Genomic DNA, 55,471 nt, shown 5'->3' with positions numbered 1-55,471 from the left:
GGCTTCGCCTTCGTCCAGGAGCTCGCCGCCCGGATGGACCCTGGTGACCTGGTCCTGCTCACCGGGAGAGATCCCCAGCGGGTGGCGGAGGCCGTCACCCGGATCGACGGCGTCGCCCGGGTCGAGGGGCGGGTGCTGGACGTGACCGACCCGGACGCGGTCGCCGGCATGGCCGCCGAGCTGGGGGCGGTCGACATCGTGATCTCGAACGCGGTCGGGCCGCTGGTGCCGGAACGTCCCCAGAGCGAGCAGGTGGACGTGTTCGCGGACGTAGCCAACCGCGGCGCGCAGTACGTCCTGAGGTCGCTCGGCCAGATCGTCCGGCCTGGTGGCCGGCTGATCGTGGTGGCGAGCTCGCTCGGGACGCTGGACCACCTGCCCGAGCGGCTCTGGTCCCGCTTCGACGGGGTGAGCCTGGCCGAGGTCGAGCGGGCTGTCGAGGACTGGCTCCGCTCGGTCCATGACGGTACGGCGGCGGAGCAGGGCTGGCCGGAGTGGATCAACCTGCCGTCGAAGGTCGCCCAGGTCGCGGCGGTGCGGGCGGTCGCCGCGGCTCGCCATACCGAGGATCTGGCCGCCGGCACCTTGGTCGCGGCGGTCTGTCCGGGGCTGGTCGACACGCGGGCGTCCCGACCGTGGTTCGACGACTTCAGCCAGGCGAAGTCGCCCGCCGAGGCGGTCGTGCCGATCGTCGACCTGATCCTGGCCGACCGCGTCGATGCGGCGATGTACGGCGAGCTGGTCCGGGACGGGAAGGTCCTGCCCTGGAAGTAGTCACCGACCCCGCAGTTCTCCGAGCCCTCAAGTTCTCCTAAAGTCAATGCATGCTGATCCTGGCCGGCCTGGGCCTCATCCTGGTGCTGACCATTGCCACCGGCTACTTCGTCGCGCAGGAGTTCTCCTACGTCGCGGTCGACCGGAGCCGGCTGCAGTCGCTGGCCGACGCCGGTGACACGGCCGCCGGCCGGGCCCTGAAGGTGACGGCGCGGCTGTCGTTCGTGCTGTCCGGCGCCCAGGTCGGGATCACCGTCACGGCGCTGCTGGCCGGCTACGTCGCCGAGCCCTACCTCGGCGAGGGCCTGGCCCACGTGCTCGGCTCCGCCGGGGTGCCGGAGACGGTCAGCCTGTCCGTCTCGGTGATCATCGCGTTGCTCGCGGCAACGATCATCCAGATGGTGTTCGGCGAGCTGGCGCCGAAGAACCTGGCGATCGCGAAGGCCGAGGCGATCGCACTGCGGCTGTCCCGGTCCACGCTGATGTACCTGGCGGTGGCCGGGCCGGTGATCCGGGTGTTCGACTCGGCCTCGAACCGGATCCTGCGCCGGGTCGGCATCGAGCCGGTCGAGGAGCTGCCGCAGGGCGCCACCGCTCAGGAGCTGGACCGGATCATCGTCACCTCCTACGAGCAGGGCCTGCTGGACGAGGACACCATGCGGCTGCTCGACCGCGGTCTGGACTTCCGTGGGCGGAGCGCCGGTGAGGCGATGCGGCCGCGCGTCGACGTGGTCACAGTGCACCAGGACGCACCGCTGACCCGGGTGGTCGAGCTTCTCGACACCGGGCACAGCCGTTTCCCGGTGATCGCCGCCTCGGTCGACGAGGTGGTCGGCGTGGTCGCGATCGCCGACGTGGTCGGGGTCGACCCGGCCGAGCGGGACCACGTCAACGCAGGCTCACTCGCGTCGTCGCCGGTCGTCGTACCGGACACCTTGCCGCTGCCCGCCGTACTGGAGCGGCTGCGGACTGCGCACCGCCAGCTTGCGATCGTGGTGGACGAGTACGGCGGGTTCGCCGGGATCGTGTCGCTGGAGGACATCGCGGAGGAGCTGGTCGGGGAGATCCGGGACGAGGACGACCTGCCGGAGACCGGGCTGGAGCAGGGTGCGGACGGGTCCTGGGTGCTGTCGGCCCGGTGGCGGCTCGACGAGGTCGCGGAGGCGACCGGGATCCAGCTGCCGGAGAGCGACGACTACGAGACGGTGTCCGGCCTGGTGATGGCTCAGCTCGGCCGGGTCCCGGTGGTCGGTGACGACGTGATGGTGGAGCTGCCCCGGCGGTTCGACCACGATGGCCGGCCGGTCCCGCCGGAGATCGTCCAGCTGACCGTGCAGAGCATCGAGCGGCACGTGCCGGGCATCGTCGTCCTGGAGCGAGTGACATGAGTACGCCGGTCGCCCTGCTCATCTCGGTCCTGCTGCTGATCCTGAACGGGTTCTTCGTCGCCGCCGAGTTCGCCCTGGTCGCGTCGAAGCGGCATCGGCTCGAGGAGGCTGCCGCGGCCGGCAGCCGGTCCGCGCGGGCCGCGATCGCGGGTGTGAGCGAGCTGTCGCTGATGCTGGCCGGCGCTCAGCTCGGCATCACCCTCTGCACACTCGGACTCGGATCGCTGAGCGAACCCGCGGTCGCGCACCTCCTGCACCCGCTCTTCGAGCTGATCGGCCTGCCCGAGAACGTCGGCCACGTGATCGCGCTGATCATCGCCGTCGGCGGGATCGCCCTGCTGCATGTACTGCTCGGCGAGATGGCCCCGAAGTCCTGGGCGATCAGTGACCCCGAGCGTTCCGCGCAACTGCTCGCGTGGCCGTTCCGCGGATTCACGTACGTCTTCCGCCCGCTGCTGATCGTCCTCAACTGGCTCGCCAACGCCTGCGTCCGCGCGCTCAAGGTGACCCCGCAGAACGAGCTCGCCAGCGCCCACGGCCCGGCGGAGCTCCGGCTGCTGATCGAGTCGTCCCGCGAGCACGGCACGCTCGAGGAGCCCGAGCACGAGCTGCTCACCGCGATGCTCGCGCTGCAGAACACGACGGTCGTCCAGGTGATGACGCCGATCGAGCAGCTCAGCACGATCCCCGCCGGCGCCTCCGCCCGGGAGGTCGAGGTCACCAGCCTGCGCGAGGGCCGCTCCCGGCTCGCGGTCGTCAGCTCGGGTACGACGATCTGCGGCATCGTCCACGTCCGCGACGCCGCCCGCGCGACCACCGGCGGCGGGACGACGCTGCGCGCCTCCGACCTGATGACCGCACCACTGCAGTTGCCCGCCGACACCCCGGTCGCGACGGCGATCCGGACGATGCGCGATCGCCGTTCGCAACTGGCCGTCGTACAGGAGCAGGATCAGCCGCTTGGGGTGGTCGCGCTGGAGGACCTGCTGGAGGAGGTGATCGGGGAGTTCGACGACGAGACGGACCCGATCGTCAAAGCCGCGAGGGCGGAATCACCGGAGCGGTAGTCTCCGCGAGCCACTTCTGGGCGGCGACTACCGTTGGGGCAGTAACCGTCCGGAGGAGGACTGTCGTGCCTGTGCGCCGGCTTGGGCTTGTTGTTCACCAGGGGCGTCCGGTGGCCGTGCAGACGGCCGGGACCGTGCGCGAGTGGGCGAGCCGGCACGGGATCGGGTGCACCGACATCGACGTGTGGAAGGACCACGAGGACCGGCGTAGTGGCATGGACGAGCTGCACCATGCCGGGGAGCCGGACCTGGTCGTCACTCTGGGCGGTGACGGGACGTTCCTGCGTGGTGCCCGGATCGCGGCCAAGAACGACGCCGCCGTACTCGGGGTCGACCTCGGCAAGGTCGGCTTCCTGACCGAGGTGGCGTGCCGGGACGTGGAGGAGGCGCTCGAAGCGGTGCACCACGGCGGTGCCACCATCGAGGAGCGGATGACGCTGACCATGCGGGCGTCCCGTCCGCTGGAGATCCCGAGCGGGATCGAGTCGCTGCTGCGGTACGGGCACGGTCCGTCGCTGCCGCCGCCGACGGTCCGTCCGGAGAGCACCGAGGGCGACGGCTGGGGTGTTGCGCTGGACGTGACCGCTTTGAACGACGTCGTACTGGAGAAGTTGGCGCGGGACCATCAGGTGGCGCTTGGTGTGTACCTGTCCGGGCGGCTGCTGGCGTCGTACTCGGCCGATGCAGTGATTGTGGCGACGCCGACCGGGTCTACTGCGTACAGCTTTGCTGCCGGTGGGCCGATCCTGTCGCCGAACACCGAGGCGATCGTGTTCACTCCGGTTGCGCCCCACATGACCTTCAACCGGTCCGTCGTCGCGGCCCCCGACGAGTCGATCGGGCTGCGCGTACTCCCGCACTCCGGGCAGGCCGCCGTCAGCATCGACGGGCAGTTGCGCGGCGTACTCGACCCCGGCGACTGGATCGGCGTCTACGGCGCACCCCGCCGCCTCCGCTTGGTCCGCCTGGGCCCCACCGACTTCTACGGCCGCCTCCGAGACCGCTTCCGCCTGACCGACGCCCCCGCCACCGCGCTGGACGGCGAATCCGAAGCCTTCTGGCGCCCCACCACCCCAGTCCCCCCAGACCTGGCCCACCTCCGCCTCCCCCCACCCCCTGCCGACCCGGCCCCTTCCCCGGCTCAGGCTGTGTCTCCGCCTGGGGAGGACTAGCCTGCTCCGCCGGCGGAGGCGGCTTGGTTTGTGTTGCCAACTGGTGCGGACCGGTAGGGTCTTTCCTCATGCGAAACGTGGTGATCCTGGCCGGTGGTTCGGGGACGCGGTTGTGGCCGTTGTCCCGGGCCGACAAACCCAAGCAGGTGCTGCCGCTGGCAGCCGGCAACTCGCTGCTGCGGGTGGCGTACAACCGCCTGAAGGGGCTCGTCGACCCCGCGAACATCTATGTGTGCACGGTCGCCGCGCACACCGACCTGGTCCGCGAGCAGATCCCCGAGCTCGGCGAGCACAACATCATCGGCGAGCCGGTCGGCCGCGACACCGCGAACGCGGTCGGCCTCGCCTCCGCGGTGGTCGCCCGCAACGACCCGGACGCCGTACTCGCGATCGTCGGGTCCGACCACCTGATCACCCCCGAGGAGGAGTTCCGGGCCGCGATCGCCAGCGGTTTCGAGCTCGTCGAGCAACGACCCCGGTCGCTGGTGACGTTCGGGATCGAGCCGACCCACCCGCACACCGGGCTCGGGTACGTCGAACGCGGCGAGGCGATCGACGGCACGTCGGCGTACGTCGTCGACCGGTTCCGCGAGAAGCCGGACCGGGCCACCGCGGAGGAGTACCTGGCCACCGGGCGGTTCTGGTGGAACTCCGGCATGTTCGTCTGGCGCGCCGAGACCGTGCTCAGTGTCCTCGACGACCTGCTGCCCGAGTCCGCTGCACAGCTCCGCCAGGTCGCGTCCGTCTGGGACACCCCGACCCGCGAGACGACGCTGGCCGAGATCTACCCGCAGCTGCGCAAGATCAGCGTCGACTACGCCGTGATGGAGCCCGCCTCGCAGGGCAAGGTCGACGCCGACGTGGTCGTCGTACCCATGCCCGTGCACTGGCTCGACGTCGGCTCCTGGGCCGCCCTCGCCGGCACGTACGACGTCGATGCCTGCGGCAACCGTACCGACGGCACCACGCTGAGCTGCCTGCTCGACTCCCACGACAACATCATCGTCACCGACGACCCCGACCACCTGGTCGCCGCCGTCGGCCTCCGCGGCCACATCATCGTCCACACCCACGACGTCACCATGGTCTGCCCACTGGCCGACGGCGAACGCATCAAAGACCTGGTAGCCCAAGTCCAATCCGACCACGCCCACCGCTACATCTGACAACACCCCAGAGCAGCACCGCCAAAGGACACCACCTCCAGCGGCTGTTCTTTTGCGCCTCGGCGAGCCGTAAAGCCTCAGGCCCGGGTGGATGCTCTCGGCGACTGGTGCCGGCTCGGGGCAGGAGTCGGGGCCATGCCGGGTGGATGGGGGGCTTGAACAGGTTATTGCTTGTTCACGGCAACCGGTGGGTGTTCAAGGGCACGACAGTTGGCGGTGGTGCGCTGATGGCACCCTGCCCCGGCGAGCCGGGGGCTGAGACATGAAGTCGGGGCCTTGCACACGCAATAACTTGTTCAAGGCCACCGCATCGCGGGCAGGCCACCACAGTTGCCGCATGGCAGGCGCAGTTCACCCGCCACTCGCCGAGCAGTTGACCGCGGGTCCCCCGTGCGCGGACCGCCGCCGAAGGTGGTGTCCGATTGGTCGTGTCCGCAGGTGGCTCGCGAAGCGCGTGGGGTGGAGCCAGGGTGTGCGGCGCGCCGAGGACGCCAACAAAACAGCCGCCGCCGGAGGCGGTGTCCTTGGACGGTGCCTCGGCGGCGGCTGGTTGCGAGCTGGGGTCAGCCGCCGTTGGGTTCCTGGGCGTCGGAGGCGGGGTATTTGTCCATGAACTGCTGGAGGGCGGTGCCGGAGACGGAGCCGCAGAACTGGCGGTGGCCGAAGGCGGTGGTTTGGCCGGCGGCGTTGCCGCTCCAGTGCGAGAAGGCGACGTTCTTGCCCTCGGGCCAGGCCTTGCCGTCGGACTCCTTGAAGGGGGCGGCGATGAACTTGCCGTTCGCGGAGTCGGGCAGCTTCGCCTTGGAGATCTTCTCGATGGTGTCGATCTGGTCCTTGGGCAGGGTGTCGCGGTACCACAGGATCGTGTAGCCGTGCTCCAGGTTGTGCACCAGGTTCGGCACCGCGGGCCGGTCGTCGACGGTGTAGAACTTCTTCCCGAACGGCGCCCAGACGGCGTAGTGCGGGCCGGACGACGGCGGCGACACCGGGTAGGCGATGACCTCGCCGTCGGGCTTGTGGTCCTGGGTGCCGGAGGCCTGGTCGTCGATCACCTTGTCGCAGGAGGCGGCGCCGACGTCCACGCCGAGCTCGGCGATCGCCTGGTTCTTGGTCCGGGAGTCCTGGATCAGCCGGATCGCCGGGTAGGCGATGATGGCCAGCCCGACGATGATCGACGCCACCACGATGAGGATCGTCCGGTTGCGGTCGGAACGCGCCTGGTCCCGCTGCATCTTCTCGATCATCTGGCGGCGCGACTGCTTCTGCGACGACGCTTTACCCACAGTGTTCGTCTTCCCGGGTCGGGGCGGCCAAGACGCCGCCGTGCGGATGCAGTGTACGCACCGACCCTGAGAGGTTGCCTAGAAAACTATTTCGACCGTGAGCCGAACGTGATCGTGGCCTCACTCCCCGGCCCGGTCCGGACGTCGACGCCGTACCCCTCGGCATGGAGCAGTACGGCGAGCCGCTCGGCGATCACCCCGACCGCGACCGGCTCGTCGCCGAATACCGTGACAGCGCTGTCAAGCAGCTCGAGGTGAATGTCCTCGACACCGTCCAGCAGCCCGTCCCACAGCGACGGGTCCACCTCGCGCGGCCCGGTCGGAGCAGTCCGCTCCAGTACGGCGGCCCGCGCGGCCTCACGCGTCCCCAGGCTGAACATGTCGAACTCGGCGTCCCGCACCAGCGCCCGCGCGCCCGGTCCGTCCTCGCCGATCGGGAGTACGACGTCCCCGAGCCCCCGCAGTACGGCGACCGGCACGCCGTCGGCCTTGCCCTTGACCAGCTCGCTGGCGCCGGCGATCTCGTCCGCCAGGGCGGGCTCGGTGACCGCTAGGACGTTGCCGTGACTGTCCGTCGTACCGCGCAGGTCCTCCACGACCCGCACTCCGGCGGCTCCGATGGCCAGGTCGGTCTGGCCGTTGCGCCACGGGCGGCCGAGCGTGTCGGTGATGATCACCCCGACGTTGACGTCGTACCGCTCCTTCAGGGCGGCTCGTAGCTGCCGTGCGGACGCGTCAGGGTCGACGGGGAGCAACAGGACTGTGCCAGGCGCCGTGTTGGAGGTGTCGGTGCCGGCGGCTGCCATCACCAGGCCGTGCCGGGTCTGCACGATGCGGGTCTCGCCGCGCTGCGCGACGACCCGGACCAGCTCGGCGTCGACCGCCTCGTGCCGGGTGCCGGTCGTGATCCGTCCCTCGGCCTTGCTGACGATCTTCGAGGTGACCGAGACGATGTCGCCGTCGCGCAGGTCGGCCTCGTCGCCGATCAGCACCGCCAGGTCGGCGCCGGGCGCCACCTCGGGCAGCCCGGTGACCGGGTAGATCTCCAGGTGCTTCCTCATCGCCGGACTGCCTCCGCGAGGTTCAGCGCCGCGGTGGCCATCGCGGCGGTCGTGGTCTCGTCAGTCATCCACAACGGCACCGCCTGGACGTGAATTCCGGCTCCGGCGATCGAGTCGGCCTGGATCGCGTCCGAGGTGTCGATCAGCCAGCCGTCCAGTACGCCGCCAGACGTCCGGGAACCGTAGTACCGGGCCACGGCCGAGGCGGTGGACGCGACGCCGACCGCGGCCAGCACCTTGTCGGCCATGCCGCGGACCGGCCCGGTCCCGATGATCGGCGACAGCCCGATGACTGGGGCAGGTGTCTCCCGCACGGCCTCCCGGACCCCGGGGACGCCGAGGATGGTGCCGATCGAGACCACCGGGTTCGAGGGCGGCAGGATCAGTACGTCGCAGTCGTTGATCGCCTCGAGGACACCGGGGGCCGGCTTGGCCTTCTCCTGGCCGACCGCGACGATCTGGTGCGCCGGGACCTCGGCGTGCAGCCGCACCCAGTACTCCTGGAAGTGGATCGCCTTGCGCCGTCCGGGGTTGTCCGGGTCGTCGACCACGACGTGGGTCTCGATCCGGTCGTCGCTCATCGGCAGCAGCCGCACCGGCAGCTTCCAGCGCTCGCACAGCGCCTCGGTGACCGCGGTCAGCCCGTAGCCGGCGTCGAGCATCTGGGTCCGGACCAGGTGGGTGGCCACGTCCCGGTCGCCGAGACCGAACCAGGTCGGCTCCACGCCGTACGCGGCGAGCTCCTCCTTGATCACCCAGGTCTCGTCCTCGCGGCCCCAGCCGCGTTCGGCCGAGATGCCGCCGCCGAGGGTGTACATCACGGTGTCCAGGTCGGGACAGACCCGCAGTCCGAACAGGGTGATGTCGTCCGCGGTGTTCCCCACCACGGTGATCTCGGCGTCCGGGCGGGCCTTGAGCAGGCCGCGCAGGAAGGTGGAACCGCCGATGCCACCGGCCAGCACTGTCAATCGCATGGGAAGAGTCTGCACGAGTCGTCAATGCGTCGGACCACCGCACGACTATGCTGCGGTGGGTCATAACCAAACCGCACAGCTGTTCGTACGGCCCCCAACATCCCGAGGAGCCCTCGTGGTCACCGACGCAACCAAGAAGCTCAGAGAGCCGGTCGCGTACATCCTGCTCGCTTTCGCCGGCCTGATCGCGCTGGCTTCGCTGATTCGCCTGTTCGTCGGCGGCGCCGGCTTCACCGCTGCCGCCGGAGGCGTGCAGGGCACGCTTACTCCGCCCGGACTCACCGCGCTGGTGATCCTTCTCTCGCTGGTCGGCTCGGTCTGGCTGGTCAACGAGCTCGGCGAGCGCACCCCCAACGCGCGGACCGTCACGCTGGCCGCACTGGTCATCACCGGTGTGGTCGTGCTGCTCGGCCTGATCACGGCGTTCGCCGGGTTCGCCGAGACCAGCACCGCCGGTCTGAAGATCGTCGGCTTCATCTATGCCCTCGGCGGCCTTGCGCTGTACGGCGCAGCCGGGCTCTACATTCTGAAGACCTACCAGACCCTGCCGGCGCCGGTTCGCGCGCCGAAGCCGGGCCAGTTCGCCCAGCAGCAGGGCCAGTACGGCCAGCAGCAGTACGGTCAGCAGGGTCAGTACGGCCAGCAGGGTGGCTACGGTCAGCCGCAGGGCCAGCAGTACGGGCAGTACGGCCAGGACCAGGGCCAGGGTCAGTACGGCGCTTACGGCGCGGCGGCTGCTGGTGGAGCGGCAGCGGGTGCGGCCGGTGGGTACGCAGCCGCGCAGGGCGGCGAGCAGCAGTGGCCGCAGGAGCAGGGCTGGAACCAGGGCGAGCAGCAGAACTGGTCGGCCGGTGAGGCCGAGGCCCAGCGCCAGGCCGGCGAGCAGGCATGGTCCGCCGAGGGCCAGCACGCAGAGCCGACCCAGGCGTGGAGCGCCGAGGGCCAGCAGCAGTGGTCCGGCCAGGAGCAGGGTCAGCAGTGGCCGCAGGAGCAGCAGTGGGGCGGTGGCGACGCCGGCCAGCAGCAGTGGAGCGGTCAGGACTACGGGCAGCAGGGACAGCAGGAGTGGTCCGCGCAGTCCGAAGCAGGTCAGACCGAGCAGCCGGAAACCGCGTCCTGGCAGCAGGGTGCAACGGAGCAGGTGGAGCCGGAGTCCCAGCAGTCATGGAAGCCGGGCGAGCAGTCCTGGCAGGCGGAGGAAACTCCGGCCGCCGACGCGCTGTCGACGCCGCAGGCGGATCAGCCGGCCACCGAGGCAGCCGACGAAACCCGTGTGGATCCGCGGGTTTCCGACTCCGACAAGGACGAGCAGGGACAGCAGCAGGACCAGGGTCAGCAGGGCTGGTGGTCCCAGCCGTCCTGACGAGGCACCGCATCAGGTGATGAATCAAGCCATTGCCTGATCGAGCCCGCTGCGCCCGAATAGCCTTCCTGACAAGGCAGCAAGCCCTTACCCACCCTGCGGGGTCAACATTTTTCCGCCGGGTTGCGGGGATACCACACGGATGCGAGAGGCCTGTGTACACAGGCCTCTCCTTCTTTTGCAGCCGTGTTGCGGATGATGCCAATAGCAGACCACGGCTTGACTTTCGTGGATTGCAGGAATGTAATTTCAACCGTGTCGTTCGTTGGACACTCGGTATCGGGGACCGTTGCAGAGCGCAGGACGGACGAGGTCAGGCATGTGGACCGCAAACCCACATGTACAGGGGAACGAACAGGGTCGAGGAGGTCGGACCGTGACAGAGAGCCTGATGGCGATTGTCGACGGTGAGGCGATCGAGGAGGAGCCGAACTGGCAGGAAAGGGCACTGTGCGCCCAGACCGACCCAGAAGCGTTCTTCCCGGAGAAGGGCGGATCCACCCGCGAGGCGAAGAAGGTCTGCCTCGGCTGTGACGTCCGCGGCGAGTGCCTCGAGTACGCACTGCAGAACGACGAGCGCTTCGGGATCTGGGGCGGGCTGTCGGAGCGGGAGCGCCGCAAGCTGAAGAAAAAGGCCGTCTGAGGCCCGGCTGATCGTTTCGGTCCGGTGCCCTGCCACCAGGCCGCGATCGGCAAGCAAGGCACGACAACTTCAGAGTTACACCCGCGGAGGCCCCGGATCGACATCTGTCGCCGGGGCCCGCGGCTTTCCACAGGTAGTGGGGTGAGCGGGGCGTCGCTCACCGTCGCGGCTGTATGGTGAGTCCTCGTCGCGGCTCCCAGGGGTCGCGGTGAACGCCGTCCTCGCACAAGGTGTACAGCCCCGCAAAGGTGTTACAGCTCCGCATGGAACAAGAAGCTCCGGCCGGCTGGGAGTTCTTCGACGCAGTCGACTACCCGACCGACCACATCGACGACCCGATGGGTCGCGCGCGGGTTCGGCATGTCGTCACCGCGGTCGTGGTCGGACACGAGGGTGCGGCCTGGCTGCCCCGGTTGTCCGAAGCGCTCTGGGCCCTCAACCCACGCCCTGACCGGTTGATCGCCGTCGACACCGGCTCCACCGACGAGACCGCCGAGTTGCTCGCCGCGATGCCCGGCGTCGAGCCCGTCGTCAGCGTCTCGGCCCGTACCGGTTTCGGTACGGCGGTCGCCCGCGGCATCGAGGCGGTCGGCTTCGCGCCGATCCCTTCGGCCGTCGGCCCGTACGGCGACGACGGCCACATGCCCGTGGTCGAGTGGCTGTGGCTGCTGCACGACGACTGCGCTCCGGCCCCGAAGGCGCTGGAGAAGTTGTTGCTCCAGGCCACCATGGCGCCGGAGGTCGGCGTCTGGGGCCCGAAGCTGCGGCTTTGGCCGCGGGACCGGGAGCTGCTCGAGGTCGGTGTCACCACCTCGCTCGGCGGCCGCCGCGACACCGGCATCGAGAACGGCGAGCTCGACCAGGGCCAGCACGACCAGCTGCGGAACGTGCTCGCGGTCAGCTCGGCCGGCATGCTGGTCCGTCGCGACGTCTGGGAGGCGCTGCACGGGTTCGACCCGCGGCTGCCGATGTTCCGCGACGACATCGACTTCGGCTGGCGGGCCAGCCGCGCGGGCTACCAGGTCGGCGTCGCGCCGGACGCCGTCGTCTACCACGCACAAGCCGCCGCGACCGGTGACCGCGCGCTGGCCGGCACCCGGCGGCACGCGTACCAGCTCGACCGTTCGCACGCGTACTACACCGTGCTGGCCAACGCGCCCGGCAAGCTGCTGCCGCTGCTGATCCTCCGCTTCCTCTTCGGCACGATCCTGCGCTCGATCTGGTTCCTGCTCGGCAAGACGCCGTCCGGCGCCGTCGACGAGTGGACCGCACTGCTCGGCACGTTGCTCGCAGGTGGCTGGACCCAGGCGCGCAGAGACCGGCGCAGCCTCGACCGCGTCCCGTACGACGACATCAAGGGACTGTTCTCCCGGTCCGTGCACGCCTTGCGGCAAAACCTGGAGGAGACGACCAGCACGATCTCGGAGCGAATCCGCGAAGCCTGGGCGGACGAGCCGGAAGAGCAAGTCGTCACCACTGCACGCCGTGCGAAGTCCACTGCGCGCGTAGCGGTCGATCAGCCGCGCTGGCGCCGGCAGCTGATCCGCCGGCCGTTCCTGATCGCTTGGGTCTTCCTGGCGATCGGTGCGTTCGTCGCCGGCCGCAGCCTGATCGGTAGCGGTGTGCTGCGGTCCAACCTCCTCCTGCCTGCGCACGAGACACTTGGTGCGCTCTGGAATGCTGCGGCTTCTGCTCCGCCGGGTGTGACACCGCCTGCTTGGCTAGGACAGTTCTGGGCCTTCTCCACGGTGATGTTCGGTCCGTCCGGTGCGACGAACCTGCTGCTCCTCGGTGCTGTCCCGTTGGCCGGGCTGTCCGCATGGGTTCTGCTGCGCGCGTTCGTCATGGACCGAGTCGCGCGAGCTTGGGGCGCGTCGGCGTACGGGCTTGCTGTGTTCACCAACGGCGCCATCACGCAGGGACGGCTCGGCACAGTTGTCGCTGCGATCGTGCTGCCGTTGCTCGGTGCTGCTGTGCACACTGTGGCCCGGCGGCGGCGTGTCGTCATCCAGGGCAGTTGGCGGGCCGCGTGGTTCGCGGGGATCTGTCAGGCGGTGCTGTTCGCGTTCACGCCGGCACTGGGACTGCTGGTCAGCGTGACGCTTGTCATCGGCGCCGTACTCGGGCTCGGGTGGCGTCGGCAAGGACGCCAGTTGGTGTTCTCCGTCGTACTGGGTCTGCTCCTGGTGTTGCCGTGGACGATCCAATTGGTGCTGCACCCGTCGCGGCTCGGGCAGGAAGCGGGCGGACTGCCTACTGCCGCAGTCGGTCCGGGCGACAGCCTCCCGCACCTGCTGACCGGTACGCCGATTGGTGCGCCGACGCCTTGGTGGTTCGTCGTACCCCTGATTCTGGTCGCTTTGGTGAGCCTGCTGCGGGAGTCGCGGCAGCGGTACGAGCTGCTCGGGTGGTTCGCCGCGCTGCTGGGTCTGCTCGGGACGCTCGTTGCCAGCCGGCTCGGTGGCGGTAGTGGTCCGCTGATGTTCCTCATGACCGCGGGCTGGATCATCGCGGTGACAGTGGCGTGGGACTCGGTTGGCAGGTCCACCGACGTCATCGCGCGGGGTGTGCTCGGGATTGTGCTGGTGACCTCGATCGTGACGGCCGGATTCTGGCTGGTGCGTGGCGCCGACGGTCCGTTGTGGCGTGGGCCGGCTCAGGATCTTCCGGCGTACCTGATCTCCGCGCAGGGTCCTCCGGAGAACGCGTCCGTCCTGGTCGTGCGCAAGGACGGGAACAACCCGATGCGGTACTCGCTGGTGAAGGACGGCGGTCCGCGGATGGGTTCGCTCGAGGCCGCGCCGAAGCCGGAGCAGACCAAGCCGGTCACAGATGTGCTGTCGACGCTCGGCGGTGGCGGCACAGGTGAGGAGGGCCGGCAGTTGGCCGCACTCGCGATCGACTACGTCTACCTGCCCGCGCCTGTCGACCCGACGTTGCAGGCGACGCTCGACTCGCTGCCCGGCCTGACCCGGGCCAGTGCCGACGACGGCGACGCCGCCTGGCTGGTCGACCGCTCGGAGGACCCGGGCAGCACGCCGCTCACCTACGACACGCACAGCATCTGGCGGGTGCTCGGACTGATCGCCTGGATTATCGCGCTGATCTTCTGCCTGCCGACGGTCCGGCGGACCGTCGCGATGCCGCACGGCACCCACGCGAGGAGGGACCGATGAGGCGACTGCTTGCGCACGCATGGATCCGGCTCGGGATCTGCGTGCTGGCGATGGCTGCCGCGGCCGGCCTCGGCGTGGTGACGCAGGCCAAGGAGCCGGTGACCAGGGCCGAGGCGACGGGCGAGCCCGCACGCACGGTGGTGAACCGTACGGCGCTGTCCTGCCCGGCCCTTGCCGGCGGCGGCAAGCTGTCGAGCGTGGTCAACGCGGTGTCGCCGACCCTGCCCGAAGGGACCCCGACCGCCCCGGGCAAGGAGACCCCGCTGGCGATCGCGCCCCTGTCGGAGAACGCCGCCCCGGCCGGATCGTTGCTGGTCCGTGGCAAGATCGGGTCGAGCCCGCCGGTCACGAAGCCCGCGCCGCTGTCGATCCGCGGCGTCGGACCGCTGGCCGCCGGCACGGTCGGCACGAGTACGACGACCTCGATCGAAGGCGTGAACGAGGGCATGGCGAGCACGCCCTGCCAGCTGCCCGGCTCGGACTTCTGGTTCGTCGGAGCCTCCGGCGCGGCCGACCGGCGCGACGTCCTGGTGCTGACGAACCTGGACAGCATCAACGCCGAGGTGAACGTCACGATCTACGCGCGCAGCGGTCCCCAGGACCTGCCGGCGGCTCGCGGAATCGTCGTACCGGCGCGGGGGACCACCGAGCTCTACCTCGGCCTGGTCGCCCGGAACCTGCGCGACATCGCGCTGCACGTCGAATCCACCGGCGGCCGGGTCGCACCGGCGCTGCGGGACAACGCGACCAACGGCAAGAAGCCCGCCGGGGTCGACTGGCTGAACCCGTCCGCGCCACCGGCGAACAAGGTGTTCGTGCCCGCGGTCGCTCCGGGGGCCGGGCTGCGGATCCTGTCGGTAGCGAACCCGACCGACCTGCAGGCCAGCGCGGGGCTGACCGTGCACGGGCCGAACGGGCCGTTCAAACCGGCCGGCCTGGAGACCGTGCAGATTCCGGCCGGTTCGGTGAAGACGTTCATGCTGGACCCGGTGCTACACGGCGATTCCAGTGCGATCACGGTGACGTCTGACCAGCCGGTCACTGCGTCGATGCGGATGGTGGACGCGAGTGGCAGCGACTTCGCGTCGCTCGGGTCGGCTGAGGCGCTGACGGGTCCGGCGTACCTGGTGCTGCCGGCGCACAAGCAGCCGGCGATCCTGCAGGTGACCGCGCCGGGCAAGAACGGGAGCGTGAAGTTCGAGCTGCGGGACGCGAACGGCAAGGTGCTGAACACGCGGGCTCTGGACGTGCTCGCCGGTGCGACCACCCAGATCCCGCTCCCGGCCCAGCCCCGGGCGACGTACCTGACGGTCGAGCAGACCCGGGGCACGATGATCGCGGGAGTCACGTTGATGCCGGCCGCCAAGCCGGACGAGGACGACGTCGCTCAGGTGGCCGCGTGGCCGCTCAACACGTCGCTGGTGTTCCGGGCCCAGCTCGGGGCCGAGCCCGACGTCCGGGCCGCGCTGCGGTAGGTCAGCCTTCGGAGGAGTTCGCGCCGGGGTCCTGCAGCATGCGCAGGTGACCTCGGCGGGCGATCTCGACCGGCGCGCCCGGCGCGCCGCGACCCGGCTCCCGCGGGGGCAGCGGGCGAGCCGCTTCGCGGACCGCGTTCGCCAGCGCCTCGAGATCGTCCGACGACGGCCCGGCGGCGGCCGGGTCCGGAGCCAGGCGGATCACTTCCCAGCCGTTCGGCGCGGTCAGCCGGTCGGCGTGGTCGGCGCACAGGTCGTAGCAGTGCGGTTCGGCGTACGTCGCCAACGGGCCGAGCACACACGTGGAGTCGGCGTACACGTACGTGAGCGTCGACACAGCCGGCTTGTGACAGGCGGCGCGCGAACAGATCCTGGCGATGCTCACGACCAGACGTTACCCCCACTAGGCTGAGCGCGTGACCGAGGCTCGCCGTCATCGCAGGCACATCGACCGCCACGGCCGCGGCATGCTCGGCCCGATCAGCCGGCCGAGCAAGTTCGCGCCCCGCGGTCTGCCGCTGCAGCGTTCTGCCGCGGCCCAGTTCGACGAGGTCGTCGCGGTCGAGGTGACCCGGCTGGAGAAGCGGCTGCCGCAGGTCGTCGCGCGGGTCGAGTTCGCCATCGAGGACGTGCCGAACCTCGACCTGGACGCGGTCGAGATCCCGCTCACCCACTCCAGCGGTGGCACCTCGCACGAGCCGTACCGGATCGTGGTCTTCCGCCGCCCGATCGAGCTGCGGGCCGAGCGCTCCGCGACCAGCCTGGCCTGGCTGGTCCGGTCCGCGCTGGTGCTCGAGCTGGCCGACGTCCTGGCGCTGTCGCCGGAGCAGATCGACCCCGAGTTCGAATCCGGCGACGACTGACCCCGCCGCGCCGGACAAGACCACCTGCGCACTGGTGCTGAAGCCTGTTCCGTACTGTGGGAACCGGTTTGTGTCCGTCGTTGTCATTCGAGAGGATCGTGCGTGTGAACGATCAAAAACTGCGCGTGGGAGTGGTCGGCCTGGGCTTCGCCGGGCGGACGGCGCTGGAGGCCTTCTCCGAGCTGCCGGACGTCGAGGTGCTGGCGCTGGCCGGCCTGGAGAAGGACACACTGACCAGCCTGGGCGAGAAGCACAACGTCCCGCACCTGTACGAGAAGTGGGAGGACCTGCTCGAGACCGAGGGCCTGGAAGCGGTCAGCATCGGTACGCCGACCCAGTTGCACGCCCCGATCGCCCTGAAGGCGCTGGAGAAGGGCCTGCACGTCCTCTGCGAGAAGCCGCTGGCCCGGACGGTCGCCGAGGGCACCGCGATGGTCGAGGCCTCGAAGCAGGCCGGCAAGGTGCTGAAGGTCATCTTCAACCACCGCGAGCGTGGTGACGTCGCGGCGCTGAAGCACCAGATCGACGAGGGTCAGCTCGGCCGGGTCTACTACGCGAAGGCGCACTGGATGCGCCGCAACGGCATCCCGGGCATGGGCGGCTGGTTCACCAACCGCGAGCTGTCCGGTGGCGGCCCGCTGATCGACCTCGGCGTACACATCCTGGATCTGGCCCTGCACCTGCTGGGCGAGCCGCAGGTGAGCACGGTCAGCGCGAGCACGTTCGCCGAGCTCGGCCCGCGCGGCAAGGGCAGCACGGTGCCGAACGCGAGCACCCTCGGGTCCGCGTTCGAGGTCGAGGACCTGGCCACCGCGTACCTGCGGCTGCAGGGCGGCGGCGCGTTGCAGCTGGAGACCAGCTGGGCGACCTACCGCGCCCCCGGCGACAACTTCGGGATCGAGCTGTTCGGCACCGACGGCGGCGCCAAGATCGAGGTGCAGAACTACACGACCGTCGACACCCTGCGGATCTTCACCGACGTCGGCGGCGTGCCCGCCGAGGTGAAGCCGGCGACCGGCGCCGGACTCGGCCACCGCGCGGTGGTGCAGGAGTTCGTCCGGATCGTCCAGAGCGGCGACTGGGCCGCACACAACGGGTCCGAGGCGCTGCTGCGGACCGAGGTCATCGACGCCTGCTACGCCTCGGCGAAGGCGGGACGAGAGGTTGTTCTCCATGACTGATCCGATTCGCGTCACCGTCTGGGGCGAGAACGTCCACGAGGGCCGCGACGAGTCCGTGCGCAAGGTCTACCCGGACACCATGCACGAGACGATCGCGGCCGCCGTGCGCGCGAAGCTCGGCGACAACGTGGTGGTCCGGACGGCGTGGCTGCAGCAGCCCGAGCACGGCCTCACCGAGGAGGTGCTCGCCGAGACCGACGTACTCACCTGGTGGGGGCACGCCGCGCACGGTGACGTCGACGACGCGGTCGTCGAGCGGGTGCAGCGGCACGTGCTGTCCGGGATGGGCCTGATCGCGCTGCACTCGGCGCACTTCAGCAAGATCTTCATCCGGCTGATGGGCACCACCTGCTCACTGGACTGGCGGTCCGACAACGACCGCGAGCTGCTCTGGACCGTGGCCGCCGGCCACCCGATCGCGCAGGGCATCCCGCACCCGCTGGTGATCGAGCGCGAGGAGATGTACGGCGAGCTGTTCGACATCCCGCAGCCGGACGAGCTGGTGTTCGTCAGCTCGTTCTCCGGCGGCGAGGTGTTCCGCTCCGGCTGCTGCTACCGGCGTGGCCAGGGCCGGGTGTTCTACTTCCGCCCCGGCGACCAGGAGTACCCGACGTACCACCAGCCGGAGGTCCAGCAGATCATCGCGAACGCGGTGAGCTGGGCGGCTCCGACGAGCCCGCGGCAGCTTCCGGAGGTTCACCACCGGAAGCACCCGGGCTGGTTCGACAACGCCTGAGACCGGCACTCGAAGCGGCGCCTCTGAGCTTCAGAGGCGCCGTTGCCAGGTCAGGAGGCCTTCGTCCATGGTGGCGTGGCCGTCGGCGTCGGCAGCGACGTTCGGGTCGTGGGTGGCGATGACCACTGCGGCGCCGCGGCGGGCCTCGCGCCGTAGCAGGTCGAGGATCCGCTCACGGTTCGTGCCGTCGAGCTCGCTGGTCGACTCGTCGGCGAGGATGACGCGGCCCTGCTGGGCGAGCCCACGGGCCACGGCGACGCGTTGTTGCTCGCCGCCGGAGAGTTCCTCGACCAGATGATCGCCGCTGTCCTGGAGCCCGACGTCGGTCAGCGCCTGCTCGACCTGGCGGTCGACGTCCTCCAATTCGTTGCGCTTGGCAAGGAGTGGCAGGGAGAGGTTCTCCCGGGCGGTGAGCACCCGGGCCAGGCCGTTGCCCTGTGGGATGAGTACGACGCCGTGCGCCGCGGCCGCGGGCCGGTCGCTGATCGTGAGACCGTCCACCTCGACCATGCCGGACTTCGCCTGCACCGCGCCGGCGATGGCCCAGAGCAGTGAGCTCTTACCGGCTCCGGACGGCCCGCTGACCGCGAGGACGAACCCGGGAGGCACTCGCAGGGACACGTCGCGTACGGCGACCAAGTCGTCGTACGCGACGGTGAGGTTGGTGACCGTGATCACGACTGACCTTCTTGCTGGATCGGGCTCAGCCGAACGTCGCCGGCTTCGGTGGTGGTGACGCGGAGCAGGGTCCCGGGCGGCAACAGTTCGGCGACATGCGGCGGCAGCGGCAAGGACCCGTCGGTGGCGACGACCGCGAACTCCTCGCCGCTGCGACCTTCGGACGCGATCCGCCCGTCCCGGATGGTGATGGTGCGGGGGAGCACCGCGGCGACCTCGGGGTCGTGGGTGATCAGCAGCACCGTCATCCCGGTGCTCTCGTTGATGGTCGAGATCGCAGCAAGGACCTCGTCCCGGGCTTGGTGGTCCAGTTGGCTGGTCGGCTCGTCGGCCAGCAGCAGACCGGGGAGCGTGGCGATCCCCACCGCCACCGCGCAGAGCTGGATCTGCCCGGGCGTCAGCGACGCCAGCGGACTACGAGCCTGGGCGGTCAGACCGACCAGCTCGAGCACTTCCTCCGGCTTCGGCAGGGACGGATCGCGGGACGCGGCGCGCTGTGCGTACCGGACGTTGTCCACCGGCGACAGGTAGGGAACGAGGTTGCGCGCGGCGCCCTGCAACACGATGCCGACGTCACGCGCGCGCATCCGGTCGAGCTCGGCCTCGGTCATCGTGGCCAGGTTGTGCTCGCCGATCTGCAGGCGCCCGGCGCTCGGCGTCAGCAACCCGCCGCACAGCTGAAGCAGAGTCGACTTGCCGGCCCCGGACGGGCCGAGCAGACCGACAAGCTCACCGGGCCGCACAGTGATGCCGATCCCCGACAAGGCAGCCACGTCATGGCCCTGGCTGCGGTAGATGTGCACCAAGCCGCTGGTGCTGATCGCGAGTCCACTCATGACAGCTCCTCCCGGATCCGGCTGTAGCCCGCCCGCCGGTTCACGCTGGTGCCCAGCACCAGCGTGGTCCCGGTCAGCACCACGGTGCTGGCCAGCCAGATGATCACCGCTCCGGGCCAGTTGATCGCCAGGTCGAGGGGAACCGGCGACGGTTCCGAGGTCTCCGCGAAGAGCGGGAACATCGGTAGCGCGATGTGCGCGCCGACGATGCCGCAAGCCGATCCGAGCAGCGCTGCCAGCGCGACCGGTCCAGAGTGTTCCCAGCGCGCCGCCCCTCCGGTCGTGGTCGCCGGTACGCCGTTGATCCGCAGACTCGCGTAGTCCTGGGCCCGGGATCGCCAGGTGCTGACTCCCATCAGCAGCAGCACGATGATCGCGAGAGCCCAACTGGCGAGCCCGACCACCGGAGTCAGCTGGAGCGCGAGCGCGCTGGCGGAGCGCCCGTACCCCTCGATGCGGTCCGACCGCCGATCGATGAGCGTTGGCGTGATCCCGGTCGCGGTGAGGTCAGCGATGATCTTGTCGACGTTCGCGAGCCCGTCGGCGTTGAGCCAGAGCTCGAAATCCGTCGACGTGTCGTCGACGCTCCCGCCGAGTCGCCGTACCGTCTCCAGGTCGAGTACGGCGACGCGCTCGGTGTGCCGCGGCATCGGAGTCTGCAGGCCGTCGAGCTTGTGGACCGGGATCGAGAGCCCGTCGAGGCCGGGCACGGTCTGCACCTCGCTGACGGCAAAGTCCGAACTCACCAGCGCCGGGATGGGCGTGGGGATGGCGGCGTACTGGAGGTTCTGGTCGCCGCCGACACTGGCGACCTTGAGGATCAGCCCGTTCGGCTGGTTCCCGGCCTCGATGGTGCCCTGGTTGTCCGCTCCGGTCTGCGGGCCGCCCACCCAGTCCTGGGCCTTGCCCAGCGGAACCGATCGCTGGGTGTCGGTCGTTAGTTGGCTGATCGCGACGTCGCCTTTGACGCCGACGGAGTCACCGACCTCGCGGGCCACCCCGAGCCTGATCAGGTGGCAGGACGGCTGGCAGTCGATCGACGTACTCAGGCGGACCGGTTTGCCGGAGCGCAACCGCAGCGGTGGGAACTGGACCAGGTAGCGCGCGCCCCTGCGCTGATTGATGACGGTCGCCTGCAGGATGACGGACCTCGCCTGCTCCTCGGGCGGCGCAACCATGCCCTCACTGGCGGGCGGCACGTACGGCGTCATCGCACCGAGGCTCGCGGTCACCGTCAGCCGGCTACCGCTCAGCTCGATCGGCTTCGGTTCCGTGGGCGCCTCGAGGTTGCGGAAGCCGTCGGCGCCGGTGAGTTCGTTGCCGCGGAAGGCGATCCGCCGGTAGCTGTCCGGCTCGATCAGCACGGCGCGCAGGGCCTCGGTGGAGGGTGGCTGAGACAGAACGACCGGGGTAAGCCACCGCCGGTCCGGGTCAACCTTGTCGATCGCCGCGGTGAAGTCGCCGAGGTTGGTGGTGTCCATTGCCAGCACGGCCTCGGCGCCAGTCTCGTAGCCGGCCCGGGTCTGCCTGTTGCGGTCGGCGACCGAAGCGGCCTGACCGGCGAACGACACCAGGCCGGTCGCCACCGCGACCACGGCGACGAGACGGGTCACGGCCGGGCGTCGGGACACCTGCAGAGCGCCGAGCGCGAGACCGAGGCGCCCCTTGCGTAGCGCGTGACGGCTCAGCAGCCCGGCTGCCGGCAGCAGCAGGTGGGCGAAGGCCAGTCCGGCGGCCAGAGCGAGCAAGGTCGGGGTCAAGACTGGCAACGGACCTCGTCCACCGCTGGTCAGTCCGCTCACCAGTCCGGCCGATGCGAGGACGATGACGGTGAGATCGATCAGGCCGATCGTTCGGTGCCGTCGCCGGGGCGGGATCCGCCGGAGCAGGCTGGAGATCGGCTGGCGGACGACGGTACGGATCGACAGCGCGACCACTGCCAGCCCGGCCAGAGCCGCCAAGGCGGCCGCTGCCGGCACCGTCCACGGCAGCTCCAGCGGCGCGGCTCCGCCCAGCCAGGCGGCCCGGACCACGAGGAGCAGTACGAAGCCGGAGGCCACGCCGACCGCCGTACCGAGGAGAACGGGCACGCTCAGCTCGACGGCAAGCGTCCAGCCGATCCGCCCGGCGCCCGACCCGCGGAGGCGCGCCACAGCCAGCTCCGGGCGGCGTTGGTCGACCACCGCGGCCAGCGCCAGGCCCAGCACGACCACACCGAACAGGGCCACCTGCACCATCACCAGCGGGATGATCGTGCCGGCCTGCCGGCGCTCCGCCTGGATCCCGTCGATGACATCGATCAGCCCGGAGTTGTTCCTGGCGTCGAGATTGAGCTCGGAGTTCCGGGCTTCGAGCTGGTCGGTCACCTGCCGGATCCGCTCCAGATCGCCGACCCGGGCACTCCCCGGTTGCGGGCGGGTGTCCAGCGTCGAGTGGTAGCCCCATCTCCCCACGGAGAACGTCTCGCGCTCGGTGAGCAGGAAGTCGGCCTCGGCCGGCCTGCTCTCACTGGCCGGCCTCGAGTGGCCGGTCGGCCCGCGGCCGAACCAGTAGGTGCTCTCGTCGTCCGCCTGGTAGACCCCGACCACGCGCAGTCCGCCGTTGGCGTAGCTGCTGGTCTCGGCCTTGATCGTCGCCCCGACCTTCGCTCCGAAGTTCTTCGCATCCGCGGTCGACGTGACCACTTCACCGGGGCCGCGGGGGCACCGGCCTTCGGTCAGCACGAGCTGGGCGCAGTAGCCGTCCCGCCAGACCAGCCGGCCCCCGATCCTCGGCTTGTCCTTGCTCAGGCCCCAGGTCACGCCGACGGTCATCCCGTACGACGGCGGCGTGAACAACGGCTTCAGGTCAGCCGGGATGAGCTGAGTCAGGTCTTCTGGCGAGGTCGGCTCGGCCGGTCCGGAGACCGCCGTTGACGGAGTCGCGTCCAGCTGCCAGGCCGCCGCGTTCCACTGACGCGTCAACGTCTCGGTCGCGACCGTCCGCTCGACGGCCCGGGCGAACCAGGGCGCGAACGCGGCGCACGTGCCGATCAACAGGCTGACGCCCGCCAGGACCAGGGCCTGTGACCACCGGTACCGCAGAGCCTGCCGCAGGAACATCACTGGCCATCCCCCAGGCGCCAACGCCACCCCGGTCGGTGACCTGGGCCGAAGATACGGAACGAGGGGGGCAGCGTCACCTGAAATACAGCTTTCCGGGCCGGACGGATAGGGTCCACGCATGGTTGACGTTGCTGCGATCTTCAAGGCGTACGACGTACGAGGGGTCGTCCCGGACCAGCTGGACGAGTCGGTGGCCCGGGCGACCGGGGCGGCCTTCGTCGAGGTCCTCGACGTCCTCTCGGCTCCGGGGGCGGTCGTGATCGGCTACGACATGCGGCCCTCCAGCCCGGGACTGGCGGCCGCGTTCGCCGAGGGGGTGACCAGCACCGGCGCCGACGTGATCGACATCGGCCTGGCCTCCACCGACCAGCTGTACTTCGCCTCCGGACGGCTGCAGCTGCCCGGCGCGATGTTCACCGCGAGCCACAACCCGGCGCAGTACAACGGCATCAAGATGTGCCGCGCGGGCGCTGCTCCGGTCGGCGCGGACTCCGGTCTGCGCGACATCGCCGACCTGGTCGCCAAGGCGCTCACCGAGGGCCCGGCGACCGGCTCCGTGCCGGGCAAGGTGACCCGCAAGAACCTGCTCACCGCGTACGCCGACCACCTGCACGACCTGGTGGACCTGAGCGGCAGCCGTCCGCTCACGGTCGTGGTCGACGCCGGCAACGGCATGGGCGGCCACACCGTGCCGGCCGTGTTCGCGTCCGGCCCAATCACGATCGTGCCGATGTACTTCGAACTGGACGGCAACTTCCCGAACCACGAGGCGAACCCGCTCGACCCGAAGAACCTGGTCGACCTGCAGGCCAAGGTCCGCGAGCTCGGGGCCGACCTCGGCCTGGCGTTCGACGGCGACGCGGACCGCTGCTTCGTGGTGGACGAGAAGGGCGACCCGATCTCGCCGAGCGCGGTGACCGGCGCGGTCGCGGTCCGGGAGCTGGCCAAGCACCCCGGCTCGGCCGTCATCCACAACCTGATCACCTCCAAGGCGGTGCCGGAGCTGATCACCGAGCACGGCGGCACGCCGGTCCGGTCCCGGGTCGGGCACTCGTACATCAAGCAGAAGATGGCCGAGACCGACGCGGTGTTCGGCGGCGAGCACTCCGCCCACTACTACTTCCGGGACTTCTGGCGCGCTGACACCGGCATGCTGGCCGCGCTGCACGTGCTGGCCGCGCTCGGTGAGCAGGACAAGCCGGCCAGTGAGCTGTTCGCCGAGTTCGAGCGGTACGTCGGGTCCGGCGAGCTGAACAACAAGGTCGACGACGCGGCCGCGACGGTGGCGGCGATCGAAGACACCTACGGCGGCCGGGACGGCATTACCGTTGACCATCTGGACGGTCTGACCGTGTCGGCGGGACAGTGGTGGTTCAACGTCCGTGCGTCGAACACGGAACCGTTGCTGCGGCTGAACGTCGAGGCGGCGGACCGGCCCACGATGGAACGCGTCCGCGACGAGGTACTGGCGCTGATCACCGGCGCATCGGTGAAGGAGAACTGAATGGCAGTCAATCTGGACCCGGACCTGCTGAGCATCCTGGTCTGCCCCAAGTGCCGGTCGGAGTTCCGGGTGGACGACGAGGCGAACGAGCTGGTCTGCACGAACAGCTCCTGCGCGCTGGCCTACCCGGTCCGCGACGACATCCCGGTACTGCTGATCGATGAGGCGCGGGACACCAAAGAGGTCGCGGACAACTGATGAGCTTCTTCGACGACTCGCGACTCGAGGACCCGGCTGCGCTCGGGGCGGCGGACCACCTGCTCCGGCGGCTGGCGATGGCCGGCGCCCGGGTCCGGGCCGAGCTGGAAGCGGCCGAGGAGGCCCTGTCCAAGTTCGACTCCGACGGCTTCCGGCCGCGGGCAGTGCTCGCCGCAGGGCGGGACGCCCGGCTGGTGCGGGCCATCCTGGAGCCGGTCTGCCCAGTCCCGTTCGTCGCCTGGCCTGGTCCCGGTCTGCCGGGCTGGGCCGGTCCGCTGGACCTGGTGATCGTCCTGGGCGGGCTGGCCGAGGACTCCGACGCGGTGTCGGCCGCTTCAGAGGCGGAGCGTCGCGGCTGCGGTCTGATGGTGGCCTGCCCGCCGGACTCCCCGGTCGCACAGGCATCCGCGGGCTCGCGGCACGCGATCCGGCTGCCGTCGCAGTCCGATGACCAGTTGGCTGCGGCTGTCGCCGTACTGCAGGGGCTGCACCAGATGGAGCTCGGTCCTGAGGTGGACCACAAGGCGGTAGCGGCGTTGCTGGACGACGTGGCCATCGAGTGCTCGCCGAACAACGACGTCGCCTCCAACCCGGCCAAGGACCTGGCCTTGATGCTGGCGGACGCGCTGCCGCTGGTGTGGGGCGGTTCGGTGCTGGCTGCACGTGCCGCGCGGCGTGTCGTGGAGGCGCTGCGGCTGGCGAGTGGTCGGCCTGCCCTGGCGGCTGACGCCGGGCATCTGATGCCGGTGCTCAACCAGCCGCCGCGTGACCTGTTCGCCGACCCGTTCGACAAGCCGGAGGAGCTGCGGCCCGGACTGGTCATCCTGGATGACGGAGTCGAGGACGCCGTCGTCGCCGAGCAGCGGCGCAAGCTGGAGGCGAAGGCAGAGGCCCACGACGTCCGGGTGCACGTCGTGAGGCAGGCCGACGGCACAGACATCGCCCGGTATGCCGCTCTGACTCAGCACGGCCGCTACGCCGCGGCATACCTGGGCATCGGCCTCGGCCGCTACGGTACGGCGACCGACGACGAGCCCACCGAACCAGGAATCCCCTCGGAGGACCCAGCGTGGTAGTGCGGCTGCAGAACACCATCCGGGACTACGCCTGGGGTTCGCCGACCGCGATCCCCGAGCTGACCGGGGTGGAGCCGGACGGCCGCGCGCAGGCGGAGATGTGGATGGGCGCACACGAGTCCGCGCCGTCCGTGCTGCCGTCAGGTGACTCCTTGTACGACGTGGTGTCCGCCGGGCCGTCCGACGTACTCGGGCCGGAGACAGCCGAGCGGTTCGATGGCCGGTTCCCGTTCCTGGCCAAGCTGCTCGCGGCCGCGCAGCCGTTGTCGATCCAGGCGCACCCGTCGCGGGAACAGGCGATCGACGGGTACGCGCGGGACGAGGCCGACGGGATCCCGCGCGACGCCGCCGACCGCAACTACAAGGACGCCTGGCCGAAGCCGGAGATCCTGATCGCGCTCGGTCCGTTCGACGCGCTCGTCGGGTTCCGGCCGCTGGAGGCCACGGTCGCGCTGCTCGACGCCCTGGCGCCGGCCGGGTTCGAGGAGTGCACCGACCTGCTCCGCAACGGCAAGCTGCAGGACGTGTTCACCCAGATCATGAGCAGCGACCGGGACACCATCCGGCCGCTGGTCGCGGCTCTCGGCGAGGCCATCGCGCGGTACGCGGGTCAGGCTTTCGAGCTGGAGCGCGAGTCGCTGGCCAAGCTGTGCGCCGACTTCCCGGACGACCCCGGCGTACTGGCTGCGCTGCTGCTGAATCGCGTGCGCCTGGAGCGGTTCGAGGCCGTCTACCTGCCGGCTGGGAACGTGCACGCCTACTTGCACGGGCTCGGGTTCGAGGTGATGGCGAACTCCGACAACGTGTTGCGCGGCGGCCTGACCAGCAAGCACATCGACGTACCCGAACTGGTCTCGGTGGTCGACTTCGAGCCGCTGGCCAACCCGGTGCTGACGGCGTCCCCGCTGGGGGCGGGCATCTCGTCGTACGAGACCGGCTGTGAGTACTACGCCATCCACCGGATCGACCTGGACGGTGGTGAACAAACGGTCACCGGCGAGGGACCGCGGATCGTCTGCTGTGTGGCCGGAAGTGTCGAGGTCGATGCCGAGGGCACCGATGACGCTGTGATGTTGTCCGCGGGTCAGTCCGCGTTCGCTGCCGGACCCGAAGGACCCTGTAGCCTGCGTGGTTCCGGCACGGCGTTCGTCGTGTCCGCGCGCTGATCACCCGATTGTTGGAGGACCTGGAGAAATGGCTGGTGGCGGAACCAAGGCGGTCGTCGCGGCACTGCTGGCGAACACCGGGATCGCGATCACCAAGTTCGCCGCCTGGGGCCTGACCCAGTCGGCATCGATGCTCGCCGAGGCGATCCACTCGGTCGCCGACGCCGGCAACCAGGTGCTGCTGCTGGTCGGCGGCAAGCGGGCCCAGCGGGAGGCCGACGAGCTGCACCAGTTCGGCTTCGGCCGGGAGCGGTACGTCTACTCGTTCATCGTCGCGATCGTGCTGTTCAGCGTCGGTGGCCTGTTCGCGCTGTACGAGGGCTACCACAAGATCCACGATCCGCACGGGATCGACGACTGGAAGTGGGTCCCGGTCGCCGTCCTGGTGGCCGCGATCATCATGGAGACGTTCTCGTTCCGGACCGCGATCGTCGAGGCGAACAAGGTCCGCGGGCCGGTCGGCTGGACCAAGTTCATCCGCAACGCCCGCTCACCCGAGCTGCCGGTCATCCTGCTGGAGGACTTCGCCGCGCTCACCGGTCTGGTGCTGGCGCTGATCGGCGTCGTCCTGACACTTGCCACCGGCAACGGTGTGTACGACGGCCTGGGCTCGATGGCGATCGGCGCGCTGCTGGTCTGCGTCGCGGTCTTCCTGGCGATCGAGATGAAGTCGCTGCTGCTCGGCGAGTCCGCGACCCGGGAGTCGCAGCAGAAGATCGTCGCCGCGATCGAGAACACCGCGGGCGTGCAGCGGCTGATCCACATCAAGACCCTGCACCTGGGCCCGGAGGAGGTCCTGGTCGCCGCCAAGGTCGCGGTCGAGCCGACCACCGACGCGTCCGTGGTGGCCGAGACCATCAACGCCGCCGAACGCGCCATCCGCGAAGCCGAGCCGATGTCGATCCACGTCTACCTCGAGCCCGACATCTACATCGAGGGCTACCAGCGCGCCGAGCGCCCGCCGGTCCCGGAGGCTCCGTCGCACTGACCTGATCAGCGCGGCTCCGGTGGCAGTACGCCGGAGCGGCCGAGCCAGCGCAGCGCCCGCTCGCGGTCGATCTCGGAGCGGGTCGGTGGGGCGGTGAGGCGGCCGGTGCGGTAGCCGAGGTTGCGGATGTCCGCTGCGACCGACGGCTCGGCCAGGGCCCTGAGTGCGAACGCGAGCGCCGCCGGCGTCACGTCGTACCGGCGTTCGAGGTCCAGTGCGAGTTGTACGGCGGCCAGGTCGCGGTCGTCGTACTGGCGCTGGGCCGTGTGCGCGGAGCGGGATCGGGGGAGCAGACCGCGGGCCTCCCGGTACCGCAGCATTCGCGGGGTGGTGCCCAGTCGGCGGGCCGCCTCGGTGATGCGCATGGGTCAATCCTGACATTTCAGTGTCAGAAACGCTCCCCCACCGATCAAACCCCGGGGCTCGGCCCTCTAGGCTCTGGCAGGCAGGAAGCAATTCACAGTCTTCAGGGGAGCGGGAACCGGTATGACCTTCGACTACAAGGTGGCGGACCTCGGGCTGGCCGAGTTCGGCCGCAAGGAGATCCGGCTGGCCGAGCACGAGATGCCCGGCCTGATGGCGATGCGCAAGCAGTACGGCGACAGCAAGCCGCTGGCCGGGGCACGGATCGCCGGCTCGCTGCACATGACCGTGCAGACCGCGGTGCTGATCGAGACCCTGGTCGCGCTCGGCGCCGAGGTGCGCTGGGCGAGTTGCAACATCTTCTCCACCCAGGACCACGCGGCCGCCGCGGTCGTCGTCGGCCCGCAGGGCACCGTGGAGGACCCGGCCGGTGTCCCGGTGTTCGCCTGGAAGGGCGAGACGCTGGAGGAGTACTGGGCCTGCACCGAGCAGATCCTCACCTGGCCGGGTGGCGAGGGCCCGAACATGATCCTGGACGACGGCGGCGACGCCACCATGCTCGTCCACAAGGGCACCGAGTTCGAGAAGGCGGGCGCCGTACCGGACCCGTCCACCGCGGAGTCCGAGGAGTACGGCGTCGTCCTGTCGCTGCTGACCCGGTCGCTGGGTGAGTCCTCGTCGAAGTGGACCGCGATCGGCCAGGGCATCAAGGGTGTCACCGAGGAGACCACCACCGGCGTGCACCGGCTCTACGAGATGCACAAGGCCGGGTCGCTGCTGTTCCCGGCGATCAACGTGAACGACTCGGTGACGAAGTCGAAGTTCGACAACAAGTACGGCTGCCGGCACTCGCTGATCGACGGCATCAACCGGGCCACCGACGTACTGATCGGCGGCAAGGTCGCGGTGGTCTGCGGGTACGGCGACGTCGGCAAGGGCTGCGCGGAGTCGCTGCGTGGTCAGGGCGCCCGGGTGATCGTCACCGAGGTCGACCCGATCTGCGCGCTGCAGGCGGCGATGGACGGCTACCAGGTCGCCACCGTCGACGACGTGGTCGGGATCGCCGACATCTTCGTCACCGCGACCGGCTCCCGCGACGTGATCACCGCCGACCACATGGCCGCGATGAAGCACCAGGCGATCGTCGGCAACATCGGTCACTTCGACAACGAGATCGACATGGCCGGCCTGTACAAGCTGGACGGCGTCGAGCGGGTCACGATCAAGCCGCAGGTGGACGAGTTCCGGTTCCCGGACGGCCACACCGTGATCATCCTGTCCGAGGGCCGCCTGCTGAACCTGGGCAACGCGACCGGCCACCCGTCGTTCGTGATGTCGAACTCCTTCACCAACCAGGTCCTCGCCCAGATCGAGCTGTTCGTGAAGACGGCCGACTACCCGACCGAGGTCTACGTCCTCCCCAAGCACCTCGACGAGATGGTCGCCCGCCTCCACCTCGACGCCCTCGGCGTCAAGCTCACCGAGCTCACCAAGGAACAGGCCAACTACCTCGGCGTCCCCGTCGAAGGCCCCTACAAGTCAGACCACTACCGCTACTGAGCACTTCCAGCACGCAAGCGAGGCGCCCCACCAGACCGGTGGGGCGCCCTCGCATTTAGAACCACTGGCCGGACTCGTTGCTGCCTGGGGCTGCCCAGCCTTGCGGGTTGACTGCAGCAGGGCGGTACGGCGCAGCCGGGGCCGGCGCCGGGAATGGGCCGGGTACAGGAGGTGGCGGCAGAGCGCCGTACGGGCTGGGTGTAGCAGCAAACGGTCCAGCGGGTACGGCGTAGGGGCCAAAGGGGCCGGTGTTGACGGCTGCGCGAGGTACGGCGAGCCGGTTGAGCTCTCGCCGTCGGCGCTCGGCCAGTACGGCGGATAGGAAAGCCGGCGCCACCATGGGCACCGGCGGCACCGGTGCCGTCACCTGACTGACCCGGTACGCCAGCGCGTCGCCGATCGAGTCCCGGGCACCCGGCAGCAGCTCGGTGTACCGCGCCAGGTACTCCCGCGAAGCGTTCGCCAACTCGTCGGACAGCCGCGACAGCTCCAGCGACTGCGCCCACTGCACCAGATGCCCCGGCACGAACAGCGGCGGCGACGCCATCGGCTGGTGCCGTTCGCGGATCACCACGGTGCCGGCGACCATGTCGCCGATCCGCTTGCCCTGCTTGTTCATCAGGCTCGCCACGATGCCGGGGCAGGCCGCGAACCAGGGCGCGAAGTCGACGAAGAACCACATCAGCGTCCGCACCAGCGCGTGCCGGAACCGGATCGAGCTGCCGTCGTCGCGCACCACCTTGAGCCCGAGCACCATCTTGCCGAGCGTCCGGCCCCGGGTCAGCGTCTCCATCACCACCCGGTAGCCGACCACGACCACCAGGACGACGAGGAAGATCAGCGCCACCGCCAGCGCCTCACTGGCCTCCCCGCCGATCAGGAACCCGGTCAGCAGCGAGATCAGCACCCCGAGTACGACGCCCTGCAGGATCACGTCGATCGCACACGCCAGCGCCCGGGTCGGCATCCGCGCGATCCGCACCTGGAGGACGACCGCCTCGCCCGTGACCAGCTGAGACACTCCGTCGTCGCCCCCCTCCTGCCGAGACACCAGTTCCGGCTAGTCTGCCAGCGCGGAGAGCCAGAACCGGGAGGAGGGCCACTGTGGACGTCGAGGCGTTCGTGTCCGTGCACCAGCCGCAGTGGGACCGGCTGGCGTACCTGACCCGTCGTCAGCGCCGCCTGACCGGTGCAGAGGCCGAGGAGCTCGTCACGCTCTACCAGCGCGTCGGCACGCACCTGGCAGCCCTGAGAGCCGCTGGTGCGGACCCGGTGTCGATCGGACGGCTCTCCGGCCTGATCGCCGACGCCCGCGGCGCCGTCACCGGGGCGCAGGCTCCTGTCTGGCGTGACATCTCCAAGTACTTCCTCGTGAGCTTCCCGGCCGCGCTCTACGCGTCCAGACGCTGGTGGCTCACCATCGGCCTGCTCTTCTACCTGGTCGCTGCCTGGGCCGCCTGGCGGATCATCGCGCACCCGGAGGTGGTGGACTCGTTCGCCACCTCGGCACAGGTCCAGGAACTCGTCGACAAGGAGTTCGCCGCCTACTACTCGGAGAACCCGGCGCAGGACTTCGCCTTCCAGGTCTGGATCAACAACGCCACCATCAGTGCCGCCGTGCTGGCGCTCGGCATCCTGCTGATCCCGTCGATCTTCATCCTCTGGGACAACGCGCTGAACCTGGGCGTCAACGCCGGCCTGATGATCGGCCACGACCGCGCGAACGTGTTCTTCGGCCTGATCACTCCGCACGGGCTGCTCGAGTTGACCGCCGTCTTCGTCGCGGCCGCGGCCGGCCTGCGACTCGGCTGGTCCTGGATCGTCCCGGGCCCGCGGACCCGCATGCAAGCGCTTGCTCAAACCGGCCGCGCCACCGTCGGGATGGCGATCGGCCTCGCCGCGATCCTCCTGGTCACCGGCATCATCGAGGCTTTCGTCACCCCGTCCGTCCTGCCGACCGCGGTCCGGGTCGGCATCGGCGTACTGGTCGAGATCGGCTTCGTGCTCTACGTCTGGATCCTCGGCCGCCGGGCCTTCCGAGCCGGCGAGTACGGCGACGTCGACGAGGCCGACCGCGAGGCCACGGCGCCGGTTTCTGCATAGGCCTGGGCACTGGGGTTGGGTGAGTACCACTCAGCAAGTCCGCCAGAGCCGTTCGTACGAGGTCGCGATCACCGTCGGCCTGATCGCGTACGGCGTTGTCCACCTGCTGATCGCCTGGGTCGCCCTGCAACTCGCCCTGGGCAAGTCGAACCAGGAAGCCTCGCAACAAGGCGCGCTGGAGGAGTTGGCCGGCAAACCGCTCGGCGGCGTACTGCTCTGGACCATCGCGATCGGCATGTTCGCGCTGGTGGTCTGGCAAGGTCTGCAACTTCGCTACGGACAGTTGAAGACGTCGAAGAAGGTGTCCTCGGCCGGGCGAACCGTCGTCTACCTCGCCCTCGGTTTCCTGGCGATCAAGGTCGCGATCGGATCCGGCGGTTCGAGCAGTGGTCAGCAGAAGACGGTCAGCGCCCGGCTGATGGAGTACGGCGCCGGCCGCGCCCTCATCGTCGGGGTCGGGCTGCTGATCATCGGGATCGGCGGCTACCACGTGTACAAGGCGATCACCGCGAAGTTCACCGAAGACCTGGTCGGCGGCGTCTCCGAGGTGACCGTCCTGCTCGGCCGGATCGGGTACGCCGCCAAGGGCGCCGCGTACCTCGTGGTCGGTCTCCTCTTCGGCTGGGCCGCAATCGACTACGACCCGGAGAAGGCGGGCGGCCTGGACGCCGCCCTGCGCACCATCAAGAACCAGCCCTTCGGGTCGGTGCTGCTGACCGTGCTGGCGATCGGTATCGCCGCCTTCGGGGTGTACGCGTTCGCGTGGTCCCGCAACGCCCGCCGCTGATCAGCCGACCGGCATGTCCCGCCGCCGCAGCCCGACCAGGCCGACCGCGCCCAGTACGACGGCGATCGCGACCAACGTGATCACCGGAGCAGCCGACACCGAACCACCGGGCAACTGGGGCAGATGACTGAACGGCGAGATGTCCTTGATCCACTTGGACAACTCGGTCCCGGTCGTCGTCATCACGATCACCAGACAGATCGATGGTGGCACCCACGCAACCGCAGACCACCGCGGGAGCAGGCCGAACAAAGCGATCGCAATCGCGGCCAACACCCACACGGCCGGCAGTTGCACGAGCGCAGCACCGATCAGTCGTGGCACCTGCCCGCCGACGTCACCGACCGCTGCGCCGTACGCCAGCCCGGCGCCTAGCCCTGCCACCAGCAACGTCACCGCCGGTCCGAGCAGGCCGAAGAGCAGGTGGCTCGTGGCCCACTGCAGCCGTCCGGTCCTGGTCACGAGCACAGGCTCCGCGCGCCCGCTCATCTCCTCGGTGCGCAACCGCAGCGTCGCCTGGACGGCGTACGCCGAGGCGATCAGCCCGACGATCACCATCACGCCGGCGAAGTACGAGTCGATCAACCCGGCGGCACCGCCGAGCCGTGCGAACACCTCCTGCACACCCGAGTCGTCCCGCATCAGGTCGCCGACCCCTTCGGCCACCCCGCCGAACAGCACCCCGAGTACGGCGAAGCCAGACGTCCACGCGATCAGCAACCCGCGATGCAACCGCCAGGCCAACGCCCATGGCGAGCTCAGGCTCGGCCCGCCCTCGGCCGGCCCAAGCCGGTCTGCCAGCAGTCCGGCGCCCACGTCTCGCCGGGACTGCAGTTGTACGGCGACGGCCACGAGTACGCCGGTCACCGCGAGCACCACGACCACGAGCCACCAGCGGTTGTCGCCGTACGGGCGGATGCGTTGCACCCAGCCGATCGGGGACAGGTACGACAGCCATGCCAGTGGACCGTCCGAGTGCGCGCTCGTGTCACCAGCCGCGCGCAGGACGTACGCCGCACCGAGCACACTGAGCGCGATGCCGCGCGCCGTACTCGCGCTTGCGGTCAGTTGTGCGGCGATGGCTCCAACCCCTCCGAAGAGCCAACCGGCACAGGCGAACTCGAGGCCCAGCGCGAACGATCCGGCGAGCGGGAGGTCTTGGCTGTTCATGCCTAGGGCAAGCAGTACGGCGAGCAGCAGGTTCGCCAGGAAGGTGGTCACCAACGCGGCCGCCAGCCCGGCGTGCCGGCCGACGACGCTCGAACCGAGCAGCTCGGCGCGGCCGGTTTCCTCCTCGACGCGGGTGTGGCGGATCACCGTCAGCAGGCTGATCAGGCCGACCATCACCGGGACGAACCCGAGTCGCCAGGTCAGGAACTCGCCCAGGCTGGTCCCGTGCAGTTCGCCGTACAGGGTGACGAAGCCGGCGTTGCTCGCGTACTGGCTCCGGGACGCCGCGGTCGGGAACAGCTCGTCGAAGGATCCGACGTAGCTGATCGGGATGCCGATCAGCAGCAGGATCCAGATCGGCAGCACGATCCGGTCGCGGCGCAGGATCAGCCGGATCAGGCCGCCGGTGCCGGCCAGCGTCTTCATCGTGATCCCTCCGGCTCGTACAGTCGCAGGAACAGCTCCTCCAGCGTCGGCGGCTGGCTCACCAGGCTCTGTACGCCGATCTCGGTCAGCCGCTTCAGCACCGGGTTGATCTCATCGGTGTCGACGTCGAACCGGACCTGGCCGTCCTCGACTCGTACGTCGTGGACGCCGGCCAGCTGCGCCAGGCCGTCCATCGGGCCGACCAGCTCGGCCTTGATCGACGTACGCGTCAGGTGCCGCAGCTCGGACAGCGTGCCGCTCTCGACCGCGCGGCCGGCGCGGATGATCGTGACCCGGTCGCAGAGCGCCTCGACCTCGGACAGGATGTGGCTGGACAGCAGCACCGTCCGGCCGTCGCGGTCGCTGACCTCATGGACGACCTCGCGGAACACCTCCTCCATCAACGGGTCGAGCCCGGAGGTCGGCTCGTCGAGCAGCAGCAGCTCGACGTCGGAGGCGAGCGCGGCGACCAGCGCGACCTTCTGACGATTGCCCTTGGAGTACGTCCGGGCCTTCTTGCGCGGATCCAGGTCGAAGCGCTCGAGCAGCTCGGCCTTGCGTTTCTGGTCGACGCCGCCGCGCATCCGGCCCAGCAGGTCGATCGCCTCGCCGCCGGACAGGGTCGGCCACAGCGTCACGTCGCCGGGCACGTACGCCAGCCGCCGGTGCAGCTCGGTCGCGTCCGACCACGGATCACCGTCCAGGAGCCGCGCACTGCCCGAGGATGCGCGGGTCAGGCCGAGCAGGATCCGGATCGTGGTCGTCTTCCCGGCGCCGTTCGGGCCGAGGAAGCCGTGCACCTCACCGGTGCGGACCGTGAGGTCCAGGCCGTCCAGGGCGCGGGTGCGCCCGAAGGTCTTGACCAGCCCGTCGGTGCTGATCGCAGCGGTCATTGCTGTCAGTGCTCCTCTGAGTATTTCCGTAGTCGGTCGACCTGCTCCGGCGTCATCACCGGGATCGTGAAGATGTCGAGCATGGCCTTGGTGAGCCGGGCGTAGCCGGAGGGACCGGCGATGTCCTCGCCGATCGCCGTCGAGACCTGGTCGCGGAGCACGAAGACGCCCATCTTCATCGCCGCCAGCACGGCGGCGTACGCCCGCCGGTCGCTGGGGTCGGTGGGTAGGGTCTTGGTGAACTCCTCGCCGGCGTCGACCATCTCCAGGAACAGCGCGGTCGCGGTCTCGGAGCCGTCCATCATCGAGCGCACCAGGTACGTCTGCAGCGGCATCGTGATCGGGTGCATCGCGGCCACGTCGGTGTGCTCCGCGCCACCCTGGAACACGAGCTCCTCGCCGATCTGCAGCATCCGCTCCTTGGCGTACCGGTCACAGGCCTCGCGCAAGGCCTGCTTGGAGCCGAAATGGTGCCGGACCAGCCCGGACGACACCCCCGCCTCGGCCGCGATGTCGCGGATCGAGGCGCCCTCGATCCCGCGCTCGGTGAACAACTTCATCGCCGCATCCCGAATCCGGGCCCGCGCAGTCAGATCATCCGCCGGTCGGTCCATCACGTCACCACTCCTCACTGGCTACACACAAAAGCAAACTACTACACAATCGTGTAGTCAAGACCTTGCGCGCGTCCACCGGCCAACCACTGCACGATCGTGTAGTCAAACGGAAAATGATGACCACGCTCGGAAACAAACCAGTGACAAAACTCCGTAACTCGTTGACAGGAGAGCGCTTGCTGGTGTGGTTTCTTCCCCAAACGGATTAGGGCGGAAGGTGCGTGGGGCGGATGAGGAAGGTCCTGGCGGCTGCGGCTGCCATTGCTCTGCTGGTGTTACCCGGTACGGCGGCGCAGGCGGCCGAACCGTCGGAGAAGGTGATCCGGGTCGGCGTCACCCAGGCGGTCGACTCGATGAACCCGTTCCTGGCCGTGCGGCTGGTGTCGGGGTCGCTGCAGCGCTGGATGTACGGGTTCCTGACCGTGCCGGACTCCAAGACCCTGCAGCCGAGTCCGGACCTGGCCGAGTCCTGGACGACGTCCCCGGACGGGCTGACCTGGACCTTCAAGATCCGCGAGACGAAGTGGTCGGACGGGCAGCCGGTGACCGCGGCGGACGCGGCCTGGACGTTCAACAAGATGATGACCGACGACGGCGCCAAGACCGGCAACGGCCCGGCGGTGGAGAACTTCGCCAGCGTCAGCGCCAGCGGCCAGGAGCTGACCATCAAGCTGAAGGCGCCGCAGGCTTCGATGCTCGACAACCCGGTCCCGATCATGCCCAAGCACGTCTGGGAGAAGGTGCCGGACATCTCGAAGTACGAGGCCGACGTCTATCCGGCCGTGGGCAGCGGTCCGTACATCGCGGTCGAGCACAAGAAGGACCAGTACGTGAAGCTCGAGGCGAACCCGAACTACTGGCGGGGCGCCCCGAAGATCGACCAGCTGCAGATGATCTTCTACGACAACCCGGCCGCCGCGATCGTCGGCCTGAAGAAGGGTGACATCGACCTGATCGGCCGGCTCGCGCCGCCGGACTTCGATTCGCTCAAGGGTGACGAGAACATCGTCCAGTGGAACACGGCCGGCCGGCGGGCGACGTACCTGCAGATCAACCATGGCGCGACCACCAGCGACAACAAGCCGATCGGCGACGGTCACCCGGCGCTGAAGGACCCGAAGGTCCGGGAGGCGCTGCACTACGCGATCGACAAGCAGAAGCTGGTCGACGAGGTGCAGAACGGCCTCGCGGTGCCGGCCGACGGCTCGATCGTGCCGCCGATGTACAAGGACTTCTTCTGGCAGGCCGAGGGCGACCAGAAGGTGACGTACGACGTTGCCAAGGCCAACAAGATCCTGGACGACGCCGGGTACAAGAAGGGCGCCGACGGCGTCCGGACGATGCCGGACGGGTCGAAGAAGCTGGCGTTCCGGTTCAGCATCCACACCGACACCCCGATCGAGGACAAGCTGTCGGAGTACCTGACCGGCTGGTTCAAGGAGGTCGGCATCACGCTGACCACCAAGCGGCTCGACTCCAGCAAGTTCACCGAGGAGACCGGGACGACCGCGCTGTTCGACATCGCGATCAGCGGCTGGTCGGTGAACCCGGACCCGGAGGAGGTGCTGGCGACGCACCTGTGCAGCCGGCGGCCGACCGCGTCCGGTGAGGGCGGCGGCACCGAGTCGTTCTACTGCGACCCGCAGTACGAGGACCTCTACAAGCAGCAGCAGAAGGAGCTCGACCGGCCGAAGCGCGCCGACCTCATCAAGAAGATGGAGGAGCGTCTGTACACCGACGCGCCGGTGATCGCGCTGTACTACCCGAACAACCTCGAGGGCTACCGCAAGGACCGGATCGCCAAGGTGACGCCGATCCCTGAGGACAAGGGCCTGCTGTACGGCGGCAGCGGCTACTGGCCGTTCTACACGCTGGAAGCGGTCACGACCGACGCCGCGTCGACGAACGAGGGTGGTTCGAATGCCGGCGTGATCGGTGGCGTCGCGGGCGGCGCCGCGGCACTCGCGATCGGTGGCTTCTTCGTGATGCGGCGCCGCCAAGGCGCCGCAGACGAGCGCGAATGACCGTCGGTCAACCGGCTGTCGAGGTTCTGGATGAGGCCCCGGCCCGCCATGGTCTGCTGCGGTACGCGGCGACCAAGGCGGGCGGGGCGCTGTTCAGCATCGCGATGGTGATCGTCGCGACGTTCTTCCTGTTCCGGCTGCTGCCGGGTGACCCGGTCCGGGCGCTCGCGCAGGGCCGGAACATGACGCCGGAGCAGCTCGACCTCGAACGCGCCCGGCTCGGGCTGGACAAGTCGTTGCCGGAGCAGTTCCTGCAGTTCGTCAAGCAGACGCTGCAGTTCGACCTCGGCATCTCCTACGAGTACAAGCGGCCGGTGCTGGACCTGATCGGGGAACGGATCGGGTCGACGCTGCTGCTCACCGGGACCGCGCTGGTGATGGCGGTCAGCCTCGGCATCTGGCAGGGCGCGCGGGCGGGGTGGAAGCCGGGCAGCCGGTTCGACAAGTTCTCGACCGCGATCTCGCTGGTGCTGTGGTCGGTGCCGACGTTCTGGCTCGGGTTGCTGCTGCTGATGGTGTTCGCGGCCGGGGTCGGTCCGATTCCCGGGGTGTTCCCGACCCGCGGGAGCTCGAGCGTGGACGCGCCGGAGGGGTTCGCGTACGTGCTCGACGTCGCGCAGCACATGGTGTTGCCCTGTCTGACCATGGTCGCTGTCGTCTACGCGCAGTACCTGCTGGTGATGCGCTCGTCGGTGCTCGACGAGGTCGGGCAGGACTACATCACCACGGCGCGTGCGAAGGGGCTGCGGGACGACGACATCCGGCGGAAGCACGCCGTACCGAACGCGTTGCTGCCGACCGTGACGCTGGTGTTCATGCGGATCGGGTTCGTGGTCGGCGGTGCGGTGACGGTCGAGGCGATCTTCAGCTGGCCGGGGCTCGGGCAGTTGTTCTACGAGGCGATCCGGGTGCCGGACTTCACCTTGATGCAGGGCACGTTCCTGCTGATCACGGTGTCGGTGATCGTGATGAACACGCTCGCCGACGTGGTCTACCACGTCCTCGATCCGCGAGTGAGGTCGGCATGAGTAGCGTTGCGTGGATGCGCCGGCAGCGGGCGTTCAAGCGGTTCTGGGTCGACTTCCGGACCTATCGGGCCGGTGTGGCCGGGCTCGCCATCCTGGTGCTGGCGGTGGTCCTGGCCCTGATCGCGCCGCTGTTCATCGACTCCGGCGTGACGAACGTGGTCAGCGGGACCGGCGAGAAGATGGCGCCGCCGAGTCTCGACTACCCGCTCGGCACCGACGAGTCGGGGCGGTCGGTGCTGCTGATGATCTGGTGGGGTTCGCGGACCTCGCTGCTGATCGGCTTCCTCGCCGCCCTGCTGAGCATGGTGATCGGGACCGTCCTGGGCATCGCGGCCGGGCACTTCCGCGGCTGGCTGGGTGCGATCATCCTGCGGATCACCGACTGGTTCCTGGTGCTGCCGTCGCTGGTCACCGCGCTGGTGCTGGCCGCGATTCTCGGCGGCAGTACGGCGACCATCATCGTCGCGATCGGGGTGACGTCCTGGCCGTCCACGGCGCGGCTGATCCGGGCCCAGACCCTCGCGGTCGAGGCGCGCCCGTACATCGAACGCTCGCTCGCCCTCGGCGCCGGCCACTGGCACATCACCACCCGGCACGTGCTGCCGAACGTCGCACCGTTGCTGTTGGCAAGTACGACGCTCGAGGTGGCCAGCGCGATCGTCACCGAGTCGACGCTCGCGTTCCTCGGGGTGAGTGCGAACAAGACCTCGTGGGGCACGATGCTGCGCGGCTCGTACGACTGGGGCGCGGCGACTGCCGGTGCGTGGTGGTACATCCTCGTCCCGGGCCTGTGCATCGTGATCGTGGTGATGGCGTTCACGCTCTGCGGGCGGGCGCTGGAGAGTGTGCTCAATCCCCGGCTGCGGACGAGGGCGGCGTGATGACTCTGCTCGAACTGGACGACCTGTCCGTGACCTATCGGATCGCATCCGGCGAGGTTCCCGCCGTACGTGGTGTGTCGCTGTCGTTGGCGGCGGGCGAAGCCGTCGGGCTGGCGGGGGAGTCGGGATCCGGGAAGTCGTCGGTGGCGATGGCGTTGCTGCGGTTGCTGCCTCGATCGGCGCGTCTCGACGGGCGGGTGCTGCTCGACGGCGAGGACGTCCTGGCGATGAAGTGGGGCCGGTTGCGGGCCGTCCGGTGGTCCGGGGCGTCGATCGTGTTCCAGGGGGCGCAGCATGGGCTGAACCCGGTGCAGCGGATCGGGGACCAGATCGCCGAGCCGTTGCTGGTACATCGGTTGGCATCGCCGTCGGAGGCTTCGGCCCGAGTGCGGGAGTTGCTGGAGCAGGTCGGGCTCCCGGCGTGGCGGGCGCGGAGTTATCCGCACGAGCTCAGTGGTGGCCAACGGCAACGAGTGATGATCGCGATGGCGCTGGCGTGCTCGCCGCGGCTGATCATCGCCGACGAGCCGACGACCGCGCTCGACCTGATGGTCCAGGCGCAGGTGCTGACGCTCATCCGGCAGCTGATCGCCGAGCACGACATCTCGCTGCTCATGATCTCGCACGACCTGTCGGTGCTCGCTGACGTGTGCGACCGGCTCGCCGTGATGTACGCCGGACGACTGGTCGAGGCGGGCCCGTCGTCCGGTGACTTCCAGCATCCGTACAGCCAGGCGCTCGCGGCCGCATTCCCGACCGTCGGCGATCCGGCGTCGCGGCTGGCTCCGCGGGGGCTGGCCGGCGATCCGCCGGATCCACAGCAGTTGCCGGACGGGTGCGCGTTCCATCCGCGCTGCCCGAAGGCGCTCGAGACTTGTTCGACCGTTGCCGTCGACCTGCGTCCGGCGGGCTCCGGGCGGACGGCGGCCTGCGTTCTGGTGGGGGAGGGAACTTGCTAGAGGCAACTGATGTCAAGGTCGAGTTCAGCGGTCGCGGCGGCCGGCGGGCGCGGGCCGTGGACGGGGTCAACCTGTCCGTCGGCGCCGGTGAGATCGTCGCGCTGGTCGGCGAGTCCGGCTGCGGCAAGACCACGCTCGCCCGGACCTTGCTGGGCCTCGAACGCCCGACCTCCGGCCAGATCTCGTACGACGGGAAGCCGCTGAGCTACACGGGTCGCAGCCTGCGCGCGTTCCGCCGGCAGGTACAGCTGGTGCTGCAGGACCCAATGGGTTCGCTCAACCCGCGGCAGACGGTCTACGAGGCGGTCGCCGAGGGGCCGCGGATCCACGGGCTGCCCGACGAGGAGGCGGTGGTCGCCTCGGCGTTGTCGCGTGCCGGTCTGCGACCGCCGGAGCGGTTCTTCCTGCGGTATCCACATGAGTTGTCGGGCGGTCAACGGCAGCGCGTGGTGATCGCGGGGGCGCTGGCTTTGAGTCCGAAGTTCCTGATCGCGGACGAGCCGGTCGCGTCGCTGGATGCGTCGGTGCGCGGTGAGATTCTCGCGCTGCTGCTGCGGTTGCGCCACGAGCTCGGCCTCGGGGCGCTGGTCGTCACCCACGACCTCGGCCTGGCCTGGAACATCGCCGACCGGGTCGCGGTCATGTACCTCGGCCGCATCGTCGAGTCGGGCCCGGCGGAGGACGTGCTCACGAACCCGCAACACCCGTACACAAAGGCGTTGCTGTCAGTCCTGCCGGAGTCCCCGGAGCGCATCGTCCTCACCGGCGAGCCCCCGGACCCAACCCGAATCCCCACCGGCTGCCGCTTCCACCCCCGCTGCCAACTAGTCGCCACCGGGAAGGGCATCGACGCCTGCCGGACCGGCAGCCTTCCGGTGCTCCCAGCAACCAACGGCACCGAAGTCGCCTGCCACCTGACCCCAGTCCCCACCGCCCCCTGACCCCCGGCCGGCGCCCCCACCGTCGCCCCGCCGGACCCCCTCCCCCCGAGCGGTCCCCGCCGTACAGCATTTGCCTGGTTGGCCCACGAGGTGAGGGGTTTGCCACCCTGGTTGCGGGTGGCAAACCCCTCATTTGGCTGGTCTGCCAGCCAAATTGGGTCAGACCTCGTTGTCGTCGTCTTCTGGGTCTTCGTCGGCGTCGGCGATCGCCCACTTCAGCTGGAACTCGACCTCTTCCTCGCTGTCGCCGCGCTCGTGCTCGACGCTGATCCGCGCGTTCTTCGGCACCGTGAACCGCTCACCGGCGATCTGGATCCGGAACGGCTTGCCCGCTTCCAGGGCGTCGGCCAGCCGGCGCAGCTTGGCCGCGAAGTCGGCGACCGAGTAGTCCTTCTCGACATCTCTCTCACTCATGCGGCCCATCCAACCAGCCGAGAGGTTCTTCCAGCCATTGACAATAGTTGTACGTCTCGTTAACTATTGCGGCATGGTGGAAGATCAGGTCGACCGGTTCTTCGAGGTGCTGGCCGACCCGACCCGGCGGCAGGTGGTCCGGCTGCTCGGCGAGGGTCCGCAACGCGCCGGCCAGCTCGCGGCCGCGACCGGTTCGTCGTCACCCGCGATGAGCCGGCACCTGCGGATCCTGCTGTCCGCCGGGCTGGTCGCCGACGAACGCGGGCCCGACGACGCGCGGGTGCGGATCTTCCGACTCAATCCCGAGCCTGTGGTCGCCGTACAGGCTTGGCTGGACCAGGTCCAGGCGCACTGGCGAGACCAGCTGGGTTCGTTCAAACAACACGTCGAGCAGAAGGAGTCCTGATGACCAAGCCATCGGCATCCGCGTCCGTCGAGGTCGCCACCGACCCGCACTCCGCGTTCCGGATCTTCACCGAGGAGATCGACCTGTGGTGGGTCCGCGGCCCGATCAACTTCTGGGACTCCGCCCGCGCCACCGCGATGCAGATCGAGCCAGGTGTCGGTGGGCGCATCCTCGAGGTCTACGCACTCCCGGACGACGTACTCGAGCTGGGCACGATCACTGACTGGCAGCCGGGGTCGCTGCTGGCGTACCGCAGTTCGGTCGACGACACCGAGACCCGGATCAGCTTCGACCAACTCGACGGCGGCACGCGCGTGACCGTCGTACAGACCCTGGTTCAGGGTGGCGAGAAGGCGTTCTACTTCTGGGCAAACATCCTGCACTGGGTGCCGCAGTGGTTCGAGCGCCGCAACGCGCCGGACAACCCACGTGAGCTCGACCGCCTGTCGGTCGGCCTGTACTACGAGGACCCGGCCGCCGCCGCGCGCTGGCTGCACACGGTTTTCGGCCTGGAGTCGTGGGACAAGATCCCCGCCGAAGGTGCGGACCCGACCTGGATCGAGCTGCACGTCGGCAAGTCCGCGATCCTCCTCTTCAAGCTGACCGAGGAGCGCAAAGGCCTGGATCACGAGGTTTGGGTGTACGTCGACGACCTCGACGCCCACTTCGCCCGCAGTACGGCGAACGGCGCGAAGATCGTCTCCGAGATCCACACCCACGGCTACACCCGCTACGAAGCCGAAGACCTCGAAGGCCACCGCTGGATCTTCGCCCAGGCCCGCCCGTCCCAGTGACCACCCCACTCACCGGCGGCCGCCTCACCCCCGGCGTAGTCCGCGTCGGCGACACGGTGCGAAGACCTGCATCTCCCTTCACCGCAACGCTTCTGCGCCACCTGGAGACGGTCGGGTTCACCGGCGCACCGCGTTACCTAGGCCGCGACGACCAGGACCGAGACATCCTCACGTACGTCGACGGTTGGGTCCCCGCCCGCTTCCAACGCTGGACCAACGACCAGATAGCCGCAGCCGCCCGCCTCCTACGCACCTTCCACAACGCAACCCGCGCAACCCACCTAGCCGGCACCCACGAGGTCATCTGCCACCACGACCCCGGCCCCAACAACTTCGTCTTCGTCAACAACCTGCCGGCCGCTCTGATCGACTTCGACCTGGCCAAGCCCGGCAACATCCTCGAAGACGTCGCCTACCTGGCCTGGACCTGGTGCATCTCTTCAAAGCGCACCGACCCAGAACCCCAAGCCACACAGGTGAAACTCCTATCCGACACCTACGCCCTAACCACCACCCAACGCCAATCACTCATAGACGCCATCCTCACCCGCCAACTCCAAAACGCCACCTTCTGGACCAAAGCCAACGTCGCCATAACCCAGGCCCAACGCTCCGACCGCATCACCTGGTCCCACCACGAACACACCTTCGTAACAACCCACCGCGCCACCTTCGAACGAGCACTGACCTAGCGCTGTCGCACACGTTGGAGGCCATGCGTGCCGGCAGGCACCTGTCCACGCAGCACGCCAGCCGCGCCAGTCGGTCCCGGCCCAGCTCGAGCCCGTGGGCCAAACCAGCCGCCGGCCCGCCCGCACCGGCCGACCCCGAGCCGCCTTTACCAGTCATCCTTCGGGGTGATCAAGGTGTTATAGCATCGATGCTATGACCTGGGGTACCGTTGAACTGGAAGCCGAGGTGCGCGCCTGGCTCGAAGGACTACCGACCGACTTGTTCGCACGTGCTGCGTTCTCCGTGGATCTGCTCGCTGAGCGGGGTCCGCTGCTGGGCGAGCCGTACACCAAGCAGATCGGTGGAAAGCTTCGAGAGTTGCGTTTCTGGCTCGATCGGGACGCGCTGCGGATCAGCTACTGGATCGCCACCGATCGGCGAATCATCCTGCTGACCGTGTTCCGTAAGACAGGGATGCGGGAAACGCGGGAGCTCGAGAGGGCGCGGACGGCGTATCGCAGGTGTGTGCAGGAAGCGCACGTCGTATTGGTGACGGAGGAGGACTGAGGTGACGAGCCGGACGGGATGGGATGAGGTTCGGGGACGCCGGATGGCGGAGCCCGGGGCCGCGGAGGCGTACGACGCCACCCGGCGTGCATTCGAACTCGGAATCGCGGTGCGGCAGATGCGTGAACAGCGCGGCTGGACCCAGTCCAGACTCGCCGAGGCGGCAGGCATGACCCAGTCGGCCCTCGCCCGCTTCGAAGCCGGCGGGACAATACCCACCCTCGCCCTGCTGGAGCGGATCGCCCAAGCCTTCAACGCCCGCCTGATCGTCCGCTTCGACGAACACAACTCAGCCGCCTGATCCAGACCCACATACCGAACGCCCCGACCACCTCTAGCTGCTCCAGAACACCTTGACGACAAGGAGCCACCTCGGCAGTCGACCCCCGCGGAGGTGTCCTCTGACGGCTGTGCACAACACCTGTCCACCAGGTGATTCGTACCTGTTCGAGGTCGACGGCGGGCGATGGACGACCGCGACGCCGCTCAGGAACCGCCATAGGCGGACGTCCGGGGATCCCGACTGGAGTCTTGGGCATCCCTCCGAAACGAGTTGGGCGTGATGCTCGACTTCGACAAGGAGGCCTCACGCTTAAGGTTGATGCCGGAGGAGTCACGACCTGAGCAGACAGTCGCTCCTCGGCTTGGCCGCGCGGAACGCGGCAGACGTGCTCGTCTGGAGGCCGCGTGACGTTGCTGGCGTGCGCCGCGGTCACCTGCAGCCTGGTCGTGAGAGTAGCGGCTCTTTGACTTGTGGGCCCTGTACGCTCGCGCGGTGGCTTTCCCAGATGCATTGCAAACCATCGTCAATGACATCGCTGCGGCGGCGCGAGGCAAGGACCCGGAGGCGTTCTTCGCGGCCGGGCAGCGCCTCGCGGACAGTTTCCACGACGCATCGCGGCAAGATCTCGAAGCAGCGGTCACGTTGCTCGCACCCGTACTCACCGACGCGCCGGAGTCCCTGGCCGGACCGCTCGCGCAGTACGTCGGTTCCCTGATTGGCATGGACGGGGATGCCACGCCGGCTCTCGACACCCTGGTTGAGCACGCGTGCCGCGCGCTGGAGGGCACGCGGCGGTTCGTGGCACTCCACGAGGAGCTTGTCGGACCAGTCCCAGAGCGAGCGGAGTGCGGTGAGCGCGAATACGAGCAGTTCGTCGCGGCAGCAGCCTCCCGGAGCGACGACCCCGGCGCCGTCGCTCGCTCGTGGATGTACGCCGAGTCCTGGGTGCAACCCGTCCTGTTCCTCAGCCAGCGCGCCGACGTCCGGCGTGCGCTGCCGCAGCGGGAGCGGCTAACGGCCGCAGCGATCGCCGCGGAGGACGACCTTCCGGACCTTGCTCCATGGCTGGTTGGGCTGCTCCGCATTCTCGACGACGAGCTGCTGGTCGTTCTGCACCGCCCCACAGGCACTGCCTTCCGCGTCACGATCTCGGGCGTGGCCGACAACTTCCAACTCCACACACTTCTCGCCGCTCGCATCATCCCGCTACTTCCGGTCGCGCGGCGAGGCGTCCTCCGCCGCCGAGACACCTCGGGGTTGCCCGCCGCGCCGACGCCAGCGATGCTCGCGGCCGCCGATGGTTCCGGAGATCTCGCCCCGGCAGGCGGTCTCATCGGCCAGTTCAACCTCGTTGACGGCATGGGAGCTTGGATCTGGAACGAAGGCCGGCCTGACGAGATCCCGCTGATCGACGGCGTGCGCGTCATCGTTCTCGACCCGCCTCCCTACCAGCGCGGCTGGGACTCCGGCCGCGCGTACCCGCTCCTGTGCGCGAGTGTCGAGGCCACTCCACTACCCAACGACGAAGCCAGAGTGTGGCTGTCTCGAATCAAACCCTCGAAGCCGCTCGATCAGGCGATCAAAGGGTCCGAGGCCCTCGTGTGGTCGGACGACATGGCGGTAGCCCTGCCGTCAGGACGCGACGTGGCCGACGTCGTCAACTACACGCTCGCCGCCAGTGCGCGTGGACTCTCCGGGCTCGAATTGGAGACTGCGGTCGCGCGTGAGTTCTCTCTTTCCGCCGAGGACTCCGCACTCGCCGTTGATCGCGTCTTTGGCGGGATCACCCGCGCCGCCACCCTGAAGGAAGCCAACCGTCCGGATCCGGTGAAGGACCCGATCGCCTTCGAGTCCTACCGACAGGCCCTGGACCGCTCAGAGGCCTGACCACGCTACGCGGAATGTCAGTGCGTTCGTTGCGTCAGTTGCGGCGAAGGTGGGTGGTGTCGTTGAGTTCGACAAGGGTGCGGTTATGGAAGTAGTCGTCCTCGCGGAGGTGGGTGATGCTGCCCGTCTCGACGCGGAAACTGGCGTAAGCAAGCGCATCCCATGGGATCCGGAGCCAGTGCGCGATCACAGGACTGGCTGAACCGCCGTGCGTCACGACGATCGTTGTGGGGGCTGGCGCGCTCATGATCTGGTCCATGCCTCGGTATACCCGCCGTACCCATTCCAGCTTCGTCTCGGCGCCAGCAAGTCCTTCGTCGTGGTCCATGCGCTCACCAGTGGCCGGGGGTGGTACGAACCGATCCCGGAACCAGGCGTCCGGCTGTCCCTCACCCTCGCCGTACGACTTCTCGCGCAGTTCGCTCATGCTCACTGGTTCTCGGTCGAGCCGCTGTCCGATTGCCACGGCGGTCTGCGTGGTTCGCGTGAGGTCGGAGGTGAACACCGATACCCCAGCGACGTCGTTCACCCGCTGAGTCAGCGCGTCGGCGATGAGTCCGGCGTGCACGAGACCTGCCGGCGTCAGTTCGGAGTCGTACCAACCGCCCACTCGGTCTTCCACGTGATGTGTGGCCTCGGGATGTGTGACGACGTACAGATTCAGCATTCGATGGATTCTGGCATGGGCTGGCATCAATCGACTCGCTCATCGGCATGACCTCCTTCGCTCTCGGCGGCAGACCAACTACGCGACCACCTTGAAGGCGCGAGAGCCGAGCAGCGGAGGCGATCACCGTGGCGCATCGGTAGGCTGCACAGGTGAGTGACCGTGTGATCGTTGACGAGGACGGAGTCTGGCTGATCGATTCCCGCGGGACGATTGGCTACCCCTGGTCAGAGCTGACGGGGGCAGGCATCTCCGTGTTGCTGCTGCCGCCGGACGACGAGCGCCTTGTCACGGTGGAGGTTGACCATGTCAGTGGCGATTTCCTGTCGATCAACGACGGGGTCGAGGGATTCAAGGAAGCGGTTGAGGCTCTCGTGGCGCGGAGCGGAGGCGAGCCGCCGAACCTGGCAACACTCTCCCCGGAGGACACTGTCAGTATCTCGTTAGCTGGCGAATCTCCCTCGGCGTAGGCACGTATTGCCACTTTGACGGCGTACGAGCATCGCGACTGCCGACATCCTCACATCGGCATTAGCGCGCTTCACTCTCCGCGGCAGATGAGTGAACCGCGGAGCCGATCCGGGTCGCGAACGTTCTCGCCCTTACCGCGCACCGAGCGGCCGGTCCAGCGGTGCTGCGCACGGCCTGGTCTGATGCTCGGAGTGCCCTAGACTCCCGCCGTGACCGCACAGGACCAGTACCGCAGCATGCTCAAGGGATGCATTACCCCGGCGCTGCGCGAACGAGGCTGGCGAGGAGGTTCCGGCAAGTACTACCTGCACGGCACGACCGGCCACGTCGGAAGTCTGCAGCTGTCTGGCCACCATGCCCGGTCCACCGCACAGATGCGCACCTTCCACTTGCACGTTGGCGTGGTGTCACGGTATCTGCAGGAGTTTCGGGAAGGCACCGGGCGACAGCCGATGACGAAGCGCCCCTCATATGCGCTTGATCACGACTGGTTCCACGAGGTCGCCAGCTTCACGATCACAAGCGAGGATGATCCGCTGGAGGTGGGCGGCTTCGTGTGGATGATCGTGGAAACGCAGGCCATCCCAAGGGTCGAAGCCAGCCTCGACGATGACGGCCTGCGCCGCGCCGTCGACGACTGCCCTGTCGGCGTCGGCGGAGGTTGGCCGCGCACCCTCATGGACATCGCCGAAGGAAACTTCGAGGAGGCCCGCAGGAGCATCGAGTTCTCCGAGAACAGAGTCGGTGGCGACGACCCAGACGTCACCTTCGTGCGGAGGCGACTGCGCGAGGCCATGACCAACAATGACTGAATCGGGATGTGCCGAGGTGATGCGGCAGAGCCGGGAATGACTGGATTTCGGCCTGAGCGTGCGCGGTCGGATCGCGGCATGAGAGTGCGTTGTGACGACATACTCGGTCCCTGGCTCATCGCCACGGTGACTCTCCTGTTGCCACCAGGCCTGGAGTGAAACCGAGGGCCCCGCGATGAGTCGATCAGGTCGATCGAGCTTGACGCCGCGCTGAGCTTTCTGGTCGAGCGCGTGCCTTGTCGACTCACCGGAGACGAGCAGATACTCGGCCTATGACGGCCAATGCAACGATTCGCCAGACCTGGCGCGTCTCACCAAGCATGAGGTCCGTCAGGCGCGGTGCGAGGTGTCGCGCGTACTTGGGTCCTGCCGTCGTTCTGATCGGTTTTGCCCTGTCGGCGTGTGGGAACGAGGCAGCGCCAACCTCTGGAGCGACACCTGTTGCAACGCCCATCGCGGGGCCGACAACGCCCCGTGATGCGGTGCCGACGCTGATTCCGTCCGCTCCTGCGCCTGCGGTGTTTCTCGACCGGGCACGCGACGTGGCGCAAGCCGTCCGGGCTGCGGGGATCCCGAAGCCTCCCGAGGGGATCTTCCTGTACTCGTCGCGGACACCGGACCTGGGCTTCGAGACGACCGAGCAGAAGGTTGCCTGGGGGGCCGGGCACGTCACCATCGCGCCGGGCGTACAAGCCGGATCAGGTGGCACCACCCGCATCGATTTCGGCGACGGCTCGAGTCTGTCGGTGAGCGTCCTCGATCCCCGGCCCGCACTGGCACAAGCGATTGGAACTCCGCACGACAACTGCGGACACGTACAAATACCGGCCTCGAAGTGCAGACTCACGATCACCGCCGCATCCTTGACAACCGCCGACGTGGACACGAGCAACGGCCCGGCGACCGTGCCGGCGTGGTCCTTCACCGCGAAGGGCAAATCGAGGCCGATGGTCGTCGTCGCAGTCTCTTCGGACGTGCTCAAGCCTGTTGTTCAGCCTGTGCCACCGCCCGGGCTCGCCAAGCCGGACCCTGGCCTGCTCGGGGCCGAGCGGCTCACCCGGATCGAGGGCAACACGCTCACCTTCTCGCTCAGCCACGGGGGCTGTGAGTCCGACCTTCGAGCTCACGTCCTCGAATTCGACGACCTGGTCGTCATCGGCGGGAGCCACGGTCCCCTTATGGCCGGCGCCGGCTGTGGTGCGCTCGTTGCGTATTCGACGCCCGCTGTCGTGACCCTGGCTGAGCCGCTCGGAGACCGGGCGGTCATCAGCGCCGCCACAGGCGTCAGGCTCACACCTCGGTGATGCAAACGCTGAGTCCAACCCCTATCTCCGCAGTCCTCGGCGCGACGCGAGGATCTGCGACAGCGCGGATCGCGGCAATTGAGTGCGTCTGCTCCCAGAGCTGGCCCACACGTGACTCGCCGCGGGCAAGCGGCTGGCTGTCGCCGGTACGGGAGACATCCGAGGGGACGAACGACGGCTGAAAGCTTCGGGGATACGGCTGAACGCTTCGGGGATTATGGTTCGACTCGGCTATCGACGTCGGAGCAGCATGTGTGACCGAGGCGCGAGCGGGCGTCAATGCCAGCATCGGGTCCCGGCCCATCCGCCAGGCGAGCAGCTCGCGGCGTGCGTCGCCACCTGACCGGCGCGTTTGGCGCCGACCTCGATCCCTACAATGCTCAGGCGCACGGCCGGGGCGCGCCGGCCCCCAACGAACGAGAGGGCAGCAAGATCATGAGGGAGAAGACTCGCAAGAAGATCCTCGATCGACTCGACCTCGAGCCGGATGAGGACGTCCGCTTCGTCAATATCATCTCCGCCCAACCTGCGCGGCGAGACTCCAGAGTCGACGGCGCGATGCGAGTCGGCAAGATGCTGCTCAGTCAGAGAGCAGGAGCGAAAGCGGAGGGCTTCGTCGTGGTGACCGACCGTCGGGTCGCGGTCGTGGACAAGAATCCTTTCACCATGCAGCCGACCAACAAGGTGGTCGCCGACCTCCCGCTTGAGAACGCGACCGCGCAGTACAAGCGCGGTACCATGCCGACGGTGTTCGTCTGGATGCCCGACGGCAACGGCCTGGCGCTCACGCTCGGCCGGCTCTTCGCCAAGCAAGCAGACGAACTCGCGTCGGTCGTCGGTGCAGAACGAATCTGACCCGCCTGACTGGCAGCGCGGTGGTTGACGAGGTGGGAGCAGCCTAGGAAGCAGACGCCCGGATGGCGGCATGATCGTGCGACCGATGGGTGACGCTCTCAGACCAGCAGTGGCGGACAGTCAGGGATAAGTTGGGGCGTGGATTCATACGAGAACTGGAGTGCGCTACGCGGCCGGGTACTCGCGATGCCCCTCGACCGACAGGCCGCTTTCGCCTTGGCGTGCGCGCAGGGTGCGCTCGGACCTGATGTCGAGTCCCTGTCAGCCCTAGTCGAACTGGGCTGGGATGCCCTCCTCGATGGCGGTGATGTCTCCCAGGCCGTAACGGAGCTTGAGAATGTTCCCTACCTCGATGATGATCCCGTGGCGGCTACGTACTATGCCTTGAGTTCGCTGCAGGGAGAAGCCGGCGCAGCTTGGTGGGCGGCGTCGCGGGCCATGGACCTGGCGTTCTCCCGCGTCGAATACCCAAGTGGCGCCCAGGTCTTCCGACCACTCGAGGTTGACGCTCGCACCACGGTCGTACAGGCCGAAATCGCACGCCAGGCCCGACTCCTGGAGACTGTTGAGTCGGCCCCGAACTTGGCTCTCTCGGTCAGTCGCCTCCGCGCTCGATGATGCTCGCCACACACACCATATGCGGCATGTCCGAGCGCTGGATGGACTCGGTGTTCGGCCGGGAAGCAGGAGACCGGCCGCGCGTCGAGGTCGTCGACGATATTGGCGACGGCCTTGGGCCACTTGGCGCCTTGGTCATGCGCGGCGTCTGGGGGGTGTCAGGAACAGCTCGCGATCGCGCCAGACCACGACGACTGACAGCACCAGCAGCAAGGCGGTCTGGATCACTTTTGTGTCCGGATGCGTGAGAAAGAGCTCGTTGCCGAAGTTGGCGGCGAGGTGGAAGACGATCGCGACGAGGACGCTGCGGCCGGCGCGGTAGTACAGCCAGTTCGTCAGAATGACGAACGGTATCAGCGAGACCGTGTAGTTGAGGGTGTGGATCAGGCCCTCGTCGACGACCTCCGCCTGGTAGTAGCCCCTGATGAAGCCGAGCGGCACGTGCCACAGCACCCACACCACACCGAATACCAGCGATGTCCACAAGACGTTCATCCGGGACGTGAGCGCATCTGTCCCGTAGGTCTTCCAGGCGAGTTCCTCCAGGACGGGGGCCAGGGCGAGCGTGATCCAGGCCGGCATCAGGCCGGTCGCGAACGAGAAGCCGTTGCGGAGCTGGAACTGCGAGACGTCGTAGCCGAACGGGATGGAGACCGCGGTGGCGACGAGCAGCGAGCCGGGGAGCAGGAACAGCGCGGCCAGCCAGACCCACGTATGAGTGCCGCGTGGCGCTACGAGGCGGGAGAGGACGTCTCGGGTGAGCCCATCCTTGCGGATGAACCAGATCGCCACGAGGACCGGGGCGGCGAGACCGGCCAGGCCGAGGCCGGTCATGGCGGCGAGGGTGACTTGGCTGGGATCGGGCTGCCGAGACAGCCAGGCGGCGGTGAACCACAGCGCCCACGGGATGGCGGTGGCGAGGACGTAGAAGGCGACGGGGCGGCGGTAGCGGCTGACGTTCTCCAGCGTGCGACGCGCCTTGGCAGGCCGGTGGTCAATCTTCATGGATGCATCGGTTCCATTTCCAGGGTGTGGCGGAGACGGCTCCATGCCGCCCCTCGTACTTAGGTAACGCTACCCGTAGCGTATTTATTTCGGCTAGAGTGGAGGCGTGCAGCAGCAGACGACGCCGAAGACGCAGACGGTGCCCGGGCAGCGCAGCATCGGCCGGCCGCGCTCGACCGAGGTCGACGCGCGGCTCATCGACGCCGCCTTGGAGCTGCTGCGACAGGGCGGTCCGACCGCGGTCACCGTGGAGGCTGTCGCCGCCCGGTCCGGGGCGGCCAAGACCACGATCTACCGCCGCTACCGCGACCGCGACGACCTGCTCCGCGCCGCCATCGGCTCGGCGGTCACCCCACCCGGCCAACCGCCCGTCGAAGACATTCGGGGCCGGCTGACCTGGGCGCTCGGTCAGGTGCACGCCATCTTGGGTGAGGTCCTGGGCGGAGGCGGGGTCGCGGCCCTGCTGGACAACCGGGAGCCCCCGTTCACGACGCTGGTCCGCGACCTGCTCACCCCGTACACCACCGCCCTGGCCGGGCTCATCGAGGACGACACCGCCGCCGGAAGGCTGCGCAGCGACCTCGACGCCGACGCCGCGGTATCCCTGATGCTGGGCTCCTACCTCGGCGAACTACTCCGCCACGGCACCGTCGGCGCCGACTGGATACCCCGCTGCGTCGACCTGCTCTGGCACGCCATCACCTGACCTCGGCACGCCCAGCCCGACCCCGCCGCCGCGACCCGATAGCTGCCCTTGACCGTCCGCGACAACGCGACCCCGAACGCCGCCACCACGAAATGTCCCACCCGGCCGGGGCCCCAGCAGACCAGACACATCCGGCCTGGCCAACACGAAGGCTCGCACACCGCACCACGGCAGCCGACGATTGCGACGGCCAGGCTTGCACGTCCTGACATCGGCATGACAGCGCGCGGAACGCGGCAAATCAGTGCGTTCTAGGTTGCGACCGGCGGCCAGGGGCGCAAGGGGGATTCTGCACAATATGTTGATGGGGACCGTTCCGTTCATACTTGGCCTGGTGGTCGCGCTGGTGGTCAGCGGGCAACTCTTGATGCTGATGGATCGCCACCGCTCAATCGCTAAGCGGCTACGTGACCTGGGGTGGGACGGCGACGCCTTCGGGCTGCTGCTCGTCGGGGTTCTCACGGTGGGCGCGGCCGGTGCCGTTGTAGGAAGCCTTTTCAGGGCACCAGGGGGCGGTGCTGCGGCGGGCCTCGTGTTGGCCCTGCTGATATGGACCGCTGCGGTCATCTGGGCGCATCGACAGCCGCAGTCGCCTGCGCGACATCAACGGTCCGAGCACTAGGCACACTCGCCGCGTTCTCGCATGCGCGGATCGCGGCTCCGTGCGTCTAGGTGGCGTCCGAGCGACGGGACACCCCAACCGCCGGCTCACGCAGGTTGAGCACAGCGGCTGCCAGAGACTCAAGCGCTGTCGTTTCCTCGGCAGGGTCGCGTGCGGCCCAGTACATGGCTTCGAGACTTCGGATCCCACTGTCCATGCCGAAACGCTCGTACCATTGCGGCAAGTACTTGGGGAATGGTGGATAGTGCCGTTCGAAGAGGAACCACGCGGTGTAGATGAGCTTGTGAAGCTCGACGGCCAGGTGCGCGTGGAGCCATCGGTTCTGGCGCTCGCCTGCCCGATCTAGCTCCTCGACGTAGCCGGGCAACGTGGCTTCAAGGTGCTGCCGCACACTTGAAACGAGCCGGGCCGCAGGGACCTGGACTCGTGAGCGGTACTCCATTCCGAGGCCAGTTGGATCGAGCAACAGCTCTGACTCGGCCAAGCCCGCCGCGACATAGATCGGCAGCGGCCAGGCTGAACCCGTCCAGCCGTCTCCTCGCTCGAGTTCACTCATCCAGTTTTCAAGAGTGCTACGCGGAACGTGCATAACGTCGACGTCGTAGCCATCGAGGTGCGATTGCTCCAACGCGAGCCCTGCATGCTCGGCGAGGCTCGACTGCCCCGGCAATGTTGGCGCACTGGGAATATCCGTGACCCAGACAAGGACGAGGTCGAGATCGGAATCCTCGGTCAGACCCGCCATGACCGACCCCTGACCGTACATCCAGCAGAGGTCAGCGGAGGCGGTGCGGCCGTAGTGGTCAACCAGGCGTGCCAAGGCGGCAGAGTGTCGTCGCAGGGCGGATCCGCGCATCGTCAGAGGGTACGGGGTCAGGCTCAGCGTCCGCACGTATGTCCGCACCGCACACTCAGCGGGCCGCAGTCAGAGGTCGACCGATCCTTCGAGTAACTTCCTGAATTCGGCATGACCGCGCTTCACTCTCGGCGGCATGTGCGGGCACCCAGCCCGAAGCGGCAGGAGCGGCTGTTCAGGCGTCGCGATGCGCGTTGACGAATGCGCTGATCATCGAGCAGATGTGCGTTGCGACCTCCTGACCGCGTTCACGATCCAAGTGCTGCTCGCGAGTTTCGCCTGCCTTGTGAGCCTCGTAGAGCCGCCACCCCCAAGAGATGTTGCTTGGCCCTAACTGCTCCGTCGCGAACTCCTGCAGCACTCGGTGCGCTCCGTCAGGCCAACTCGATACGTAGCCGGACCAGAAGGCGTCGACGGTTGCCCACGACACGGGGCTGACGTACATGCCGGTGCGCGGCGGGAACAGCGCGCACACGTCGAGGGCCTGCTCTGCTTGCTCCCTGGTCAATCGAAACGTCACCTGGCGATTGTCCTGCCTCGGACCGCCTTGGACTAGCTCATCGCGCTACACGTGTCGCGTCCGCTCATCGGCAGATCCGTGCGTTGTGCAGTCGGCACGTTGATCGGCAGGTCTCTAGAAGGGTTCGTGCATCGTTCCGTCGGGCCCATCCGGAACCCTGCGGTGGGTCTGTGGCTTGCGCCGCCGCGTACGTCGCTTCACGCGCGGCCTGTTCCGCGCCGGTGGTGGTCGGGTAAACCGTCCCCGCCTCCCAGACCGCGGAGTACCCCAAGCGTTGCGGGACCAATTGCCTTAGCCTCGATCCACCGATCGGCTGGGTGTGAGGGGCTGATTCTGGGTCGGTTGACTGTTGGGGTGTGTGGGCGTGGTGGGGTGCCCCGCCTCGCTG

54 protein-coding genes (1 of these 54 cut by a window edge) are annotated in these 55,471 nt (G+C 68.7%); 37 read left to right on the top strand and 17 right to left on the bottom strand.

Annotated features, from left to right (window positions below; all coding sequences use genetic code 11):
• The 5 genes from ACIBL3_RS25985 to ACIBL3_RS25965 all read left to right on the top strand — a co-directional run.
• Positions 1-774, top strand: partial view of an SDR family NAD(P)-dependent oxidoreductase gene (locus tag ACIBL3_RS25985; protein WP_396356163.1) — the 3' portion only. It extends 75 nt beyond the left edge of the window; only the last 774 of its 849 coding nucleotides appear in the window; the start codon falls outside the window, past its left edge; the stop codon is at positions 772-774.
• Between the two features lie 50 nt (positions 775-824).
• Complete coding sequence (locus ACIBL3_RS25980; protein WP_396356162.1) at positions 825-2,162, top strand: hemolysin family protein; 1,338 nt, start codon at positions 825-827, stop codon at positions 2,160-2,162.
• Positions 2,159-3,229, top strand: coding sequence for a hemolysin family protein (locus ACIBL3_RS25975; RefSeq protein ID WP_396356161.1), 1,071 nt, complete (start codon positions 2,159-2,161; stop codon positions 3,227-3,229). Before ACIBL3_RS25980 ends, ACIBL3_RS25975 begins: the two co-directional genes overlap by 4 nt.
• 110 nt (positions 3,230-3,339) lie before the next feature.
• Entirely contained in the window at positions 3,340-4,401 is a 1,062-nt protein-coding gene (locus ACIBL3_RS25970; RefSeq protein ID WP_396356160.1) for an NAD(+)/NADH kinase, read from the top strand.
• 68 nt (positions 4,402-4,469) lie between these two features.
• A complete protein-coding gene (locus tag ACIBL3_RS25965) occupies positions 4,470-5,567 on the top strand; it encodes a mannose-1-phosphate guanylyltransferase (protein WP_396356159.1) in 1,098 nt (365 codons plus the stop codon).
• A gap of 563 nt (positions 5,568-6,130) precedes the next feature.
• Here the strand turns inward: ACIBL3_RS25965 and ACIBL3_RS25960 are convergent.
• From ACIBL3_RS25960 to cofD, 3 genes are all read right to left on the bottom strand, one after another.
• Positions 6,131-6,811 (bottom strand): DUF3105 domain-containing protein, encoded by a 681-nt coding sequence (locus ACIBL3_RS25960; RefSeq protein WP_396356158.1) that lies wholly within the window; start codon positions 6,809-6,811, stop codon positions 6,131-6,133.
• Between the two features lie 125 nt (positions 6,812-6,936).
• Positions 6,937-7,911 carry a coenzyme F420-0:L-glutamate ligase gene (locus ACIBL3_RS25955; protein WP_396356157.1) on the bottom strand — a complete coding sequence of 325 codons (975 nt, stop codon included), beginning with the start codon at positions 7,909-7,911 and terminating at the stop codon, positions 6,937-6,939.
• Positions 7,908-8,885, bottom strand: a complete 978-nt coding sequence (gene cofD / locus ACIBL3_RS25950) for a 2-phospho-L-lactate transferase (RefSeq protein ID WP_396356156.1) — start codon at positions 8,883-8,885, stop codon at positions 7,908-7,910. The genes ACIBL3_RS25955 and cofD overlap by 4 nt, the downstream gene beginning before the upstream one ends.
• A gap of 115 nt (positions 8,886-9,000) precedes the next feature.
• Between cofD and ACIBL3_RS25945 the strand changes: the two genes are divergently transcribed.
• The 4 genes from ACIBL3_RS25945 (at position 9,001) to ACIBL3_RS25930 (ending at position 15,542) form a co-directional block, all read left to right on the top strand.
• Entirely contained in the window at positions 9,001-10,248 is a 1,248-nt protein-coding gene (locus ACIBL3_RS25945; protein WP_396356155.1) for a hypothetical protein, read from the top strand.
• A 391-nt stretch (positions 10,249-10,639) separates the two neighbouring features.
• The gene (locus tag ACIBL3_RS25940) at positions 10,640-10,891 is read left to right on the top strand and encodes a WhiB family transcriptional regulator (protein WP_020389877.1); all 252 of its coding nucleotides are present in this window, start codon (positions 10,640-10,642) and stop codon (positions 10,889-10,891) included.
• 263 nt (positions 10,892-11,154) lie between these two features.
• Positions 11,155-14,067 carry a glycosyltransferase gene (locus tag ACIBL3_RS25935; RefSeq protein ID WP_396356154.1) on the top strand — a complete coding sequence of 971 codons (2,913 nt, stop codon included), beginning with the start codon at positions 11,155-11,157 and terminating at the stop codon, positions 14,065-14,067.
• Positions 14,064-15,542, top strand: a complete 1,479-nt coding sequence (locus ACIBL3_RS25930; RefSeq protein WP_396356153.1) for a DUF5719 family protein — start codon at positions 14,064-14,066, stop codon at positions 15,540-15,542. The genes ACIBL3_RS25935 and ACIBL3_RS25930 overlap by 4 nt, the downstream gene beginning before the upstream one ends.
• A 1-nt stretch (position 15,543) precedes the next feature.
• Here the strand turns inward: ACIBL3_RS25930 and ACIBL3_RS25925 are convergent, their stop codons facing one another.
• Positions 15,544-15,927 carry a DUF3499 domain-containing protein gene (locus ACIBL3_RS25925; RefSeq protein ID WP_396356152.1) on the bottom strand — a complete coding sequence of 128 codons (384 nt, stop codon included), beginning with the start codon at positions 15,925-15,927 and terminating at the stop codon, positions 15,544-15,546.
• Between the two features lie 31 nt (positions 15,928-15,958).
• Between ACIBL3_RS25925 and ACIBL3_RS25920 the strand changes: the two genes are divergently transcribed.
• The 3 genes from ACIBL3_RS25920 to ACIBL3_RS25910 all read left to right on the top strand — a co-directional run bounded on the left by ACIBL3_RS25920 (position 15,959) and on the right by ACIBL3_RS25910 (position 18,322).
• Positions 15,959-16,405, top strand: coding sequence for a metallopeptidase family protein (locus ACIBL3_RS25920; RefSeq protein ID WP_396356151.1), 447 nt, complete (start codon positions 15,959-15,961; stop codon positions 16,403-16,405).
• A gap of 104 nt (positions 16,406-16,509) precedes the next feature.
• Entirely contained in the window at positions 16,510-17,586 is a 1,077-nt protein-coding gene (locus ACIBL3_RS25915) for a Gfo/Idh/MocA family protein (protein ID WP_396356150.1), read from the top strand.
• A complete protein-coding gene (locus tag ACIBL3_RS25910; protein ID WP_396356149.1) occupies positions 17,579-18,322 on the top strand; it encodes a ThuA domain-containing protein in 744 nt (247 codons plus the stop codon). Before ACIBL3_RS25915 ends, ACIBL3_RS25910 begins: the two co-directional genes overlap by 8 nt.
• A 30-nt stretch (positions 18,323-18,352) precedes the next feature.
• Here the strand turns inward: ACIBL3_RS25910 and ACIBL3_RS25905 are convergent, their stop codons facing one another.
• From ACIBL3_RS25905 to ACIBL3_RS25895, 3 genes are read right to left on the bottom strand one after another with little or no spacing between them, the layout of a single operon-like run.
• Positions 18,353-19,000 carry an ABC transporter ATP-binding protein gene (locus ACIBL3_RS25905; protein ID WP_396356148.1) on the bottom strand — a complete coding sequence of 216 codons (648 nt, stop codon included), beginning with the start codon at positions 18,998-19,000 and terminating at the stop codon, positions 18,353-18,355.
• The gene (locus ACIBL3_RS25900) at positions 18,997-19,836 is read right to left on the bottom strand and encodes an ABC transporter ATP-binding protein (RefSeq protein WP_396356147.1); all 840 of its coding nucleotides are present in this window, start codon (positions 19,834-19,836) and stop codon (positions 18,997-18,999) included. The genes ACIBL3_RS25905 and ACIBL3_RS25900 overlap by 4 nt, the downstream gene beginning before the upstream one ends.
• Positions 19,833-22,937 (bottom strand): FtsX-like permease family protein, encoded by a 3,105-nt coding sequence (locus ACIBL3_RS25895; protein ID WP_396356146.1) that lies wholly within the window; start codon positions 22,935-22,937, stop codon positions 19,833-19,835. The genes ACIBL3_RS25900 and ACIBL3_RS25895 overlap by 4 nt, the downstream gene beginning before the upstream one ends.
• Before the next feature lie 121 nt (positions 22,938-23,058).
• Here ACIBL3_RS25895 and ACIBL3_RS25890 point away from each other — a divergent pair, with 121 nt between their 5' ends.
• From ACIBL3_RS25890 to ACIBL3_RS25870, 5 genes are read left to right on the top strand one after another with little or no spacing between them, the layout of a single operon-like run.
• Positions 23,059-24,444, top strand: coding sequence for a phosphomannomutase/phosphoglucomutase (locus ACIBL3_RS25890; RefSeq protein ID WP_396356145.1), 1,386 nt, complete (start codon positions 23,059-23,061; stop codon positions 24,442-24,444).
• Positions 24,445-24,642, top strand: coding sequence for a Trm112 family protein (locus ACIBL3_RS25885; protein WP_396356144.1), 198 nt, complete (start codon positions 24,445-24,447; stop codon positions 24,640-24,642).
• Positions 24,642-25,718 carry an SIS domain-containing protein gene (locus tag ACIBL3_RS25880; RefSeq protein WP_396356143.1) on the top strand — a complete coding sequence of 359 codons (1,077 nt, stop codon included), beginning with the start codon at positions 24,642-24,644 and terminating at the stop codon, positions 25,716-25,718. The genes ACIBL3_RS25885 and ACIBL3_RS25880 overlap by 1 nt, the downstream gene beginning before the upstream one ends.
• The gene (gene manA / locus ACIBL3_RS25875; protein WP_396356141.1) at positions 25,712-26,884 is read left to right on the top strand and encodes a mannose-6-phosphate isomerase, class I; all 1,173 of its coding nucleotides are present in this window, start codon (positions 25,712-25,714) and stop codon (positions 26,882-26,884) included. The genes ACIBL3_RS25880 and manA overlap by 7 nt, the downstream gene beginning before the upstream one ends.
• 28 nt (positions 26,885-26,912) lie before the next feature.
• Positions 26,913-27,872: a cation diffusion facilitator family transporter gene (locus tag ACIBL3_RS25870; RefSeq protein WP_396356140.1), complete on the top strand. Its 960-nt coding sequence runs from the start codon at positions 26,913-26,915 to the stop codon at positions 27,870-27,872.
• A 5-nt stretch (positions 27,873-27,877) separates the two neighbouring features.
• On the opposite strand, the gene ACIBL3_RS25865 is transcribed toward ACIBL3_RS25870, so the two are convergent.
• Positions 27,878-28,237 (bottom strand): MerR family transcriptional regulator, encoded by a 360-nt coding sequence (locus tag ACIBL3_RS25865; RefSeq protein WP_396356139.1) that lies wholly within the window; start codon positions 28,235-28,237, stop codon positions 27,878-27,880.
• Between the two features lie 121 nt (positions 28,238-28,358).
• Here ACIBL3_RS25865 and ahcY point away from each other — a divergent pair, with 121 nt between their 5' ends.
• Positions 28,359-29,795 carry an adenosylhomocysteinase gene (ahcY, locus tag ACIBL3_RS25860; protein WP_396356138.1) on the top strand — a complete coding sequence of 479 codons (1,437 nt, stop codon included), beginning with the start codon at positions 28,359-28,361 and terminating at the stop codon, positions 29,793-29,795.
• Between the two features lie 55 nt (positions 29,796-29,850).
• On the opposite strand, the gene ACIBL3_RS25855 is transcribed toward ahcY, so the two are convergent.
• A complete protein-coding gene (locus tag ACIBL3_RS25855) occupies positions 29,851-30,846 on the bottom strand; it encodes an RDD family protein (protein ID WP_396356137.1) in 996 nt (331 codons plus the stop codon).
• 53 nt (positions 30,847-30,899) lie between these two features.
• Between ACIBL3_RS25855 and ACIBL3_RS25850 the strand changes: the two genes are divergently transcribed.
• Complete coding sequence (locus tag ACIBL3_RS25850; RefSeq protein ID WP_396356136.1) at positions 30,900-31,898, top strand: stage II sporulation protein M; 999 nt, start codon at positions 30,900-30,902, stop codon at positions 31,896-31,898.
• A 19-nt stretch (positions 31,899-31,917) separates the two neighbouring features.
• Complete coding sequence (locus ACIBL3_RS25845; protein ID WP_396356135.1) at positions 31,918-32,685, top strand: DUF1206 domain-containing protein; 768 nt, start codon at positions 31,918-31,920, stop codon at positions 32,683-32,685.
• Here the strand turns inward: ACIBL3_RS25845 and ACIBL3_RS25840 are convergent, their stop codons facing one another.
• Genes ACIBL3_RS25840 through ACIBL3_RS25830 form a run of 3 tightly spaced genes read right to left on the bottom strand, consistent with a single transcriptional unit; the run spans position 32,686 to position 35,788 of the window.
• Positions 32,686-34,281 carry an ABC transporter permease gene (locus tag ACIBL3_RS25840; RefSeq protein WP_396356134.1) on the bottom strand — a complete coding sequence of 532 codons (1,596 nt, stop codon included), beginning with the start codon at positions 34,279-34,281 and terminating at the stop codon, positions 32,686-32,688.
• Entirely contained in the window at positions 34,278-35,174 is an 897-nt protein-coding gene (locus ACIBL3_RS25835; RefSeq protein ID WP_396356133.1) for an ATP-binding cassette domain-containing protein, read from the bottom strand. Before ACIBL3_RS25835 ends, ACIBL3_RS25840 begins: the two co-directional genes overlap by 4 nt.
• 5 nt (positions 35,175-35,179) lie before the next feature.
• Complete coding sequence (locus tag ACIBL3_RS25830) at positions 35,180-35,788, bottom strand: TetR/AcrR family transcriptional regulator (RefSeq protein ID WP_396356368.1); 609 nt, start codon at positions 35,786-35,788, stop codon at positions 35,180-35,182.
• 233 nt (positions 35,789-36,021) lie between these two features.
• Here ACIBL3_RS25830 and ACIBL3_RS25825 point away from each other — a divergent pair, with 233 nt between their 5' ends.
• From ACIBL3_RS25825 to ACIBL3_RS25805, 5 genes are read left to right on the top strand one after another with little or no spacing between them, the layout of a single operon-like run.
• On the top strand, positions 36,022-37,815 hold the full coding sequence (locus tag ACIBL3_RS25825; RefSeq protein ID WP_396356132.1) for an ABC transporter substrate-binding protein: 1,794 nt from the start codon (positions 36,022-36,024) through the stop codon (positions 37,813-37,815).
• The gene (locus tag ACIBL3_RS25820) at positions 37,812-38,843 is read left to right on the top strand and encodes an ABC transporter permease (protein ID WP_396356131.1); all 1,032 of its coding nucleotides are present in this window, start codon (positions 37,812-37,814) and stop codon (positions 38,841-38,843) included. Before ACIBL3_RS25825 ends, ACIBL3_RS25820 begins: the two co-directional genes overlap by 4 nt.
• The gene (locus ACIBL3_RS25815; protein WP_396356130.1) at positions 38,840-39,724 is read left to right on the top strand and encodes an ABC transporter permease; all 885 of its coding nucleotides are present in this window, start codon (positions 38,840-38,842) and stop codon (positions 39,722-39,724) included. Before ACIBL3_RS25820 ends, ACIBL3_RS25815 begins: the two co-directional genes overlap by 4 nt.
• Positions 39,724-40,683, top strand: coding sequence for an ABC transporter ATP-binding protein (locus ACIBL3_RS25810; RefSeq protein ID WP_396356129.1), 960 nt, complete (start codon positions 39,724-39,726; stop codon positions 40,681-40,683). The genes ACIBL3_RS25815 and ACIBL3_RS25810 overlap by 1 nt, the downstream gene beginning before the upstream one ends.
• Entirely contained in the window at positions 40,677-41,624 is a 948-nt protein-coding gene (locus ACIBL3_RS25805; RefSeq protein WP_396356128.1) for an ABC transporter ATP-binding protein, read from the top strand. Before ACIBL3_RS25810 ends, ACIBL3_RS25805 begins: the two co-directional genes overlap by 7 nt.
• A gap of 159 nt (positions 41,625-41,783) precedes the next feature.
• Here the strand turns inward: ACIBL3_RS25805 and ACIBL3_RS25800 are convergent, their stop codons facing one another.
• Positions 41,784-42,038 carry an amphi-Trp domain-containing protein gene (locus ACIBL3_RS25800; RefSeq protein WP_396356127.1) on the bottom strand — a complete coding sequence of 85 codons (255 nt, stop codon included), beginning with the start codon at positions 42,036-42,038 and terminating at the stop codon, positions 41,784-41,786.
• Positions 42,039-42,111: 73 nt separating this feature from the next.
• On the opposite strand from ACIBL3_RS25800, the gene ACIBL3_RS25795 reads away from it, so the two are divergent.
• From ACIBL3_RS25795 to ACIBL3_RS25770, 6 genes are all read left to right on the top strand, one after another.
• Positions 42,112-42,444, top strand: a complete 333-nt coding sequence (locus ACIBL3_RS25795; RefSeq protein ID WP_396356126.1) for an ArsR/SmtB family transcription factor — start codon at positions 42,112-42,114, stop codon at positions 42,442-42,444.
• On the top strand, positions 42,444-43,238 hold the full coding sequence (locus ACIBL3_RS25790; RefSeq protein ID WP_396356125.1) for a VOC family protein: 795 nt from the start codon (positions 42,444-42,446) through the stop codon (positions 43,236-43,238). The genes ACIBL3_RS25795 and ACIBL3_RS25790 overlap by 1 nt, the downstream gene beginning before the upstream one ends.
• Positions 43,235-43,930, top strand: a complete 696-nt coding sequence (locus ACIBL3_RS25785; RefSeq protein ID WP_396356124.1) for a phosphotransferase family protein — start codon at positions 43,235-43,237, stop codon at positions 43,928-43,930. The genes ACIBL3_RS25790 and ACIBL3_RS25785 overlap by 4 nt, the downstream gene beginning before the upstream one ends.
• Before the next feature lie 193 nt (positions 43,931-44,123).
• Complete coding sequence (locus ACIBL3_RS25780) at positions 44,124-44,477, top strand: type II toxin-antitoxin system RelE/ParE family toxin (protein ID WP_396356123.1); 354 nt, start codon at positions 44,124-44,126, stop codon at positions 44,475-44,477.
• Positions 44,478-44,520: 43 nt separating this feature from the next.
• On the top strand, positions 44,521-44,778 hold the full coding sequence (locus tag ACIBL3_RS25775) for a helix-turn-helix domain-containing protein (RefSeq protein ID WP_396356122.1): 258 nt from the start codon (positions 44,521-44,523) through the stop codon (positions 44,776-44,778).
• Positions 44,779-45,252: 474 nt separating this feature from the next.
• Entirely contained in the window at positions 45,253-46,647 is a 1,395-nt protein-coding gene (locus ACIBL3_RS25770) for a hypothetical protein (RefSeq protein ID WP_396356121.1), read from the top strand.
• Between the two features lie 34 nt (positions 46,648-46,681).
• Here ACIBL3_RS25770 and ACIBL3_RS25765 read toward each other — a convergent pair whose 3' ends face one another.
• A complete protein-coding gene (locus tag ACIBL3_RS25765; RefSeq protein WP_396356120.1) occupies positions 46,682-47,314 on the bottom strand; it encodes a histidine phosphatase family protein in 633 nt (210 codons plus the stop codon).
• Between the two features lie 152 nt (positions 47,315-47,466).
• On the opposite strand from ACIBL3_RS25765, the gene ACIBL3_RS25760 reads away from it, so the two are divergent.
• The 5 genes from ACIBL3_RS25760 to ACIBL3_RS25740 all read left to right on the top strand — a co-directional run bounded on the left by ACIBL3_RS25760 (position 47,467) and on the right by ACIBL3_RS25740 (position 51,374).
• Positions 47,467-47,784, top strand: a complete 318-nt coding sequence (locus ACIBL3_RS25760; RefSeq protein WP_396356119.1) for a hypothetical protein — start codon at positions 47,467-47,469, stop codon at positions 47,782-47,784.
• 210 nt (positions 47,785-47,994) lie between these two features.
• Positions 47,995-48,597 carry a hypothetical protein gene (locus ACIBL3_RS25755; RefSeq protein WP_396356118.1) on the top strand — a complete coding sequence of 201 codons (603 nt, stop codon included), beginning with the start codon at positions 47,995-47,997 and terminating at the stop codon, positions 48,595-48,597.
• A 482-nt stretch (positions 48,598-49,079) separates the two neighbouring features.
• Positions 49,080-49,901 (top strand): hypothetical protein, encoded by an 822-nt coding sequence (locus ACIBL3_RS25750; protein ID WP_396356117.1) that lies wholly within the window; start codon positions 49,080-49,082, stop codon positions 49,899-49,901.
• A gap of 327 nt (positions 49,902-50,228) precedes the next feature.
• Positions 50,229-50,756, top strand: a complete 528-nt coding sequence (locus ACIBL3_RS25745) for a hypothetical protein (RefSeq protein ID WP_396356116.1) — start codon at positions 50,229-50,231, stop codon at positions 50,754-50,756.
• Between the two features lie 138 nt (positions 50,757-50,894).
• Positions 50,895-51,374, top strand: a complete 480-nt coding sequence (locus ACIBL3_RS25740) for a hypothetical protein (RefSeq protein WP_396356115.1) — start codon at positions 50,895-50,897, stop codon at positions 51,372-51,374.
• A 135-nt stretch (positions 51,375-51,509) separates the two neighbouring features.
• Here the strand turns inward: ACIBL3_RS25740 and ACIBL3_RS25735 are convergent, their stop codons facing one another.
• Positions 51,510-52,379 carry a CPBP family intramembrane glutamic endopeptidase gene (locus ACIBL3_RS25735; protein WP_396356114.1) on the bottom strand — a complete coding sequence of 290 codons (870 nt, stop codon included), beginning with the start codon at positions 52,377-52,379 and terminating at the stop codon, positions 51,510-51,512.
• A gap of 106 nt (positions 52,380-52,485) precedes the next feature.
• Here ACIBL3_RS25735 and ACIBL3_RS25730 point away from each other — a divergent pair, with 106 nt between their 5' ends.
• Positions 52,486-53,085, top strand: a complete 600-nt coding sequence (locus tag ACIBL3_RS25730) for a TetR/AcrR family transcriptional regulator (RefSeq protein WP_396356113.1) — start codon at positions 52,486-52,488, stop codon at positions 53,083-53,085.
• A 668-nt stretch (positions 53,086-53,753) separates the two neighbouring features.
• Here the strand turns inward: ACIBL3_RS25730 and ACIBL3_RS25725 are convergent.
• A complete protein-coding gene (locus ACIBL3_RS25725; protein ID WP_396356112.1) occupies positions 53,754-54,563 on the bottom strand; it encodes a hypothetical protein in 810 nt (269 codons plus the stop codon).
• A gap of 175 nt (positions 54,564-54,738) precedes the next feature.
• On the bottom strand, positions 54,739-55,083 hold the full coding sequence (locus tag ACIBL3_RS25720; RefSeq protein WP_396356111.1) for a hypothetical protein: 345 nt from the start codon (positions 55,081-55,083) through the stop codon (positions 54,739-54,741).
• Positions 55,084-55,471: the final 388 nt, after the last annotated feature.

It is taken from the genome of Kribbella sp. NPDC050124 (genome assembly GCF_044460355.1).
GTDB lineage: Bacteria > Actinomycetota > Actinomycetes > Propionibacteriales > Kribbellaceae > Kribbella.
This window is presented reverse-complemented; position numbering and strand designations above follow the sequence as displayed.

What these genes read in the sequence shown, in the direction of transcription:
- ACIBL3_RS25980 (WP_396356162.1), top strand. Translation starts at nt 825, where the DNA reads ATGCTGATCCTGGCCGGCCTGGGCCTCATCCTGGTGCTGACCATTGCC.
- ACIBL3_RS25975 (WP_396356161.1), top strand. Translation starts at nt 2,159, where the DNA reads ATGAGTACGCCGGTCGCCCTGCTCATCTCGGTCCTGCTGCTGATCCTG.
- ACIBL3_RS25965 (WP_396356159.1), top strand. Translation starts at nt 4,470, where the DNA reads ATGCGAAACGTGGTGATCCTGGCCGGTGGTTCGGGGACGCGGTTGTGG.
- ACIBL3_RS25960 (WP_396356158.1), bottom strand. Translation starts at nt 6,811, where the DNA reads ATGATCGAGAAGATGCAGCGGGACCAGGCGCGTTCCGACCGCAACCGG.
- ACIBL3_RS25955 (WP_396356157.1), bottom strand. Translation starts at nt 7,911, where the DNA reads ATGAGGAAGCACCTGGAGATCTACCCGGTCACCGGGCTGCCCGAGGTG.
- cofD (WP_396356156.1), bottom strand. Translation starts at nt 8,885, where the DNA reads ATGCGATTGACAGTGCTGGCCGGTGGCATCGGCGGTTCCACCTTCCTG.
- ACIBL3_RS25940 (WP_020389877.1), top strand. Translation starts at nt 10,640, where the DNA reads ATGGCGATTGTCGACGGTGAGGCGATCGAGGAGGAGCCGAACTGGCAG.
- ACIBL3_RS25935 (WP_396356154.1), top strand. Translation starts at nt 11,155, where the DNA reads ATGGAACAAGAAGCTCCGGCCGGCTGGGAGTTCTTCGACGCAGTCGAC.
- ACIBL3_RS25930 (WP_396356153.1), top strand. Translation starts at nt 14,064, where the DNA reads ATGAGGCGACTGCTTGCGCACGCATGGATCCGGCTCGGGATCTGCGTG.
- ACIBL3_RS25910 (WP_396356149.1), top strand. Translation starts at nt 17,579, where the DNA reads ATGACTGATCCGATTCGCGTCACCGTCTGGGGCGAGAACGTCCACGAG.
- ACIBL3_RS25900 (WP_396356147.1), bottom strand. Translation starts at nt 19,836, where the DNA reads ATGAGTGGACTCGCGATCAGCACCAGCGGCTTGGTGCACATCTACCGC.
- ACIBL3_RS25895 (WP_396356146.1), bottom strand. Translation starts at nt 22,937, where the DNA reads ATGTTCCTGCGGCAGGCTCTGCGGTACCGGTGGTCACAGGCCCTGGTC.
- ACIBL3_RS25890 (WP_396356145.1), top strand. Translation starts at nt 23,059, where the DNA reads ATGGTTGACGTTGCTGCGATCTTCAAGGCGTACGACGTACGAGGGGTC.
- ACIBL3_RS25885 (WP_396356144.1), top strand. Translation starts at nt 24,445, where the DNA reads ATGGCAGTCAATCTGGACCCGGACCTGCTGAGCATCCTGGTCTGCCCC.
- ACIBL3_RS25880 (WP_396356143.1), top strand. Translation starts at nt 24,642, where the DNA reads ATGAGCTTCTTCGACGACTCGCGACTCGAGGACCCGGCTGCGCTCGGG.
- ACIBL3_RS25870 (WP_396356140.1), top strand. Translation starts at nt 26,913, where the DNA reads ATGGCTGGTGGCGGAACCAAGGCGGTCGTCGCGGCACTGCTGGCGAAC.
- ACIBL3_RS25865 (WP_396356139.1), bottom strand. Translation starts at nt 28,237, where the DNA reads ATGCGCATCACCGAGGCGGCCCGCCGACTGGGCACCACCCCGCGAATG.
- ahcY (WP_396356138.1), top strand. Translation starts at nt 28,359, where the DNA reads ATGACCTTCGACTACAAGGTGGCGGACCTCGGGCTGGCCGAGTTCGGC.
- ACIBL3_RS25840 (WP_396356134.1), bottom strand. Translation starts at nt 34,281, where the DNA reads ATGAAGACGCTGGCCGGCACCGGCGGCCTGATCCGGCTGATCCTGCGC.
- ACIBL3_RS25835 (WP_396356133.1), bottom strand. Translation starts at nt 35,174, where the DNA reads ATGACCGCTGCGATCAGCACCGACGGGCTGGTCAAGACCTTCGGGCGC.
- ACIBL3_RS25830 (WP_396356368.1), bottom strand. Translation starts at nt 35,788, where the DNA reads ATGGACCGACCGGCGGATGATCTGACTGCGCGGGCCCGGATTCGGGAT.
- ACIBL3_RS25825 (WP_396356132.1), top strand. Translation starts at nt 36,022, where the DNA reads ATGAGGAAGGTCCTGGCGGCTGCGGCTGCCATTGCTCTGCTGGTGTTA.
- ACIBL3_RS25820 (WP_396356131.1), top strand. Translation starts at nt 37,812, where the DNA reads ATGACCGTCGGTCAACCGGCTGTCGAGGTTCTGGATGAGGCCCCGGCC.
- ACIBL3_RS25815 (WP_396356130.1), top strand. Translation starts at nt 38,840, where the DNA reads ATGAGTAGCGTTGCGTGGATGCGCCGGCAGCGGGCGTTCAAGCGGTTC.
- ACIBL3_RS25810 (WP_396356129.1), top strand. Translation starts at nt 39,724, where the DNA reads ATGACTCTGCTCGAACTGGACGACCTGTCCGTGACCTATCGGATCGCA.
- ACIBL3_RS25800 (WP_396356127.1), bottom strand. Translation starts at nt 42,038, where the DNA reads ATGAGTGAGAGAGATGTCGAGAAGGACTACTCGGTCGCCGACTTCGCG.
- ACIBL3_RS25795 (WP_396356126.1), top strand. Translation starts at nt 42,112, where the DNA reads ATGGTGGAAGATCAGGTCGACCGGTTCTTCGAGGTGCTGGCCGACCCG.
- ACIBL3_RS25790 (WP_396356125.1), top strand. Translation starts at nt 42,444, where the DNA reads ATGACCAAGCCATCGGCATCCGCGTCCGTCGAGGTCGCCACCGACCCG.
- ACIBL3_RS25780 (WP_396356123.1), top strand. Translation starts at nt 44,124, where the DNA reads ATGACCTGGGGTACCGTTGAACTGGAAGCCGAGGTGCGCGCCTGGCTC.
- ACIBL3_RS25775 (WP_396356122.1), top strand. Translation starts at nt 44,521, where the DNA reads ATGGCGGAGCCCGGGGCCGCGGAGGCGTACGACGCCACCCGGCGTGCA.
- ACIBL3_RS25765 (WP_396356120.1), bottom strand. Translation starts at nt 47,314, where the DNA reads ATGCTGAATCTGTACGTCGTCACACATCCCGAGGCCACACATCACGTG.
- ACIBL3_RS25735 (WP_396356114.1), bottom strand. Translation starts at nt 52,379, where the DNA reads ATGAAGATTGACCACCGGCCTGCCAAGGCGCGTCGCACGCTGGAGAAC.
- ACIBL3_RS25725 (WP_396356112.1), bottom strand. Translation starts at nt 54,563, where the DNA reads ATGCGCGGATCCGCCCTGCGACGACACTCTGCCGCCTTGGCACGCCTG.